Annotated in this window: 49 protein-coding genes and 1 tRNA gene (1 of these 50 running past the window's edge); 19 read left to right on the top strand and 31 right to left on the bottom strand. The window is 73.1% G+C overall.

The annotated features are described in order from the left end of the window. Positions 1–307 precede the first annotated feature (307 nt). The 4 genes from ACIRSU_RS16320 to ACIRSU_RS16335 are packed head-to-tail and all read right to left on the bottom strand — an operon-like array spanning position 308 to position 5,184. The gene (locus ACIRSU_RS16320) at positions 308–1,636 is read right to left on the bottom strand and encodes an AAA domain-containing protein (protein WP_403792601.1); all 1,329 of its coding nucleotides are present in this window, start codon (positions 1,634–1,636) and stop codon (positions 308–310) included. Beyond that, positions 1,633–3,216: a hypothetical protein gene (locus tag ACIRSU_RS16325; protein ID WP_403792603.1), complete on the bottom strand. Its 1,584-nt coding sequence runs from the start codon at positions 3,214–3,216 to the stop codon at positions 1,633–1,635. Before ACIRSU_RS16325 ends, ACIRSU_RS16320 begins: the two co-directional genes overlap by 4 nt. Further along, positions 3,207–4,376 carry a hypothetical protein gene (locus tag ACIRSU_RS16330; RefSeq protein WP_403792605.1) on the bottom strand — a complete coding sequence of 390 codons (1,170 nt, stop codon included), beginning with the start codon at positions 4,374–4,376 and terminating at the stop codon, positions 3,207–3,209. Before ACIRSU_RS16330 ends, ACIRSU_RS16325 begins: the two co-directional genes overlap by 10 nt. Further along, positions 4,294–5,184, bottom strand: coding sequence for a phosphatase PAP2 family protein (locus ACIRSU_RS16335; protein ID WP_403792607.1), 891 nt, complete (start codon positions 5,182–5,184; stop codon positions 4,294–4,296). The genes ACIRSU_RS16330 and ACIRSU_RS16335 overlap by 83 nt, the downstream gene beginning before the upstream one ends. Positions 5,185–5,340: 156 nt before the next feature. On the opposite strand from ACIRSU_RS16335, the gene ACIRSU_RS16340 reads away from it, so the two are divergent. Continuing rightward, positions 5,341–5,934 (top strand): histidine phosphatase family protein, encoded by a 594-nt coding sequence (locus ACIRSU_RS16340; RefSeq protein WP_403792609.1) that lies wholly within the window; start codon positions 5,341–5,343, stop codon positions 5,932–5,934. Positions 5,935–6,002: 68 nt separating this feature from the next. Here the strand turns inward: ACIRSU_RS16340 and ACIRSU_RS16345 are convergent, their stop codons facing one another. Continuing rightward, positions 6,003–7,346, bottom strand: coding sequence for a tetratricopeptide repeat protein (locus tag ACIRSU_RS16345; RefSeq protein WP_403792611.1), 1,344 nt, complete (start codon positions 7,344–7,346; stop codon positions 6,003–6,005). Between the two features lie 500 nt (positions 7,347–7,846). Between ACIRSU_RS16345 and ACIRSU_RS16350 the strand changes: the two genes are divergently transcribed. Together ACIRSU_RS16350 and ACIRSU_RS16355 are read left to right on the top strand one after the other, a co-directional pair. Then, a complete protein-coding gene (locus ACIRSU_RS16350; RefSeq protein ID WP_403793597.1) occupies positions 7,847–8,215 on the top strand; it encodes a hypothetical protein in 369 nt (122 codons plus the stop codon). A 33-nt stretch (positions 8,216–8,248) separates the two neighbouring features. Further along, positions 8,249–9,115, top strand: a complete 867-nt coding sequence (locus ACIRSU_RS16355) for a spermidine synthase (protein ID WP_403792613.1) — start codon at positions 8,249–8,251, stop codon at positions 9,113–9,115. Positions 9,116–9,192: 77 nt separating this feature from the next. Here the strand turns inward: ACIRSU_RS16355 and ACIRSU_RS16360 are convergent, their stop codons facing one another. Further along, a complete protein-coding gene (locus tag ACIRSU_RS16360) occupies positions 9,193–9,756 on the bottom strand; it encodes a hypothetical protein (RefSeq protein ID WP_403792615.1) in 564 nt (187 codons plus the stop codon). A 43-nt stretch (positions 9,757–9,799) separates the two neighbouring features. Between ACIRSU_RS16360 and ACIRSU_RS16365 the strand changes: the two genes are divergently transcribed. The 3 genes from ACIRSU_RS16365 to ACIRSU_RS16375 all read left to right on the top strand — a co-directional run bounded on the left by ACIRSU_RS16365 (position 9,800) and on the right by ACIRSU_RS16375 (position 13,598). After that, entirely contained in the window at positions 9,800–10,510 is a 711-nt protein-coding gene (locus ACIRSU_RS16365; protein ID WP_403792617.1) for a response regulator transcription factor, read from the top strand. Further along, a complete protein-coding gene (locus tag ACIRSU_RS16370) occupies positions 10,507–11,889 on the top strand; it encodes a sensor histidine kinase (RefSeq protein WP_403792619.1) in 1,383 nt (460 codons plus the stop codon). Before ACIRSU_RS16365 ends, ACIRSU_RS16370 begins: the two co-directional genes overlap by 4 nt. Before the next feature lie 209 nt (positions 11,890–12,098). Then, positions 12,099–13,598, top strand: a complete 1,500-nt coding sequence (locus ACIRSU_RS16375; RefSeq protein ID WP_403792620.1) for a cellulose binding domain-containing protein — start codon at positions 12,099–12,101, stop codon at positions 13,596–13,598. Positions 13,599–13,690: 92 nt separating this feature from the next. Here the strand turns inward: ACIRSU_RS16375 and ACIRSU_RS16380 are convergent, their stop codons facing one another. The 7 genes from ACIRSU_RS16380 to ACIRSU_RS16410 form a co-directional block, all read right to left on the bottom strand. Then, positions 13,691–14,515, bottom strand: coding sequence for a carbohydrate ABC transporter permease (locus ACIRSU_RS16380; RefSeq protein WP_403792621.1), 825 nt, complete (start codon positions 14,513–14,515; stop codon positions 13,691–13,693). Next, complete coding sequence (locus ACIRSU_RS16385) at positions 14,515–15,402, bottom strand: carbohydrate ABC transporter permease (protein ID WP_403792622.1); 888 nt, start codon at positions 15,400–15,402, stop codon at positions 14,515–14,517. The genes ACIRSU_RS16380 and ACIRSU_RS16385 overlap by 1 nt, the downstream gene beginning before the upstream one ends. Positions 15,403–15,427: 25 nt before the next feature. After that, the gene (locus tag ACIRSU_RS16390) at positions 15,428–16,741 is read right to left on the bottom strand and encodes an ABC transporter substrate-binding protein (protein ID WP_403792624.1); all 1,314 of its coding nucleotides are present in this window, start codon (positions 16,739–16,741) and stop codon (positions 15,428–15,430) included. Positions 16,742–16,801: 60 nt separating this feature from the next. Next, positions 16,802–16,874, bottom strand: a tRNA-His gene (locus tag ACIRSU_RS16395). A 139-nt stretch (positions 16,875–17,013) separates the two neighbouring features. Continuing rightward, positions 17,014–17,616, bottom strand: a complete 603-nt coding sequence (orn, locus tag ACIRSU_RS16400; RefSeq protein WP_403792625.1) for an oligoribonuclease — start codon at positions 17,614–17,616, stop codon at positions 17,014–17,016. A 102-nt stretch (positions 17,617–17,718) separates the two neighbouring features. Next, complete coding sequence (locus ACIRSU_RS16405) at positions 17,719–18,900, bottom strand: helix-turn-helix domain-containing protein (protein WP_403792627.1); 1,182 nt, start codon at positions 18,898–18,900, stop codon at positions 17,719–17,721. A gap of 307 nt (positions 18,901–19,207) precedes the next feature. Next, positions 19,208–19,648 carry a hypothetical protein gene (locus ACIRSU_RS16410; RefSeq protein WP_403792629.1) on the bottom strand — a complete coding sequence of 147 codons (441 nt, stop codon included), beginning with the start codon at positions 19,646–19,648 and terminating at the stop codon, positions 19,208–19,210. Between the two features lie 346 nt (positions 19,649–19,994). On the opposite strand from ACIRSU_RS16410, the gene ACIRSU_RS16415 reads away from it, so the two are divergent. Both ACIRSU_RS16415 and ACIRSU_RS16420 read left to right on the top strand, forming a co-directional pair. Next, positions 19,995–20,516, top strand: a complete 522-nt coding sequence (locus tag ACIRSU_RS16415) for a universal stress protein (RefSeq protein ID WP_403792631.1) — start codon at positions 19,995–19,997, stop codon at positions 20,514–20,516. A 207-nt stretch (positions 20,517–20,723) separates the two neighbouring features. Then, the gene (locus ACIRSU_RS16420; RefSeq protein ID WP_403792633.1) at positions 20,724–21,284 is read left to right on the top strand and encodes a GPR1/FUN34/YaaH family transporter; all 561 of its coding nucleotides are present in this window, start codon (positions 20,724–20,726) and stop codon (positions 21,282–21,284) included. Between the two features lie 126 nt (positions 21,285–21,410). Here ACIRSU_RS16420 and glmS read toward each other — a convergent pair whose 3' ends face one another. Together glmS and ACIRSU_RS16430 are read right to left on the bottom strand one after the other, a co-directional pair. After that, on the bottom strand, positions 21,411–23,228 hold the full coding sequence (glmS, locus tag ACIRSU_RS16425; protein WP_403792634.1) for a glutamine--fructose-6-phosphate transaminase (isomerizing): 1,818 nt from the start codon (positions 23,226–23,228) through the stop codon (positions 21,411–21,413). Positions 23,229–23,291: 63 nt separating this feature from the next. Further along, complete coding sequence (locus ACIRSU_RS16430; protein WP_389206487.1) at positions 23,292–23,567, bottom strand: hypothetical protein; 276 nt, start codon at positions 23,565–23,567, stop codon at positions 23,292–23,294. 176 nt (positions 23,568–23,743) lie between these two features. On the opposite strand from ACIRSU_RS16430, the gene ACIRSU_RS16435 reads away from it, so the two are divergent. After that, positions 23,744–24,676, top strand: a complete 933-nt coding sequence (locus ACIRSU_RS16435) for a hypothetical protein (RefSeq protein ID WP_403792636.1) — start codon at positions 23,744–23,746, stop codon at positions 24,674–24,676. Here ACIRSU_RS16435 and ACIRSU_RS16440 read toward each other — a convergent pair. The 12 genes from ACIRSU_RS16440 to ACIRSU_RS16495 all read right to left on the bottom strand — a co-directional run bounded on the left by ACIRSU_RS16440 (position 24,669) and on the right by ACIRSU_RS16495 (position 40,264). Continuing rightward, entirely contained in the window at positions 24,669–25,271 is a 603-nt protein-coding gene (locus ACIRSU_RS16440) for a hypothetical protein (protein ID WP_403792638.1), read from the bottom strand. The two genes, ACIRSU_RS16435 and ACIRSU_RS16440, sit on opposite strands and share 8 nt — an antisense overlap. Before the next feature lie 140 nt (positions 25,272–25,411). Then, positions 25,412–27,196 carry an IucA/IucC family protein gene (locus tag ACIRSU_RS16445; RefSeq protein ID WP_403793599.1) on the bottom strand — a complete coding sequence of 595 codons (1,785 nt, stop codon included), beginning with the start codon at positions 27,194–27,196 and terminating at the stop codon, positions 25,412–25,414. 116 nt (positions 27,197–27,312) lie between these two features. Continuing rightward, positions 27,313–27,867 (bottom strand): GNAT family N-acetyltransferase, encoded by a 555-nt coding sequence (locus tag ACIRSU_RS16450; RefSeq protein WP_403792639.1) that lies wholly within the window; start codon positions 27,865–27,867, stop codon positions 27,313–27,315. Continuing rightward, positions 27,864–29,135 (bottom strand): lysine N(6)-hydroxylase/L-ornithine N(5)-oxygenase family protein, encoded by a 1,272-nt coding sequence (locus tag ACIRSU_RS16455; protein ID WP_403792641.1) that lies wholly within the window; start codon positions 29,133–29,135, stop codon positions 27,864–27,866. The genes ACIRSU_RS16450 and ACIRSU_RS16455 overlap by 4 nt, the downstream gene beginning before the upstream one ends. Continuing rightward, on the bottom strand, positions 29,116–30,594 hold the full coding sequence (locus ACIRSU_RS16460; protein WP_403792643.1) for a pyridoxal phosphate-dependent decarboxylase family protein: 1,479 nt from the start codon (positions 30,592–30,594) through the stop codon (positions 29,116–29,118). Before ACIRSU_RS16460 ends, ACIRSU_RS16455 begins: the two co-directional genes overlap by 20 nt. Positions 30,595–30,715: 121 nt before the next feature. Next, positions 30,716–31,612 (bottom strand): siderophore-interacting protein, encoded by an 897-nt coding sequence (locus tag ACIRSU_RS16465; RefSeq protein WP_403792644.1) that lies wholly within the window; start codon positions 31,610–31,612, stop codon positions 30,716–30,718. A gap of 5 nt (positions 31,613–31,617) precedes the next feature. Next, the gene (locus tag ACIRSU_RS16470) at positions 31,618–32,664 is read right to left on the bottom strand and encodes an ABC transporter substrate-binding protein (RefSeq protein WP_403792646.1); all 1,047 of its coding nucleotides are present in this window, start codon (positions 32,662–32,664) and stop codon (positions 31,618–31,620) included. 211 nt (positions 32,665–32,875) lie between these two features. Then, a complete protein-coding gene (locus ACIRSU_RS16475; RefSeq protein WP_403792647.1) occupies positions 32,876–34,297 on the bottom strand; it encodes an FAD-binding oxidoreductase in 1,422 nt (473 codons plus the stop codon). Between the two features lie 180 nt (positions 34,298–34,477). Next, on the bottom strand, positions 34,478–35,638 hold the full coding sequence (locus ACIRSU_RS16480) for an acyl-CoA dehydrogenase family protein (protein ID WP_403792649.1): 1,161 nt from the start codon (positions 35,636–35,638) through the stop codon (positions 34,478–34,480). A 2-nt stretch (positions 35,639–35,640) separates the two neighbouring features. Further along, positions 35,641–36,588, bottom strand: coding sequence for a hydroxymethylglutaryl-CoA lyase (locus ACIRSU_RS16485; protein WP_403792651.1), 948 nt, complete (start codon positions 36,586–36,588; stop codon positions 35,641–35,643). After that, entirely contained in the window at positions 36,585–38,624 is a 2,040-nt protein-coding gene (locus ACIRSU_RS16490; protein ID WP_403793600.1) for an acetyl/propionyl/methylcrotonyl-CoA carboxylase subunit alpha, read from the bottom strand. The genes ACIRSU_RS16485 and ACIRSU_RS16490 overlap by 4 nt, the downstream gene beginning before the upstream one ends. Before the next feature lie 32 nt (positions 38,625–38,656). Then, on the bottom strand, positions 38,657–40,264 hold the full coding sequence (locus tag ACIRSU_RS16495) for a carboxyl transferase domain-containing protein (RefSeq protein WP_403792653.1): 1,608 nt from the start codon (positions 40,262–40,264) through the stop codon (positions 38,657–38,659). A 100-nt stretch (positions 40,265–40,364) separates the two neighbouring features. Between ACIRSU_RS16495 and ACIRSU_RS16500 the strand changes: the two genes are divergently transcribed. After that, positions 40,365–40,970 carry a TetR/AcrR family transcriptional regulator gene (locus ACIRSU_RS16500; RefSeq protein WP_403792655.1) on the top strand — a complete coding sequence of 202 codons (606 nt, stop codon included), beginning with the start codon at positions 40,365–40,367 and terminating at the stop codon, positions 40,968–40,970. A 62-nt stretch (positions 40,971–41,032) separates the two neighbouring features. Next, positions 41,033–41,815, top strand: a complete 783-nt coding sequence (locus ACIRSU_RS16505) for a phosphatase (protein WP_403792657.1) — start codon at positions 41,033–41,035, stop codon at positions 41,813–41,815. Between the two features lie 375 nt (positions 41,816–42,190). Here the strand turns inward: ACIRSU_RS16505 and ACIRSU_RS16510 are convergent, their stop codons facing one another. From ACIRSU_RS16510 to ACIRSU_RS16520, 3 genes are all read right to left on the bottom strand, one after another. Next, on the bottom strand, positions 42,191–43,081 hold the full coding sequence (locus ACIRSU_RS16510; RefSeq protein WP_403793602.1) for a cation diffusion facilitator family transporter: 891 nt from the start codon (positions 43,079–43,081) through the stop codon (positions 42,191–42,193). Between the two features lie 113 nt (positions 43,082–43,194). Then, a complete protein-coding gene (locus ACIRSU_RS16515) occupies positions 43,195–44,064 on the bottom strand; it encodes an acyl-CoA thioesterase (RefSeq protein WP_403792659.1) in 870 nt (289 codons plus the stop codon). Beyond that, positions 44,065–45,222: an acyl-CoA dehydrogenase family protein gene (locus ACIRSU_RS16520; protein WP_403792661.1), complete on the bottom strand. Its 1,158-nt coding sequence runs from the start codon at positions 45,220–45,222 to the stop codon at positions 44,065–44,067. Positions 45,223–45,384: 162 nt separating this feature from the next. Here ACIRSU_RS16520 and ACIRSU_RS16525 point away from each other — a divergent pair, with 162 nt between their 5' ends. Next, a complete protein-coding gene (locus ACIRSU_RS16525; protein ID WP_403792663.1) occupies positions 45,385–45,834 on the top strand; it encodes a hypothetical protein in 450 nt (149 codons plus the stop codon). A gap of 123 nt (positions 45,835–45,957) precedes the next feature. Here the strand turns inward: ACIRSU_RS16525 and ACIRSU_RS16530 are convergent, their stop codons facing one another. Beyond that, positions 45,958–47,814, bottom strand: a complete 1,857-nt coding sequence (locus ACIRSU_RS16530) for a PucR family transcriptional regulator ligand-binding domain-containing protein (RefSeq protein WP_403792664.1) — start codon at positions 47,812–47,814, stop codon at positions 45,958–45,960. Positions 47,815–47,942: 128 nt separating this feature from the next. On the opposite strand from ACIRSU_RS16530, the gene speB reads away from it, so the two are divergent. From speB to ACIRSU_RS16565, 7 genes are all read left to right on the top strand, one after another. Beyond that, positions 47,943–48,920, top strand: coding sequence for an agmatinase (speB, locus tag ACIRSU_RS16535; protein ID WP_403792666.1), 978 nt, complete (start codon positions 47,943–47,945; stop codon positions 48,918–48,920). Positions 48,921–49,065: 145 nt separating this feature from the next. Continuing rightward, positions 49,066–50,748 carry a thiamine pyrophosphate-binding protein gene (locus ACIRSU_RS16540; protein ID WP_403792668.1) on the top strand — a complete coding sequence of 561 codons (1,683 nt, stop codon included), beginning with the start codon at positions 49,066–49,068 and terminating at the stop codon, positions 50,746–50,748. A 72-nt stretch (positions 50,749–50,820) separates the two neighbouring features. After that, positions 50,821–51,030 carry a type II toxin-antitoxin system VapB family antitoxin gene (locus ACIRSU_RS16545; protein ID WP_403792670.1) on the top strand — a complete coding sequence of 70 codons (210 nt, stop codon included), beginning with the start codon at positions 50,821–50,823 and terminating at the stop codon, positions 51,028–51,030. Next, complete coding sequence (locus ACIRSU_RS16550; protein WP_403792672.1) at positions 51,027–51,449, top strand: PIN domain nuclease; 423 nt, start codon at positions 51,027–51,029, stop codon at positions 51,447–51,449. The genes ACIRSU_RS16545 and ACIRSU_RS16550 overlap by 4 nt, the downstream gene beginning before the upstream one ends. A gap of 131 nt (positions 51,450–51,580) precedes the next feature. Then, positions 51,581–55,372: an ABC transporter ATP-binding protein gene (locus ACIRSU_RS16555; protein WP_403792674.1), complete on the top strand. Its 3,792-nt coding sequence runs from the start codon at positions 51,581–51,583 to the stop codon at positions 55,370–55,372. Between the two features lie 140 nt (positions 55,373–55,512). Continuing rightward, positions 55,513–55,917, top strand: coding sequence for a hypothetical protein (locus tag ACIRSU_RS16560; RefSeq protein ID WP_403792675.1), 405 nt, complete (start codon positions 55,513–55,515; stop codon positions 55,915–55,917). 87 nt (positions 55,918–56,004) lie between these two features. Continuing rightward, positions 56,005–57,329 carry the 5' portion of an aminopeptidase gene (locus ACIRSU_RS16565; RefSeq protein WP_403792676.1) on the top strand. Its footprint extends 124 nt past the window's final position, so the window shows 1,325 of its 1,449 coding nt (coding positions 1–1,325); the start codon lies at positions 56,005–56,007; its stop codon lies off the right edge, out of view.

Below are 57,329 nucleotides of genomic sequence, written 5' to 3' on the forward strand. Positions count from 1 at the left end.
GGCTCGGGGCGAGGGCTTCATGGCGTCCAGGTCACCCGGTGCTCCGCGAGGTGTGACAACACCGCGTGGTTCGCCTCCCAGCCGTCCGGGGCTGTTTTCATCGGCCGCCTCCGGCGGCGTGCCGGACTCCGTCCGGCGGCATCGCGGCTCGGGGCGACGTCCTTACGGCGTCCAGGTCACCCGGTGCTCCGCCAGGTGCGACAACACCGCGTGGTTCGCCTCCCAGCCGTCCGGGGCTGTATTCATCGGCCGCCTCCGGCGGCGTGCCGGACTCCGTCCGGCGGCACCGTGGCTCGGGGCGACGGCTTCATGGCGTCCAGGTCACCCGGTGCTCCGCGAGGTGTGACAACACCGCGTGGTTCGCCTCCCAGCCGTCCGGGAACTTGACCGTGACGCCGAGCTGGACCGGCTCCGTGGACGGGTGTTCGTCGAGGAGCTCGGTGACGCCGGCGCGGCAGACGACGATGCAGGCGTGGCGGTGGCGGGAGGTGAGGACGCAGAGGCGGCCGGTCTCCAGGTGGAAGGCGGTGGCGTCGGGGCGGCCGGAGAGGGGGTGGAGGACGACGGTGACGTCGTACTCGCGGCCTTGGAGGCGGTTGGCCGTGTCGACCGTGACGCCCGTGACGCCCACGTCCGCGAGCGCGGCGCGGATCGCGGCCGCCTGGTCGCGGTGGGCGGTGCCGACGGCGACGCGGTCCGGGGTGAGGGGGACGGGGTCGGGGGACCGCTCGCTGACCGCCGCGCCGCCGCGGTCGAGGAGGCGGCGGACGACCAGGGCGACCGCGTGGACGGCCTCCGGGTCGGTGCGCGGGGTGTGGCGGGCGGGGAGTTCGAGCAGGCCCCAGCCGGACTCGGCGGCCTCGTCCAGGACCCGGTCCGGCGCCGAGCCGTCCGAGGGCACGCCGAAGGAGAGCCTCCGGTCGCCGTGCCCCGTACCGCTGCGGAACGGCGTGTACGGGTAGAAGGCGTCGGAGACCAGCGGCGCGGCCGAGGCGGGGAGCCGCCAGGAGACCGGGAGGCGGTGCTGCGGCAGCTCCGGGTTGTGGGCCAGGAGGGTGGAGACGGCGGACGCCGACGGGTCGTACGAAAGCCCCGCCCACTGCTCCGCGCCCACCACCGAGAACGGGTCCAGCTGACCCGGGTCGCCCACGAACAGCGCCCGCTCGAACAGCCCCGCCACGGCGAGCAGCGCGTCCGAGCGCATCTGGTACGCCTCGTCCACGATCGCGTGCGCCCACGGCTCGACGTTCTTCACGTGCGCCCACTTCGCGGCGGTCGAGATCACCACCGGCAGCCCGGCGAGATCCGCCGGCTTCGACGACTTCCGTACGTGTTCGAGCTCGTCGAGCGCCTTGTCGTACGGGTCCGAGTCGTTCGAGTGCAGCCGGCCCACGCCGAGACCCGGCTCCTTCTCGGCGAGCCGCAGCACCAGGTCGTCGACCTGCGCGTTGGTCTGCGCGACCACCATCAACGGGCGTCCGGCAGAGGCCAGTTCGAGCGCGGCGCGGACGACGAGCGTCGACTTGCCGGCGCCCGGCGGCGAGTCCACGACCACGCCACGGGCGGTGCCGTGCAGGGTGTCGGCCAGGATCTCGGCCGTGGCCCGGGCGGCCTCGGCGGAGGGATCGAAGGTCACAGGATGTCCTCGGGCGTCGTGGCGTCAGGGAGTTCGGCGTCGTCGGTGCGCGGAGGGCCGCCGTGCGTCCACGGTGTGTCCTCCGGGTCCGGCAGCTTCGCGCCCGGCCGCTGGTCGTGCTCGAACAGCGTCCAGGTGATCCGCTCGCCCTTCTCCGGCACCGAGCCCTCCGCCGGCTCCTTCGACCGGCCCATCTTGTCCAGAAGCCGCAGCACGAGCGAGCCGTCCTCCTCCGCGTGCGCGAACTCGGCCGTCTGCGGCTTGCCGTCCAGTGAGCGGTACACCTTCACGCCCTCGGCCAGGTGCGGCCGGTCGTCCGTGCGGACGGTCAGGAGAGGACGCGGGCGGTTCTTCTCCGTGCGTGCCATCACGACTTCCGTGATCTCCGCGACGAACGCCTCGCCCGCCAGCCGCCGCCCCGCCATCACCAGCGGGTCGTCGAGCGCCTCCTGCGCCTCCAGCTGGCCCTGCGCCTGCTCGCGCGCCGCCAGCTTCTGCGCCGCCGTCACCGCGTCGTCGCGGCGCGGCTGCGGCGGCTCGCCCGCCGCGATGCGGTCCCGCTGGCCGGTGAACGACCAGCGGTCCCGGGTCCAGCGGTCGGCGACCCGCGCCCCCTCCGGCAGCTCCCGCAGCAGGCCGAGCGCCCGCCACACCGCGTCCCAGGTCGGCTTCAGCTGCGCGGCGATCAGACGCCGGATCTCCCGCTCGGCCACCGTCAGCGCGGCGAGCCCGTCCTCGGCCGCGCCGCCGTCCTCGGCCGCGCCGAGCGCCTGCCGGGCCCGGTCGTACGCCTCGACCGCGGGCGCGAGCAGCCGGTTGTCGAAGGCGGGGTCGGTCGCCGGCCCGGCCGGCGGGCACAGCAACTGCCCCTGCGCGTCCCGCCCGAGCTCGGCGCGCAGCGCCGCCTCCGCGCCGGACTCCCCCTCGCCGGGAGCGATCCAGGCGAGCAGCGCGCCCAGGTGCTGGTCCTCCAGGGACGACTGGCCCGTCGCCCAGTGCCGGTTCAGCAGGTCCGTCGCCGCCACGAGCAGCGAGGCGCCCGGCACCCGGGCCCGCTCGCCGAAGTGCGTCAGCCAGCGCCCCAGCAGCGGCACCCGGGGCGGCGCCGGGAACGGCGTCTCCGGGTCCTGCTCGGCCGTGCGGCGGAAGCGCGTCGACCGCCCGAGGAGACGTACGTACTCGATGCCGGCCCGGCTCGGCACCACCAACTGCGGTGCGTCCGCGCACAGTTCGACCTCGACCTTGACCTTCTTGCCGGTCTCCGGGTCGGTCTCGGACCGCTCGGCCGCCTCGACGACCCCGGCGAAGGAGTCGACGTACGGCAGGATCTCGTCGGCCAGCTCGGCGAGGAACGCGAAGCGCAGGTCCCGGTCGCGCGGCTGCGGCACGACGAGCAGCCGCGGCTCCTCCGGGTCGGTGCCGACCAGCGCCCCGAGCGGCGCGCCCGCCTCGCCCGACGTCGTCAACGGCACGAAGACGAGCGGCCGTTCGGACAGATGCCGGTGCCGCACGGTGGCGAGCGGCTGGGCCCGGCCGGCCTCGACGGCCTCCATCCGGGCGAGCGTGGAGATCAGCGACATGCCGACACCTCCGCGACAGCCCCCGCGCCGCCGGCCGCCGCCTCCAGCGCCTCGGCCCTCAGCGCTCGCGCCCTGCGCAGCGCGTCCACCGCCGGGTCGTCCGGGTCGCCGCTCTCGCCGCGGGCCGCCGCCAGGACCGCGCCGATCGTCGTCAGGCAGCCCAGCTCGCCGCGTACCGAACGGCCGAGGGTCGTCACCGCGTCCGCCGCGCGGGCGCGGGTCCGGCAGTGGAAGGCCAGTTCGCACGCGGAGAGGCACTCGGGGGCGTACGCGTGCGGCACGCACTCCACCGCCGAGGCCAGCTGCTCGGCCGAGCACTCGGCGACGTCGAAGGTCACGCCCTCCGGCAGCGCGTCCGCGATCTCCTCGATGCGGGTCAGCCGGGCCAGCTGGCGCCGGGTGACCGCGACCTGCTTGCGCACGTCCACCGCCGATCCCGTCGGCAGGTTGGAGAAGTCCTTCGGGCAGACGAGCAGCACCCGGTGCGCCACCGTCGCGCCCTCCGTGTGCGCCGCGATCCGGTCCAGGGCCAGCACGTACACCGCCGCCTGGCGGGCCGCCGCGCCGACCTTCGACGCGTCCGCCGCGCCGTCGATCATCGGGAAGGACTTGATCTCGACGACCGTCCACCGCCCGTCGGGGTGCACCACGACCGCGTCCGGCTCCAGGTAGACCGGGGAGCCGGCCACCTCCAGGGCCAGCATCGGGTGGTCGAGCAGCGCCCAGCGGCCCGCCGCCGTCGCCTCGCGCAGCGTGAGCGCGGTGCGGGCCGCCCGGCCCTCGGGCCCGGCCGCCGCCAGCTCCGGCACGTCCACGGTGCCGGGCTCCGTGATGCCGAGCAGGGCGAGCAGCTCCCGGCCGCCGTCGGCCTTCACCTTCGCCTCGAACGCGTTGCCCCGGGCGATCGCGTACTGCGACTGGCCGAACGACGACGGCGCGCCCAGCTTCGCCGCGAGAGCGGTCTTGTCGACTCCGGCGCCGTCGAGGATCGCGCGCCGCCTGCAGCCCGGGTTCGCGGCCAGGGCGGCCAGGGCGCGCGCGTCGAGCGGACGCGGCACGGTGGCCGGTCCGCGCAGCTCAGCGAGCCGATGCCGGAGCGTCGTCTGCGGCGGTGTGGTCTGCGGCGGTCGGTGCGGACCGCTGTCCAGGGATGCGCTCACCCGCGGAAGTCTCCCATCCGCCACTGACAAGCGGGGAGTTTCGCGGGGATTCGCCCCCGAAGATCCGGTCCGCGGGACGGCTCGCGAGACGGTCCGCGACCCGGCGCACGTACGGCGTGAGCAGCAGCGCCACGCCCATCACCGCCGCCCCCGCGACCGCGTCCAGGAAGTAGTGGTTCGCCGTGCCCATCACCACCAGCGCGGTCAGCAGCGGATACGCCACGCCGGCCGCCCTGACCAGCGGCGTCCGCCCGTGCCGCCACAGCACCACCCCGCACCACAGCGCCCAGCCCACGTGCAGGCTCGGCATCGCCGCGTACTGGTTGGTGAGGCCGCCGAGCCCGCGCGGCGCGCTGGCCTGCCCGCCCCACCAGCCATACGCGCTGAAGTGCGCCATCGTGTCGGTGAAGCCGTACATCGGGTCGAGCAGCCGCGGCGGGCAGGTCGGCATCAGCGCGAAGCCGACGAGACCGAGGAGGGTGGCGGTCATCAGCCAGGTGCGGGCGGCCAGATAGGCGGCGGGACGGCGGCGGAACAGCCAGACCAGGACGGCCGGTGTGACCAGGTAGTGCAGGGAGGCGTAGGCGAAGTCGGCGGGGATGCCGAGCGCGGGGGTCGCCGTGAAGAGGCGGTTGAGCGGGTGCTCGAAGTCGATCGCCAGCCACTCCTCGGTCCGCAGGATCCCGAGGCCGTGGCCGACGGCGTCCGAGACGTCCCCGGTGGCGAACAGCCGCCCGGCGGAGTAGGCCGCGTACACCGCGGCGATCAGTATCAGCTCCAGCCACCAGCGTGGTCTGCGCCCGGGCATGCAAGGTCCCCCCACTGTTCCCCCACTCGTTCCTGATCGTGGGAGGACGCGGTCCGGGGCCGGGAGGTTGCCCGCCGGTCACCGGGAATTCGGGTGGGCGATGATGGACAGGCACCCGTAAGGGGACCCGTACCCGTGAACACCTGGAGAGTCTCCATGGCACCGCGCATCCTGCTCGCCCGGCACGGCCAGACCGAGTGGTCGCTGCTCGGCCGGCACACCGGCAGGACCGACATCCCGCTGCTCGACGAGGGCCGGCGCGGTGCGAAGCTGCTCGGCGAGCGCCTCGCGCGCGGGCCGTGGCAGGGACTCGACGGCGTCGAGGTGCGCACCAGCCCCCTGGTGCGGGCCAGGGAGACCTGCGAGCTGGCCGGCTTCGGCGAGCGGGCGACGGACTGGGACGCGCTGATGGAGTGGGACTACGGCGCGTACGAGGGCCTGACCCCGCCCGAGATCCAGAAGCTCCAGCCCGGCTGGTTCATCTGGCGCGACGGCGTGCGCGACGGGGAGACGATGGCCGAGCTGTCGGCCCGTGCCGACCAGGTCGTGGAGTGGGCCCGCTCGGCCGACCGGGACGTCCTGATCTTCGCGCACGGCCACATCCTGCGCTCGATCGGCGCCCGCTGGCTCGGCGAGGACGTCTCCTACGCCGCCCGCATCCGCCTCGACCCGACCAGCCTGTCGGTGCTGGGCTGGGCGTACGGCGCCCCCGCGATCGAGCGCTGGAACGACACCGGGCACCTGGAGTAGGCCCCTCGCGCGCGAGTCGTCCGTACGCGGCTCAGTACGCGGCTCAGTGCGCGGCGATCGTACGCGGCTCAGTGCGCGGCGATGAGCCGGCGCGTCTCCGACAGCATCCGGCGGATCCGCGCGGACTCGACGCCGTCCAGGGACGCCTCCACCCGCCGTACCTCCGCCGCCGCCTCGTCGGGCCGGCCCGCGTGCGCGAGGTCGGTCGCCAGCTGGGCGCGGTAGAGCGCCAGGTTGCGGGCGAAGTGCGGGTCCTGGAGGAGGGTGGCGCGCTGGGCGTGCCGGGCCGCGCGGGTCCAGTCGCCGAGCAGCGACCAGCACTGGGCCTCCAGGGCCTCCATCTCGGGCTCGCCGAAGAAGGACATCCACTCGGGGTCCTCGTCGGCGGTGCCCCGCGCGAAGTGGGTGTGCGCCCGGCCGAGGGCCTGCGCGCAGGAGGACCGGTCGCCGAGCCCGGCCCACGCCCCGGCCTCGCGCAGGCTGAGCAGCGCGAGGAGCCGGGCCGAGCCGAGCGGCTGGGCGGCGCGCAGTCCGGCCTGCGCGGCCCGTACCGCCTCCCGGTACCGCCCCGAGTCGCGGGCCAGGAACGAGGTGTTGCAGAACGCGTGCGCCTCCAGGGCCGCGTCCCCGGCCACCCGTGCGGTGGCGAGCGCCTCGGCGTAGTGGGAGCGGGCGTCGTCGAGCCGGCCCGAGTCGTGGGCGAGCCAGCCGACGGAGATGGCGAGTTCACCGGCGCCGTTGTGCAGCCGGTCGGCGGTGGAGCGGCGGGTGGCGACGCCCGCGTCGAGCAGGGCGTAGGCGGTGCGCAGCGGCTGGGTGGCGCGCTGGTAGAGGCCGTCGGCGCCGTGCCGGTCGTCGAGCAGCCGGATGTTCCGTACGGCGTCCTCGACGGCGCGGACCTCGGCCTCGCCGACGCGGTGGACGCCGCGGGGCGCCGGGATGGTGACCGCGGGGACGGCGGCGGTCCTGGGGGCGCTGGTGTGGGGGGCGGCGATCGCCGCGGCCGGGCCGCAGAGGCCCAGCGAGGCGGTCGCCACGGTGGCGGTGCCGCCGGTCATGAATGCGCGACGCAGCACGTCGCTCTCCTCATCGTTCCGGGTGGTGATGGCGAGGGGCGGCGGTGCCCCGGCCGCCTCGGCGGCCGACCGCCGGCCGCGAACGGCCTCCCGCGCCGAGAACCCCAGGTCCGTAAGGCCCAGTCCGGGGAACATGTGCAGGAAGACCCGCTCGTACGCGTAGTTCGGGCAGCGGATCTCGCCCGCCTCCACGCGCCCGATGTAGCGGGCGTCGCATGCGACCTGCTCGCCGATCTCCCGCGCCGCCCGGCGGACGAGCGCGGCGAACTCCGCCGGTGAACGCTGTCCGCGGAGTCTGCGGAAGGCGAGGTTGGGAACTGCCCGTGACAACGCCATGGCCGAGCCCTCTCCTGGTGCTGCCGGTGTTCCGGCGGCAAGAACGTACCTGCTGTGACCGGCCGCGCACGCAGAGTTTGGCAACAAATCGGATATCTCGCCCGCGATCTGCCATGAACTGCCATCCTTTGCGGCGGCGTGCCGCCGTAGCCGTTGACGCGTACGGGCGTTGAACCAGGGTGTGGAGACGCGGCGCAGCCGGACCGCGTCTCCCGCTTCGGAGCGAGGAGGGTTCCATGGTGGAAACCGGAGCCGTCGGGCCGGTCGCCCAGCCGTACGCCGGGCCGGCCGTCCAGCCGCCGGTCACGCAGCCGTACGCCGGGCCGGTCACGCAGCCGTACGCCGGGCCGGTCGCGCAGCCGTACGCCGGGCCGGTCGCATCGCAGTCGACCGAGCGGCACGCGCCCACGCCGGACGCCAGCGCGTCCTTCGCGACCCACGCCGAGGCCGGGTCGGGGTCCGGGCCGGGCAGCTCGGGCGGGTCCGGGGAGGCCTGCGACCTGGTGACCGTCCCGGCCCGGCAGGGTCTTGAGGCCGTGGACATCCTGCGCCGGGCCGACCGCCGCGGCGTCGCGCCGGCGGTCGGCCCGGTGCTGCACGACGGCGCCTGCGACACGCTCGGATTCCTGGTGCCGCCCGGCACGGCCGCGGCCTGGGACATGCCGGGCAGCGCCTGTACCCGGACCGACGGGCGCGGTCTGCGCCTGCCGGACCCGCCCGAGCTGCCCGGCCCGGACGGGGCCACCCCGCGTCCCGCCGACTGGCTGCTGCCGCCCGGTACCGGCGGCGAGGTCACCGACCCGGTGATGCTGCGCGAGGCCCTCGGCCAGGCCGCCCGGCTGATCGAGGCGGCGGACGGCTGCCGATAGGGCCCACTCGGTACATCCGCTGATAATGGGCTCGTGGCAAGGAACAAGCAGCGGGAGCGGGCGGCCGGGGCCGCGGCGGTCGTGGAGACCGTCGACGGCGGGCTCGCCGAGCTCATACCCGACCGGGAGCGGCCGCGCGGCTGGACGCTGCTCATCGACGGCGCCCCGCAGTCGCACGTCGACCTCGACGACCCCGCGCACCTCACCTTCGAGTACCAGCGGCGCCTCGGCCACATCGCCGACCTCGTCGCCCCGCCGAACAAGCCCGTCCAGGTCGTGCACCTCGGCGGCGGCGCCTTCACCCTCGCCCGGTACGTGGCGGCCACCCGCCCCCGCTCGACGCAGCAGATCGTGGAGCTGGACGGGCCGCTCGTGCAGCTGGTGCGCCGTGAGCTGCCGCTCGACGCCGGCGCCCGGATCCGGGTGCGCTCCACGGACGCCCGCGCCGGGCTCGGCAAGGTGCCGGACGGCTGGGCCGACCTGATCATCGCGGACGTGTTCAGCGGGGCCCGCACCCCGGCGCACCTGACGAGCACGGAGTTCCTGGCGGAGGTACGGCGGGTGCTGCGGCCCGGCGGCTTCTACGCGGCCAACCTCGCCGACGGCCCGCCGCTGGCCCATCTGCGCGGCCAGATCGCCACCGCCGCCACCGTCTTCCCCGAGCTGGCGCTCACCGCCGACCCGACCGTGCTGCGCGGCCGCCGCTTCGGCAACGCCGTACTGCTCGCCTCGGACCGGGAGCTGCCGGTCGCCGAGCTGACCCGGCGGGTGGCGACCGATCCGCACCCGGGGCGGGTCGAGCACGGGCGGGCGCTCGCCGACTTCACGGGCGGCGCGGCGCCGGTCACCGACGCGAGCGCGAAGCCCTCACCCGTACCGCCGGCCGCGGTCTTCCGTTAGCCGGACAGCGCGTTCGGTCGGACCGTGCGTGCGGTCGGACCGTGCGTGCGGTCAGCTGGTCCGGTCAGCTGGTCCGGTCAGACCGCGCGTTCGTCGATCTCCACGCGCGGCGCGGTGTCGTGCCACACGCAGAAGACGGAGATCTCCCGGCTGTCCTTGGTGAAGGTCACCCGGATCCAGGTGGGCTGCTTCCACACCTGCATCTGCCAGCCCGCCTCGGGCGTCGCGTTCACCAGCTCGGCCGAGGAGGGACCCAGGTCGAAGACGGCCCGGCCGCCGTCCGTCCCGTAGCTCTTCACGCTGCCGCTCGTGCTCGCCGGCGGCTTCGCCGTGGCGGTGCGGCGCGGCGGGGGAGTGGTCGCCGCCTTCGACGGGCGGGCGGTGCTCGGGGCGGCCGTCGGGGCCGGGGCGAATGGTGACGGGCTCACGGGGGCGGTGGCCGAGGCGGCGGTGCCGACCTCGCCGGTGCCGGACGCGCCGGACGCGCCGGAGGTGCCGGACGGGATCGGCAGCGCGAGCGGCGGGTCGTACACCGTGCCGGCCAGCACGGTGTGCACGCCCCACCAGGACAGCGAGACCGCCGCGCCCGTGGCGAGCGACCACGCCAGCACGTGAACCAGTCCTCTTCGCATCGCGCACATCCTGCCATCCCCGGTGTCCCCCGAATGGCGTACGGTGCCGCCCATGGCAAGTGTGCTCGTGGTCGAGGACGACCAGTTCGTGCGCTCCGCCCTCATCCGGCACCTGACCGAGGCGTCCCACACCGTGAGGAGCGTCGGCACGGCCCTGGAGGCGTTGCGCGAGGTCGCCCATCTCCGTTTCGACGTGGTCGTCCTCGACCTCGGACTGCCCGACCTGGACGGCGCCGAGGCGCTGAAGATGCTGCGCGGGATCACCGACGTGCCGGTGATCATCGCCACCGCCCGCGACGACGAGGCGGAGATCGTCCGGCTGCTCAACGACGGCGCCGACGACTACCTCACCAAGCCGTTCTCGGTGGAGCACCTGTCCGCGCGGATGGCGGCGGTGCTGCGCCGCGCCCGGTCCGGCGCGGGCGAGGCGGCGCCGTCGCGGGAGCTCCGGGTCGGCGGGCTCGCCATCGACCCGCTGCGCCGGCAGGCGTCGCTCGACGGGGCGGCGCTCGACCTGACCCGCCGTGAGTTCGACCTGCTCGCCTTCCTCGCCGGACGGCCCGGCGTGGTCGTGTCCCGCAAGGAGCTGCTCGCCGAGGTGTGGCAGCAGGCGTACGGGGACGACCAGACCATCGACGTCCATCTGTCGTGGCTGCGGCGGAAGCTGGGCGAGACGGCCGCGCGGCCGCGCTATCTGCACACCCTGCGCGGGGTGGGCGTGAAGCTGGAGCCGCCGGGCGGGAGACCGGAGCCGGCGCGGTGAGATGGGCGCTGGTCAAGGTGGCCCTCGCGGTCACCGTCATGGTCGTGGTCGCCTTCGCCGTGCCGCTCGGGCTCGTCGTCAAGGAGATGGCCCGCGACCGGGCGTTCTCCAACGCCGAGCGGCGCGCCGCCGGGCTCGCCCCGGTCCTCGCCATCACCACCGACCACGAACAGCTCGAACGGGCCGTCGCCACCACCGACGACGGCGCCGAGGGCCGGCTCGCCGTCCATCTGCCCGCGACGCCCGGTGAACCCGGCGGCAGGGGCGAGGAGATCGGCACCCGGCGGGCCGGCGACGACGACCTCGCCACCACCCGGGCGCTCGGCCGCGCCACCATCGCCGAGGTGCCCGGCGGTTCGGTGCTGCTCCAGCCCACGGCCGTCAGCTCCGGGCAGGTCGCCGTCGTCGAACTGTTCGTCCCCGAGGGCGAGGTGAGCAACGGCGTCGCCACCGCCTGGCTGGTCCTCGCCCTGGTCGGCGTGGCCCTGATCGTCGGCTCGGTCGCGGTCGCCGACCGGCTCGGCGTCCGCATGGTCCGGCCCGCCCAGCGGCTCGCCCGCGCCGCCCACGAACTCGGCGAGGGCCGGCTCGGCGCGCGGGTCCGCGAGGAGGGGCCGCCCGAGCTGAAGTCCGCCGCCGTCGCCTTCAACTCGATGGCCGACCAGGTCGTGCAGCTCCTCGCCAACGAGCGCGAGCTCGCCGCCGACCTCTCGCACCGGCTGCGCACCCCGCTCACCGTGCTCCGCCTCAACGCGGCCTCGCTCGGCTCGGGCCCGGCCGCCGAGCAGACCCGGGCCGCCGTCGAGCAGCTGGAACGCGAGGTCGACACCATCATCCGTACGGCCAGGGAGGCCAAGCCGCAGACCGGGGTGACGGCGATCGCGGCGGCCGGCTGCGACGCGTCCGAGGTGGTGCGCGAGCGGATGGACTTCTGGTCCGCGCTCGCCGAGGACGAGGGCCGCAAGGTACGGGTCGCGGGCGTCGAACGCCCGGTCCGCATCCCGGTCGCCCGCCCCGAACTCGTCGCCGCGCTCGACGCGCTGCTGGGCAACGTCTTCCGGCACACGCCGGAGGGCACTGCCTTCTCCGTCGACCTCCACAACGGCGACGACGCCGTCATCATCCTGGTCTCCGACGCCGGCCCCGGCATCCCCGACCCGGCCGCCGCGCTCGCCCGCGGCGCGGGCAGCGGCCGCGACGGCTCCACCGGTCTCGGCCTGGACATCGTGCGCCGCATGGCCGAGTCGACGGGCGGCGACGTCCGCATCGGGCACTCGGTGCTCGGCGGCACGGAGGTACGGATCTGGATCGGGCTCGACGGCCGCGGGGCCGGTACGGACGGGGGCCGTCGCGGGCGCCGTCGTGGCCGGAAGGCGTGACGCGCCCGGCCCGCGCCGGCCCGCCCCGGTCCACCCGGGTCCGCCCTTGGTCCTGCCCGGTCCGTCCCGCCCAACCTTTCGTGCGTCCGATGCCTTCCTTAAGCGGACCCTAAGAATCCCAACCCGGGCCCCGTCCCGGGCATTTGTCCGTTTCCCGCTCGCTAGCGTGCTGCCGCATCCCACCCCCGGTAGGCAGAGGCAGGCACGCGATGGGCAGCAGCAGTACGCACCGGCGCAGGACGAGCGGCCGGACCAAGGCCGTCGGAGCGGTCGTCGCCGCGGCGGTCGTCGGCGGCGCGGCGTTCGCGCTCACCGGCACCGCGCAGGCCGCGGCCGTCGGCGCCGCGTACACCAGGACCAGCTCCTGGACCGGCGGCTACACCGGCCAGTACGTCGTCACCAACGAGACCTCCAGCGTCCAGTCGGGGGGCTGGACGCTGGAGTTCGACCTGCCGGCCGGGACGACGATCTCCTCCCTGTGGAACGGCGAGCACACCGTCTCCGGCCGGCACGTCACCGTGACGCCCGCGAGCTGGAACAAGGAGCTCGCACCCGGCCAGTCCGTCACCGTCGGCTTCGTGACCTCGGCGGGCGGCGGCGCGGCGGGCGACCCGGCCAACTGCCTCATCAACAAGGCCACGTGCTCGGCCGGCGGGCCGACGCCCACCCCGAGCGGCCGCCCCACGACGCAGCCGACGCCGCCCGCCCCGACTCCCACGAAGACGGCGACGCCCGCTCCCACGAAGACCGCGACGCCCGCCCCGACGACCCCGGCCCCGACCGCGCCGCCCACGACGCCCCCGGCGCCCTCCACCGGCGGCGCAAGGTACGCCCCGTACGTCGACACCTCGCTCTACCCCGCGTACGACCTCCTCGGCACCGCCGACCAGACCGGCGTCAAGGAGTTCAACCTCGCCTTCATCACCTCCGGCAGCGGCTGCGCCCCGCTGTGGGGCGGCGTCACCGACCTCGGCTCCGACAAGGTCGCCGCCCAGATCGGCGCCCTGCGGGCCAAGGGCGGCGACGTCCGGGTCTCCTTCGGCGGTGCCGCCGGGCGCGAGCTGGCGCAGGCCTGCTCCACGGCCACGGCGCTCGCCGGTGCGTACGGCAAGGTCGTCGACCAGTACGGGCTCACCAAGGTCGACTTCGACATCGAGGGCGCGGCCCTCCCGGACACCGCCGCCAACACCCGCCGCGCCCAGGCCGTCGCCCAGCTCCAGAAGGCCCACCCCGGCCTGAACGTCTCCTTCACCCTGCCGGTGATGCCGGAGGGCCTGACCCAGCCGGGGGTGGACCTGCTCGCCGACGCGAAGCGGAACGGCGTCCGCGTCGACTCCGTCAACATCATGGCCATGGACTACGGCCCGGCCTACAGCGCCGACATGGGCACGTACGCGACCCAGGCCGCGACCGCCACCCAGGCCCAGATCAAGGGCGTGCTCGGCCTGTCCGACGCGGCCGCCTGGAAGGCCGTCGCCGTCACGCCGATGATCGGCGTCAACGACGTCAGCTCGGAGACCTTCCGCGTCGACGACGCCACCCAGCTGGTGGACTTCGCGAGGTCGAAGGGGATCGGCCGGCTGTCGATGTGGTCGGCGGCCCGCGACAAGCAGTGCGCGTCGGGCGCGGTGACCTACGCGGACCCGACCTGCTCGTCGATCCTCCAGCAGCCGCTGGCGTTCACGAAGGCCTTCGCCGCGTACAAGTAGCCACCAAGGCCCCCCAGGTCCCCCCACACGGCGCGCCCCGGACGTCCCACCCCACCGCGTCCGGGGCGCGCTCCCCGCAAAGAGGGGAGGATTCACTCCTTGAGCGCGCCCTGCATCACGCCGCCCACGATCTGCCGCCCCAGCACCGCGAACACGAGCAGCAGCGGTACCGTCCCGAGCAGCGCACCCGCCATCACCACCGACTGGTCCGGGATGTAGCCGCGCCCGAGCCCCGTCAGCGCCACCTGCACCGTCGGGCTGCCCGTCTGCGTCAGCACCAGCACCGGCCAGAAGAAGTCGTTCCACGCCGCCACGAACGTCAGCGTCCCGAGCACGGCCATCGCCGGCCGCGCCGCCGGGAACACCACGTGCCACACCACCCGCAGCGGCCCGGCCCCGTCCACCCGCGCGGCCTCCACCAGCTCGGCCGGCAGCGCCCGCAGCAGGTGCTGGCGCATGAAGAAGACCCCGAACGCCGACACCAGACCGGGCAGCACCACCGCCTGCAGCTCGTCCGTCCACCGCAGCCGGGCCACGAGCAGATACAGCGGTACGACCCCGAGCTGCGGCGGGATCAGCATCGTGCCCACCACGAGCGCGAGCAGCGCGCGCCGGAAGCGGAACCGCAGCCGCGCGAAGGCGAACCCGGCGAGCGTCGAGACGAGCACCGTGCCCGCGGCGACCAGGGCCGCCACGACCGTCGTGTTGGCGAGTGCGGCGCCGAGTCCGGCGTCGGTCCAGGCGAGAGCCAGGTTCCGCGGCAGATTCCGGCCGAGGCGGAACGGCGGCGGGGTGTGCGCCAGCCGGGTCGTCGTCCGTGAGGCCGCCACCGCCGCCCAGAGCAGCGGGAAGAGCGAGCCGGCGGCGAACAGCGTCAGCAGGAGGTACGCGGCCCAGGCGGACCGTCTCGCGCCCATCAGGCCACCGCCCCCGACGCTCTGACGCGCCGTACGAGCCGGGCCGCGCCCAGCATCACGACCAGGAGCAGCAGCATCACCCAGGCGATCGCCGAGGCCCGCCCCAGATGCAGGTTCACCCAGCCCTGCTCGTACAGATAGAGACCGAGCGTCTGGAACTGGTGGTCCGCCCCGCCCGACGCCCCCGCGTCCGCCCCGAACAGCAGCGGCTCGCCGAACAGCTGCGTCGCCCCGATCGCCGACACGACCACCGTGAAGAGGATCGCCGGCCGCAGCCCCGGCAGCGTCACGTGCACGAACTGCCGCCACCTCGACGCCCCGTCGAGCGCCGCCGCCTCGTACAGCTCGCGCGGCACGGTCTGCATGGCGGCGAGGTAGATCAGCGCGTTGTAGCCGGTCCACCGCCACACCACGATCGCCGACACGGCCGCCTTCGACGCCCACGGCCCGTTCTGCCAGTCGACGGGCGCGAGACCGAGGCCGGTGAGGACCCAGTTGACGAGGCCGTGGTCGCGCCCGAAGAGCAGCGCGAAGACCAGCGTCGCCGCGGCCACGGAGGTGGCGTACGGCGCGAGCGCCACCACCCGGAAGAACGCCCGCCCCCGTAGCCGTACGTCGAGCAGATGCGCCACGCCGAGCGCGAGCAGCAGCTGGGGCACCGTCGACAGCAGACCGATGGCGACGGTGTTGCCGAGCGCGTTCCAGAAGAACGGGTCCTCGGCGAGGCGCGTGTAGTTGCGCAGCCCCACCCACTCCGGCCGGTCGAGCGCCGTCAGCTCGACGCGGTGCAGGGACGCCCAGGCGGTGTAGAGGAGCGGGAAGAGCCCGAAGGCGCCGAAGAGGAGGAAGAAGGGCGCGACGAACCCGTACGGCGCCCAGCGTTCCACGGACCTCCTGTTCGTCGTCACCGCGTCACCGGTCCAGGGCGTTGTCGATGGACCGCAGCGCGTCCGTCCAGGCCTCGTCCGGGTCGCGGCCCGTCTGGTCGACCAGGAGCATCCCGCCGTCGGTCAGCAGCTGGGCGACCAGGCCCTCCTTCGGCCCGATCGGCGCCGACGGCACCCCGCGGGCCGCCGCGCCGAAGATCGCGCCCACCGGGGTGTCGCCGAAGTACGGATGGCGGGCCGCCGCCACCGCCGGCAGGGCGTGCGCGGCGGACGCGCTCGGGAAGCTGCCCCGCCGCGCGAAGACCCGCGCCTGCTGGGCCGGGGCGGTCAGCCAGGCGGCCAGCCGGGCCGCCTCCGCCCGGTGCGGGCCCGTCTTCGGGACGACCAGGAACGAGCCGCCCCGGTTGCCCGGCAGGGGCGCCGCCGCCACGTCCCACAGGCCCTTCCCGGCCGGGCCCGACTTGTCCTGGATGTAGCCCAGCATCCACGCCGGGCACACCACGGCCGCGAAGGCCCCGTTCGCGAAACCCTGGTCCCAGCCGGGCGTGAACTGCTGCAGCCGGGCCGTCAGGCCCTGCCGGGCGAACGCGGCCGCCAGGTCCCAGGCCTCCCGCACGGCCGGGTCGGTACCGATGACGAGGGCGCCCCGCTCGTCGTAGAAGCGCCGCCGCCCGCTGCTCACGACCGCCGCGAGCACCCCGGACGCCGAGTCCGTGAACGCCGTCCCCTCCGGCGCCCGCGCCGCGAACCGCCGCCCCGCCGCCAGGAACCGCCGCCAGTCCCCGGCCCACAGCCGCCCCACCTCCTCCCGCCCGGCCGGCAGCCCGGCCCGCGCGAACAGGTCCCTGCGGTAGCAGACCGCCTGCGGCCCGATGTCCGTCCCGAGCGCCACCGTCCGCCCGTCCCGCCCCGTCCCCTGCGCCCACTTCCACGGCAGGAACGCCCGCCGCTCCACCCCGGGGACCCTTCCCAGGTCGACGAGCCGGTCGCCCTGGGTGGCGATCACCTCGGCGACGTTGCCGACCTCCACGGCCTGCACGTCGGCGAGCCCGGAGCCGGTGACGAGATGGGTGAGCAGCTGCGGGTAGTAGTTCTCGTTGCGCTCGATGGACGTCTGCCGCACCGCGACGTCCGGGTGCAGCCGCATGTACGTGTCGTAGAGCCCGGCCTCCTGGAGCCCGAAGGACCCGAAGACACCGACGGTGAGGGTGACGGGGCGCCCGGCGGGATCGACGCGAGCCGTCCCGTACGCGGCGGCCGGTCCGGACGGCGGATCGGCGGCGCAGGCGCTGAGCGCGGCCAGCAGGAGGAGGGCGAGTACGGCGGTGACGCGGCGCACAGTCCCGGAGCGTAAACGATCGAGGCCCCGGTTCTTCCGAACCGGGGCCTCGACACTCAGGGTGAGTAACGGGACTCGAACCCGCGACATCCTGGACCACAACCAGGTGCTCTACCAGCTGAGCTATACCCACCACGACCGGTCATCTGCCCGAGGGCTTCCCTGACCGGCCGAGAAGAAGTCTACAGGGTTCTGGGGGGTGCTCGCGCACACGTTTCCCGGGCGGCGTTCCGGCCGGGGTCCGGTGGGCGCGAGCACGCCGCCGGCGGGCGCTATTCGCCGCTGATCACATGGCGGGCCGCGATCTGCTTCGCGGTCTCCGAGTCGGGGCCGGGCTGCGGGACGAAGATCGCCTCGCGGTAGTAGCGGAGCTCGGCGATGGACTCGCGGATGTCCGCGAGGGCCCGGTGGTTGCCGTTCTTCTCCGGACTGTTGAAGTACGCCCTCGGGTACCAGCGGCGGGCCAGTTCCTTGACCGAGGAGACATCGACGATCCGGTAGTGGAGGTGCTTCTCCAGGGCCGGCATGTCCCGGCTGAGGAAGCCGCGGTCGGTCGAGACCGAGTTCCCGCACAGCGGAGCCTTGCCGGGCTCCTTCACGTGCTCGCGGATGTACGCGAGGACCTGGGCCTCCGCGTCGGCGAGGGTGGTGCCCTCGGCGAGCGCGTCGAGCAGCCCGGACTTCGTGTGCATCTCGCGCACGATCTCCGGCATGGTCTCCAGGGCCGCGTCCGGCGGGCGGATCACGATGTCCACACCTTCGCCGAGCACGTTCAGTTCCGAGTCGGTGACCAGCGCGGCCACCTCGATGAGTGCGTCGTCCGTCAGCGAGAGCCCGGTCATCTCGCAGTCGATCCACACCATGCGATCGTTCATGCGTCCTACCTTATGGCCGAAGGGCCCCCTCGGGTGGTGTCCCGGGGAGCCCTTCGGTTTCCTGGCTGCGCGGCTTGTGGCGCGCGCGGTTCTCGTGGCCCCTTACGGGGCGCTGCGCTGGCCCGGCAGGGCCGGGCGGCTCGGGCTGTAGGCGTCCGAGGCCGGCTTGCCCGGGTCCAGCGGACCGCCCGGGCGGCGGACCATCGGCGCGGCGCCGGCCTGGGCCTGCGCCGGGACGACCGCGTCGAGCACCGCCGCACCGCCGCCCTCGCCCTGTGGCCGCCGGGCCCGGTACGCGGCCCGGTAGGCGGCCGGCGAGGAGCCGAGCTGCCGCCGGAAGTGCCCGCGCAGGGCCACCGGCGAACGGAAGCCGCAGCGGCCCGCGACCTCGTCGACCGAGTAGTCGGAGGTCTCCAGCAGCCGCTGTGCCTGGAGCACCCGCTGGGTGATCAGCCACTGCAGCGGCGCGGAGCCCGTCAGCGAGCGGAAGCGGCGGTCGAAGGTCCGCCGCGACATGTACGCACGGGCCGCCAGCGTCTCCACGTCGAACTGCTCGTGGAGGTGCTCCAGCGCCCAGGCGACGACCTCGGCGAGCGGGTCGGCGCCGATCTCCTCGGGTAAAGACCTGTCGAGATAGCGCTCCTGGCCGCCACTGCGCCGCGGCGGGACGACCAGCCGGCGCGCTAGGGCGCCCGCGGCCTCCGTGCCGTGGTCGGTCCGCACGATGTGCAGACACAGATCGATTCCGGCCGCCGTGCCGGCGGACGTCAGCACGTCGCCGTCGTCGACGAAGAGCTCCCGCGGGTCCACGTGGACCGACGGATAGCGCTTCGCGAGCGTCGGCGCGTACATCCAGTGCGTCGTCGCCGGCCGGCCGTCGAGCAGCCCGGCCGCGGCGAGCACGAACGCGCCCGTGCACAGGCCGACGATCCGCGCCCCCTCCTCGTGCGCCCGGCGGAGCGCCTCGAGCGCCTCCGGCGGCGGCGGCGAGGTGATCGAGCGCCAGGCGGGCACCACGACGGTGCCGGCCCTGCTGATCGCCTCCAGGCCGTACGGCGCGGAGAGTTCGAGGCCGCCCGTGGTGCGCAGCGGGCCTTCCTCACCGGCGCATACGAGCAGCCGATAGCGCGGCACCCCCGCGTCCTGGCGGTCGATGCCGAATACGGAGAGCGGGATCGAGCTCTCGAAGATGGGGCCACCGCTGAACAGCAGTACCGCGACGACTTCGCGACGGCGGCGCCCGGACAGCTTCCGTGCCTCCGGTGCGACGGAGTCCTGGCTCATGACGCTAAGCCCCCCTCGGTGTTGGCGTCTCCCTGGTCATGTGGATGTGCCACGTTTCCCCTCGGTTTTGCGCGAGACCCCAGTCTTCGGTATCCATGATCGAATCTACTGCGTCCCGTGGCACCGTCGTGACAACTTCTCCTTCCGGCACATTGTCGACATGGCAACTTGGCGCGAAGCGTTCGATCGCCGGCGGCGGTCGAGGGCGGTCATGCCTGGCCCTATGCGGGTTGAGCGTAGTTCGGCCAAGGTTCGGATGATCCCGGGAAGTTGGCTGAAAACATACGGGATCGGCTGTACGAGCATGTCAACTCCGCGAGTGGTCCGGCTGGTCCTCCGCGTCCGACCGCTCGGCCCGCAGCCCGCGTTCCGCCCGGCGCAGCAGCACCCGGCAGGCGGCCGTCACGGCGGCGAGCCCGAGCGCGGTGCCGGCCGCGCCGCCCAGGCTCGTCCCGTAGACCACGAGCACGACCGGGACGAGCACACAGCAGAAGACCCCCCACCGCACGACGTCGTTCGCCGCCTCGCCCCCGGCACCACCAGCGCCGTAGCCCGCGCCGGAGCCCGTACCGCCGCCCGCGCCTGAGCTCGTACCGCCGCCCGCACCGCCCGGGTGGGGCGGCTCCGGCGCCCGACGGCGCGAGCGGGGGCCCGGGGGCGCGATCACGGCGGTGACCGTCTCCGCCGTGTGGACGTCGTGGACGGCGTGGAGGTCGAGCCGGGTGTCGGCGGGTGACGGTGAAGGCACGGGCGGGCTCCCTGCGACGGTGGCGTTGACCTGTGGGAACGAGGAGCGGAACGTTCCGGTCACTGCGGGACACGTCCGTTTGGCCTCCGTACGGACACCTGTAGGGCACAACCGGCATTGCGCTCCGCGCGGGGCTCGTGCATTCTCCTGGAGCGCCGTATGGAGCGCCGCGAGGGGACCCCGGCGGCGTCCCTGGGCTCGGGAGGAGTGTCGCCGTACCCTTGGGGGTATGGGCTTGGGAAGATGATTCCCGGACACAGCTCCGCAGCCAAGCCAACAGCCAACCGTTGTTCCGCTCCCTGTCCTTTCCGTCCCTCCCGTCAGGACCCTCTTCGCCGAGACACCGATGGCCGGTCACGAATTCCCCGAACCCGCGGACCGCAAGCGCGTCGCCGACTCCACGGTCGACCCCCTCGCGGTGGAACAGCCACGTCACGCCTGCGACCCGGCCTTCCGGCACGGTGTCGTCGTCGGCTTCGACGGATCGACGTCCAGTGAGCGCGCCCTCGCCTATGCCATCGGCATGGCCCGCCGCTCCGGATCCGGCCTGATCATCGTGCATGTCGCCAACCGGCTGCCCACCACGGTGTGGGCCGGCTGCGAGCCGCCCGTCTTCGTCGACGTGCCGGACCACCGCACCGAGGTCCTGGGTCTCGAGCTGGCCTGCGCGGACCACCTCTCCGAGGTGCCGTGGATCCTCGTCGAGCGCGGTGGTGACATCTGCCACGAGCTGGAGGAGGTCGGCAAGGAGTACGCGGCCGACGCGATCGTGGTCGGCGGGACGCACGGCATCGTCGGCCGGATCTTCGGCTCGGTGGCCGGCCGGCTGGCGCGCCGCGCGCAGCGCCCGGTGGTCGTGATCCCGTAACCCGGGCCCGCGCCCGTCCCACGAGCCGTCCCGCCCGCTGTCCCGTCGGCTGTCCCGCGAGTTGTCACACGCGCCTCTCCCAACTCCCTTGTTCCGGCCATAATTTCGGCCTTCCGCAGGTGAATTGTGCGCTTGTGAAGGGTACATAAAGAGCACCGGAACAAAGCAGTCCAAGCAGTACAACTGCACACCTGAAGGGAGCCCGCCGTGTCCAACGAAGCCGCCGCGGGAAACACCACCTCCACCCTCGGAAACCTCGCACTCGGACTGACCCTGCTGGCCTTCGGCATCGGCTCCACCGGCGTGGTCGACCACGTCGGCGCGGCGGACGCCGGCGGGCTCGCCACCTGGGTCGGCGGTGTCGCGCTGTTCCTCGTCGGCCTGCTGGCCCTGCGCGCCGGCAACACCGGTGAGGGCACGGCCTTTTCGGCCCTCGGAGCCTTCTGGTTCACCTGGGGCACCGCCGTCGGCGCCCACGCCTCAGCCGAGGCCGCCGGACTCTTCCTGCTGCTGTGGGCGCTCCTGGCGCTCACGCTGACGGTGGCCGCGGGCGGCAGCGGACTGTTCGGTCAGGGCGTGTACGGGCTCCTCTTCGTCGCCCTGCTGCTGCTCGGCATCGGCGCCTTCGCCGACAACGCGGGTCTCGGCAAGGCCGGCGGCTGGGTCGCCGCGGTCGCGGGCCTCGCGGCCTGGTACGGCGCCACGGCGGCGGTGGCCGGCTGGCCGACGTCCCTGGCCCGCGGCTCCCGCGCGGCGGCGGCGAGCTGATCCGGCACAGCGCGGAAAAGCGGCCCTCGTCCACCTGGGATGGACGAGGGCCGCTCTCGTGTCCGGTCGACCACCGGGGGACAGGCCCGGCGGGCGGGACCTCGGGGGACAGGCCCGAGGCGCCGCCTACTCGACCGTGACGGACTTGGCCAGGTTCCGCGGCTTGTCGATGTCGCGGCCCATGGCGAGCGCGGTGTGGTACGCGAGGAGCTGGAGCGGGATGCCCATCAGGATCGGGTCCAGCTCGTCCTCGTTCTTCGGCACCACGATGGTGTGGTCGGCCTTCTCCTGCACCTGGTGCGCGACCGCGAGGATCGGGCCGCTGCGGGCCTTGATCTCCTCCAGGGCGGCGCGGTTCTTCTCGAGCAGGTCGTCGTCGGGGACGATCGCGACCGTCGGCAGGGCCGGCTCGATGAGGGCGAGCGGGCCGTGCTTCAGCTCGGAGGCCGGGTACGCCTCGGCGTGGATGTAGGAGATCTCCTTCAGCTTGAGGGAGGCCTCCAGGGCGACCGGGTAGCCCCGGACGCGGCCGATGAACATCATCGACTGGGCGCCCGCGTACTCCTTCGCCAGCTTCTTGATCTCGTCCTCGGTCTTGAGGATCTCCTCGATCTGGCCGGGCAGCTTGCGCAGGCCCTCGATGATCCGCTTGCCGTCGGTGACGGACAGGTCGCGGATGCGGCCGAGGTGCAGCGCGAGCAGCGCGAAGGCGACGACCGTGTTGGTGAAGCACTTGGTGGAGACGACGCAGACCTCGGGGCCGGCGTGCACGTACACGCCGCCGTCCGCCTCGCGGGCGATCGCGGAGCCGACGACGTTGACGACGCCGAGGACCCGCGCGCCCTTGCGCTTGAGCTCCTGGACGGCGGCCAGCACGTCGTAGGTCTCGCCGGACTGGGAGACCGCGATGTAGAGGGTGTCGGGGTCGACGACCGGGTTGCGGTAGCGGAACTCGGAGGCCGGCTCGGCGTCGGCCGGGATGCGGGCCATGCCCTCGATGAGGGAGGCGCCGATGAGACCGGCGTGGTACGAGGTGCCGCAGCCCAGGATCTTGATCCGGCGGATGGAGCGGGCCTCGCGGGCGTCCAGGTTCAGGCCGCCGAGGTGCACGGTGGAGAAGCGGTCGTCGATCCGGCCGCGCAGCACGCGGTCGACCGCGTCGGGCTGCTCGGAGATCTCCTTGTGCATGTACGTGTCGTGGCCGCCCATGTCGTACGAGGCGGCCTCCCACTCCACGGTCTCGGGCGTGGCATTGGTGGACGCGCCGGAGGTGGTGTACGTGCGGAAGTCGTCGGCCTTCAGGGTGGCCATCTCGCCGTCGTCGAGGGTGACGACCTGGCGGGTGTGGGCGACGAGGGCGGCGACGTCGGAGGCGACGAACATCTCCTTCTCGCCGATGCCGAGGACGACCGGGGAGCCGTTGCGGGCCACCACGATGCGGTCGTTGAAGTCGGCGTGCATGACGGCGATGCCGTAGGTGCCCTCGATGTGCTTGAGGGCCTCGCGGACCTTCTCCTCCAGGGTGTCGGCCTGGGAGCGGGCGATCAGGTGGGTGATCACCTCGGTGTCGGTCTCGGACGCGAAGACGACGCCGTCGGCCTCCAGCTTGGCGCGCAGCTCGGCGGCGTTGTCGACGATGCCGTTGTGGACGACGGCGACCTTGTTCTCGGGGTCGAGGTGCGGGTGCGCGTTGACGTCGCTCGGGGCGCCGTGGGTGGCCCAGCGGGTGTGCGCGATGCCGGTCGTGCCCGCGAAGCGCTTGGGCACGCGGGCCTCCAGGTCGCGGACCCGGCCCTTGGCCTTCACCATCTTCAGGCCGGCGGCCTTGGGGCTGGTGACGACGATGCCGGCGGAGTCGTAGCCCCGGTACTCCAGCCGCTGCAGTCCTTCGAGCAGCAGGGGAGCGACGTCGCGCTTGCCGATGTAACCGACGATTCCGCACATAAAGGTGTTACCCCTCCGAGGTCTGTTGGGTGTGCTCAGCCGTGGACGTTCAGTCGTGGACGTTCAGCCGTAGACGATGCGGCGCAGCTGCCGGAGCGAGAGCTCCGGTGGGGCCACGGCGCGGTGCGGCAGCTCGGCCGCGATCCGCTCGAAGATCTCGGCGTTCACCGCGCCGCCGGACTGCAGCTCGCGGTGGCGGCGCCGGACGAACTCCTCCGCCGACTCGTCGAAGTACGCCAGCACGTCGAGCACCACCCGGGCGGCCTCACCGCGCTGGAGCGCGGTGCTGCGGACCAGGTGGTCGATGAGGTCGTCGTGCGACGGTCGGCGTTCGAGCACCAGTGAATCTTGCGGGGTGAGGGTGGGGCATTGCAAGAATCCTGCCCGTTTTCGGGCAGATGAGGCCACGATCACGCGCCCGAACGACCCGATTGGTCTACACCTAGGCCGTTGGGAGGTCAGTCGAGTGGCACGCCGTGCGTGCGGGGCGAGGGGGCGGCGCGGAGACTGACGGCATGCACGTGCCGCGAGGGAAGAAGCCCGCGCCGGAGCCCGCACACTCGACGGTGAGCCTGCTCGCCAAGGCGGCGTACGTGGTGGCGCCGGGGACCGCCGTCATCGGCCTGCTGTACTACTTCGGCAGCGTCTACACCGACGCCTACTACGCGACCTTCGGCGTGCCGCCGGCCGACCTCCAGCTCTCCGTCCAGGCCTACCTGGCCAAGAGCCCGGACGCGATCTTCGGTCCCGTGTGGTTCCTGCTGGTCTGCGGACTGGCCGTACTGCTGCTGCTCGGAAGGGTCGGCCACGCGCTGGCCCGCCCCGGGAGGGAGCACCTGCGCCGCACGGTGTGCCGGTGGCTCCTCGTGGTCGGCCTCGTCATGACGATGCTGGGGTTCCGGGTCTTCTTCGGCGACCGGATCCCGACGCCCCTCCCCGAATCCTGGTGGGGGACCGCGTACGTACCGATCGTCGTGGTGGCCCTGGGGGCCACCCTGGCGTTCTTCGCCGTGCAGCAGCGTCTGCAGCCGAGCGCGGTCGAGCGCGTCCGACGGGACGAGACCGCCGAACGGATGTGGGCCGCGGGCGGCGCCCTGCTGATCGGACTGCTGGCCATGAGCCTGTTCTTCGGCATGACCCGGTACGTGGCCGCCTCGGGAGAGGCCGACGCCTGGACGGCCATGCGAGGAGGGAACGCGGAGAGCCTGCGCGTGGTGGTCTACTCGCGGATCCCGCTCGCGCACGACGCGAAGGAGATCCGCTACCGCGACGTGGGGACGGCCAAGGGCCCGTACCGGTACCAGTACAGAGGATTCCGTCTGCTCGCGAAGTCCCCGTCCCGCTTCTACCTGGTCTCCTACGCCTCGCGGTACAAGGACCATCTGACGGTCGTGCTGCCCGACGACGACACCGTGCGGGTGGAGCTGACGAAGGCCGCCGCTACGTGACCTCGGGCTCGGGCTCGGATTCCGTCGGGACGACGTCGGTCTCGGTCGGCGTCGGCTCGGTCGGGAGCGGGGTCTCGGTGGTCGGCGACACGGTCTCCGTGGGTTCCTCCCCGACCGCCTCACCGGAGAAGGGCACGGTGAGCGTTTCGCCTGCGGAGTTGTCCACGGTCAGCTCTCCGGAGTAGGGCCCCGCCTCGAGGGGTGTGACCTCGAGGTTGAGCGTGCACTCCGCGTCGGCAGGCAGTGTGCCGGTGCAGGTGCCGCGCGTGGCCGTTGCCGCCAGCGTTCTGGAGTCGTCGGGCCGCGCACTGGGAGGCCCCATGTCGAACGACTTGCCGGTGCCGTTGTGGACCGTCACCGGCACCCGCTTCGTCTCGTGCACCTTGGCCGTCGGCACGTGGGCGGGGGCGGCCTGGCCGCCCCCGCCCGGGAACAGTGCCGTGTTGTCCGATTCCGGTTCCGTCGTCGAGGAGTCCGGGGTGTCCGGGGTGTGCGCGTGGGTGTCCCCGCCGCCACCGCCTCCGCAGGCGGCCGTCGCGGCGAGAGTCACGACCAGTGCGGTTCCGGCGAGGACGCGGGCGATTCGAGTCATCACGCACCCAAGCTCGCACAGCGACAGTGAGTAGTCGATGACCTTGATCGGTGACACTGCGTGATCGCCTGAACGGGGGGAGCGCGATCCGGCGGAGGACCGTGACTCCGCCGGAGCGCGCGCCGGTTCAGGCGGCCGTGCCGTCAGGCGAACCGGGCGATCGGGTTCACCAGGTCGCCGACCAGCTGGAGTGCCGCCGACGGGTCCGCCAGGTCGACCATCTGGCGGTTGTTGCGCAGCTGGAGGCGGTTGAGCGCGGAGAGCGCGAAGGTGTCCGCGAACATGTCGTACCGCGCGAAGCGGTCGGCCAGCTCCGGGTGGGCGTCCTGGTAGCCCTTCACACAGGCGGCGACCGTGCGCCAGAAGTCGTCCTCGCCCACCACGCCCTCCGCGGCGAGCGTGGCGCCGAGGAAGCGGAAGAAGCAGTCGAAGACGTCCGTGAAGACGGACAGCAGCTTCATGTCCTCGGGGACGTCGGCGCGGATCCGCTCCACCGCGGGCGGCAGGACCGCGTCCGGGGCCATGACGCAGATCTCCTCGGCGATGTCCTTGAAGATCGCCCGGGAGACGGCGCCGCGCTCGTCGAGGACGAGGATCACGTTCTCGCCGTGCGGCATGTAGACCAGGTCGTACGCGTAGAAGCTGTGCAGCACCGGGAGGAGGTAGGCGTCCAGGTAGCGGCGCAGCCACTCCGTCGGCGTCAGGCCCGACTCCTTGATCAGGGCGCCCGCGAAGGACGCGCCCGCGTGGTCGGTGTGCAGCAGCGAGGCCATGGTCGCCAGCCGCTCGCCCGGGCCGAGGGACGGGACGGGCGACTCGCGCCAGAGCGCGGCGAGCATCTTGCGGTAGGGGGAGTAGCGGTCGGTGGCGGCCTCGTACTCCAGGTGCCGGTAGCCGACCGCGGCCCGCTCGCGGATGATCGAGAAGCGGGCTGCCTTCAGGACGGGGTCGGAGTCGACGAGGCCGGCCAGCCAGTCGTTGATGGCGGGCGTGGCCTCCATGTAGGCGGCGGAGAGGCCCCGCATGAAGCCCATGTTGAGGACGGACAGGGCCGTCTTCACGTAGTGCTTGGCCGGGTCGGCGGTGTTGAAGAAGGTACGGATGGACTGCTGGGCCAGGTACGCGTCCTTGCCCTCGCCCAGGTACACCAGCCGCTCCTGCGCGACCTCGGCGGCGAAGGTGACGGACAGCTTGTTCCACCACTGCCAGGGGTGGACCGGGATCAGGAGGTAGTCGGCGAGGTCCAGGCCGCGGGCGGCGAGGGTGGCGGCGAAGCCGTCGACGGCCGCGTCGCCGAGCTCGGCGCGTACGAAGCTCTCGTAGTCGATGCCGGCGCCGGCCGTGAAGGTGGCGCGGTCGCGGTGCGCGGCCAGCCACACCAGGTGGACCGGGGCGGCCGCCTCGGGGGCGTAGGCGCGGTACTCGTCGACGCCGAAGCCGAGCCGCCCGTTGTTGGCGACGAAGCAGGGGTGGCCCTCGGTCATCCCGGTCTCGATCGCCTGGAAGCCGGCCCGGGCCAGCTCGGCGGCGCCGGTCCGCGGCTTCGTCGCCTTGAAGGCCGTACCGGCCAGGGTGGAGGAGATCTCCTCCAGGTACACCGGCAGGATCTCGTCGCTGAGGCCGAGCGAGCCGCGCAGCTCGATGACGAACTGCAGGGCGTCGAGCGGGAGCTGCTCGCTGCCCCGGTGGCGGCTGATCGACTCGGGGTAGACCTGCCAGTGGTCGAGGGCGAAGCGGTCGGCGGTGAAGCGGTACTCGGTGCGGCCGTCGTCGCTGAGCACCAGATAGCGGCTGTCGCCCAGCTCCTGCGGGTCGAGGAGCCGCTCGTGGGTGAACTCGGCGAGGGCCTTGCGGATCAGGGCGCGGTTGGCGTCGGCCCAGCGGGCCGGGGTGAGGTGGGCGACTGGGTCCATGGCGTCGGGGTTCATGGCTTCGCGGTCCATGGCGGCGGGGTCCATGACCACGGGGTTCATGGCGGCGGGGTCCATGGCCACGGAGTTCATGGCCGCGGGGTCCATGGCGGCGGGGTTCACGGCGGCGGTGCTCATGCGGAGGCCTCCACGGCGGCCGTCGCCGCCTCGAACTGCGCGCGGGTGCAGAAGCTCAGCAGCGCCTTCTTCTCCGGCTTCTGGATCTCGCGCTCGGGCACGAAGCCGACGGCCGCGTTCAGCGCGTGCACGGCCGTGTTGCGCACGTCCGGCTCGACGACCACGCGGGCGGTCGCCGGGTCGGCGAACAGCTCACGCATCACGGCGGTGATCACCAGGCGGGTGAAGCCGTGCACGGGGGTGTCGGTGGGCGCGACGAGGAAGTGCATGCCGACGTCGCCGGGCTCCGCCTCGTACAGGCCGACCAGCTCGGCCTCGGCGGGGTCGTACCGCTCCATGAGGAAGGCGGGCTCGCCGTCCACGCTGCCGACGAAGGCGTCGTGGTGCGGGTTCGCGGCGATCGCCATGTACGCGCGTTCGACGTCCTCGAGTCTCGCGTCCTGCATCATCCAGAACGCGGCCTTGGGGTGGGTGACCCAGCGATGGATCAGCTCGGCGTGCCCGAGGGGGTCGAGCGGGCGTATGTGGACGGTGGCGTTGGGGGCGCTCATGCCGCGAACTCCTGGAAGGCGATGGTCTTCTCGACGGGGTAGTACTCGGTGCCCAGCATCTCGCCGATGATGTAGGCGTTGCGGTACGGCCCCATGCCCAGGTCGGGCGAGGTGATCGAGTGGGTGTGCGTGCCGGCGTTCTGCAGGAAGACCCCGCGGCCGGTGGTGTCGATCGAGTAGTTGCGGGCCACGTCGAAGCGGCCCTGCGAGTCCCGGCGGAGCCGGTCCGTCACCGGCTCCAGGAAGGCGGGGACGGTGTACTTGTAGCCGGTGGCGAGGATCAGGCCCTCGGTCTCCAGGGTGAAGTCCTTCTCCTGCTCCTCCTGGCGGAAGCCCAGCGTGTACGTGCCGGTGGCCTCGTCGTACGCGGCGGAGTGCAGCGCCGAGTTGGTGAGCAGCCGGGTGGGCGCGGGGCCGGCCAGGTTCTTCTCGTAGAGCAGGTCGAAGATGGCGTCGATGAGGTCGCCGTTGATGCCCTTGAAGAGGCCCTTCTGCTCGCGCTCCAGGCGGTAGCGGGTCCGCTCGGGCAGAGCGCGGAAGTAGTCGATGTAGTCCGGAGAGGTCATCTCCAGGGTGAGCTTGGTGTATTCGAGCGGGAAGAAGCGCGGGGAGCGGGTCACCCAGTCGAGCCGGTAGCCGTGCGTGTCGATCTCGCCGAGGAGGTCGTAGTAGATCTCGGCGGCGCTCTGGCCGCTGCCGACCAGGGTGATCGACTTCTTCCGCTGGAGCGCCTCGCGGTTCGGCAGGTAGCGCGAGTTGTGGATGAGGTCGCCGCCGAGATCGCGGCAGGGCTCGGGGACGTACGGCGGGGTGCCGGTGCCGAGCACGAGCCGGCGGGCGCGGAACGTCTCGCCGCGGTCGGTGGCCACCACGTACAGCTCGCTGCCCTCGTCGTACGAGACCGAGGTCACCGTCGTCGAGAAGCGGATCGACGACAGCTTGCCGGCGGCCCAGCGGCAGTAGTCGTTGTACTCCGTGCGGAGCGGATAGAAGTTCTCGCGGATGTAGAACGAGTACAGCCGGCCCTTCTCCTTCAGGTAGTTGAGGAAGGAGTAGGGAGAGGTCGGGTCGGCGAGGGTGACCAGGTCGGACATGAAGGGCGTCTGGAGGTGGGCGCCGGGCAGGAACATGCCGGAGTGCCACTCGAAGTCCGGCTTGGACTCCAGGAAGAGGCCGTCGAGTTCGGCGATGGGCTCGGTGAGGCAGGCGAGGCCGAGGTTGAAGGGGCCGAGCCCGATGCCGAGGAAATCAAGAGGCTGCGTGGACAAGGGTCTCTCCCAGGTACTGCTCGGCGTGGCCGGCGATCAGGTCAAGGACGGTGGCGATGTCGGACACCGTGGTCTCGGGGTTGAGCAGGGTGAACTTCAGGTACTGGCGCCCGTCGACCTTGGTGCCGGCGACCACGGCCTCGCCGGAGGCGAAGAGGGCCTTGCGGGCGTGGAGGTTGGCGCGGTCGATGTCGGCGGGCGAGGTGACGTGCTCGGGGACGTACCGGTAGACGAGCGTCGACAGCTGCGGTTCCACCACCACGTCGTAGCGCGGGTCGGCGGCGAGCAGCTCGAAGCCGGCCCGGGCCAGGTCGCAGACCTCGTCGAAGAGTTCGCCGACGCCGTCGGCGCCCATCACGCGCAGGGTCAGCCACAGTTTGAGGGCGTCGAAGCGGCGGGTGGTCTGGAGCGACTTGTCGACCTGGTTGGGGATCTTCCCCCACAGTCCTTCGGACGTGGGAGGTGCCCCCATGGCCACCGTCTGCCGCGGGTTGAGGTAGTCCGCGTGGTAGGTCGCGTGCCGCAGCGTGGCGCCGTCGCGGACCAGCAGGGCGGAGGAACTCACCGGCTGGAAGAAGGACTTGTGGTAGTCGACGGTGACCGAGTCGGCCCGCTCGATGCCGTCCAGGAGGTGGCGGCGGTTCGGCGAGACGAGCAGCCCGCAGCCGTACGCGGCGTCCACGTGCATCCAGGCGCCGTACTCCGCCGCGAGGGCGGCGATCTCCGGCAGCGGGTCGATCGAGCCGAAGTCGGTGGTGCCGGCGGTGGCGACGACCGCCATCGGGATCAGGCCCTCGGCGCGGCAGGCGGCCAGCTCGGCGGCGAGGACCACGGACTGCATCCGGCGGTGCCGGTCGACCGGGATCGAGACGACGGCGTCCCGGCCGAGGCCGAGCAGCCCGGCCGACTTCACGACGCTGAAGTGGCTGCAATCGGAGGCGAAGATCCGCAGCCTGGAGAGGTCGGAGGTGCCCGCCTCCTCGCGGGCGAGCAGCAGCGCCTGGAGGTTGGACTGGCTGCCGCCGCTGGTGAACACCCCGTCGGCGAGCGGCCCGAGGCCGATCCGGCCGGCCGTCCAGTCGATCAGCCGGCGTTCGATCAGGGTGCCGCCGGCGCTCTGGTCCCAGGTGTCGAGCGAGGAGTTCACGGTGGAGAGCACGGCCTCGCCGAGGACGGCAGGGATGACCACCGGGCAGTTGAGGTGCGCCAGGTAGCGCGGGTGGTGGAAGTAGACCGCGTCGCGGAGGTAGACGTCCTCCAGCTCGTCGAGGGCGGCGGAGGCGTCGCCGAGCGGCCGGTCGAGGTCGACGGCGTCGACGACGGGGGCGAGTGCGGCGGGCGTGACGCCGGTGAACGGCCCGCGTGTCGTGGCGAGTTTCCTCGCCACCCGCTCGACTCCTTCGGTGACGGTTCGTCGGTAGACGTCCGCCGTCGTGTCGTTGAGCAGGTGGGAGCGCATGTGGGGACCCTTCCGGGAGCGAACTCGGTCGAGGTAAGTAAGGTTAGCCTAACCTAAGTTTGAGGACGGAAAAGCCCCCCGACCGCGAGGGTTGGGGGGCTCTTCGAGGAGTGGCCGGTTCTTAACTGTCTTCCTGGGTCTCGTCCGGGACCTCGCGCAGCGCGTCCTCCGACAGGCCCTTGCGCCAGTAGCCGACGAACGTCACCCGCCGCCGGTCGATGCCCCGTTCGCGTACGAAGTGCCGGCGCAGCGCCTTCACCGCGCCGGACTCGCCCGCGATCCAGACGTACGGGTCGGCGCCGGGCAGCGCGGCGGACGCGATCGCCTCGACGGCGGACGGCGCGCCCTCCTCCCGTACCAGCCAGGTGATCGTCGCGTCGGCCTCCGTCGCGAGCTCCATGCGGTCGCCGGAGTACGGGACTTCGAGGTAGACGTGGGCGCGGGTCTCGGCCGGCAGCCACTCCAGGATCGCGGAGGCGGCCGGCAGGGCCGTCTCGTCGCCCCAGATCAGTACGGAGTCGGCGTCGTCGGGCAGCCGGAAGCGCACGCCGGTGTTGTCGGCCACGGCCGGTCCGAGCACGACCACCCGGTCGCCGGCCTCGGCGCGCTGGGCCCAGCGGCAGGCGGGGCCGACACCCGCCGCGTCAGCGGCTGATGTCGCAGTATGGAGGGCGAAGTCGATGTCGACTTCGACGCGCCCGTCCGGCGTGGTGCGCTGCGCGCGGACGGTGTACGAGCGCATCACGGCCCGCTCGTCGTGCGGCATGGCCCGGTAGGCGCCCAGGATCGCGTACATGTCCGGGTCGTCGAGCGGCGGCAGCAGCGGCGCGTCCTGCTCCGGGTGCGGCAGGAAGAGGGAAAGCGACTGGTCGCGGCCCCCGGCGGCGAAGTCCTTCAGCTCGTCGCCGACGAGGTCGTCGCCGGTGAAGGTGACACGGACCAGCGACGGGCCGAGCCGCCTCGTCCGGTCGACCTGGAGGGAGAAGAACTGGAACGGGGCGGTCTCGGCGTTCGTCATGCGGGTCAGGCCACCTTCTTGGCGTTCTCGAGGGCCTTGGCCAGGTCCTCCAGGAGCGGGGCGCACTTGGCGTACGAGTAGACGGGCTCGGTGACGCGCGGGAAGACCTGGCCGGCCTTGACCGCGGGCAGCGCGGCCCAGGTCGGCTTGGCCTTCAGGGCGTCGGGCTGCAGGGCCGAGGTGCGGTTGTCGAGCAGGATGACGTCGGCCTTGTACTTGTCGGCGTTCTCCCAGCTGAGCAGCTCGAACCAGCCGGTCGGGTCCAGCTTGTCCGGGACGATCAGGTCGACGCCCAGCTCCTGGAAGAAGAGGGTGTCGGTCGGGCGGGCCGGGGCGGAGACGTAGAAGGTGTCCGGGGCGCCCGAGCCGATGAGGACCTTGATGCCCTTCTTCGCCTTCGCGGCCTTCCGGACGCGCTCGGCGGCCGCCTCGAAGCGGGCCTTGTCGTCCTGGATCTGCTTCGCCCTCACATCGGCGCCGAGCGAGGCGGCGAGGTCGACGTGGCGCTGGAGCACGGCGGGCATCGACTTCCCGGCGGCCCACAGGGCGACGCTCGGCGCGATCTTGAGGATCTTGTCCTTCTGCTCCTCCGGGACGTACCAGAGGGCGTCCTTCTCCCACATGTCCGTGATGAGGACCTCGGGCTGGAGCTTCAGGTACTCCTCGATCCTGAACTCGCCCCAGACGTTGCCGATGACGGTGACCTTCTTGACGTCCAGGTCACCGGCCTGCACGTCCGGCTTCACCTCGCCGGTCTTCGGGTCCTTGACCGTGGTCGGACCGAAGACGCCCTTGACCTCGACGCCGAAGTCCTTGAGGGCGGCGGCGGTTCCGGTGAAGGCGACGATGTTCTTCGGCACGGACGCCAGCTTCACCGTCTGCCCGCGGTCGTCCTTGAACTCCCAGGCGCCGGACTTCCCGGCCCCGGCAGCGGCGGAGCCGCCCTTCTTGTCGCCGCCGCAGGCGACGAGCGCGGCGCCGAGCCCGAGGGCGCCGCCCGCGGCGAGCAGTCCGCGGCGGGTGAGGGTGGTGGCTCGGGCGGTGCTGGGCATGGCGAAGTCGCTTTCGGTGCGTGCCGGAGTCGGCGGCCGGACGGGTCGGTGCGGATCGAGGCAGGCTGAGGTAGGTAAGGCTCACCTTATCGAGTGCAGGTTAGCCTAACCTCACTTCGATCAACAGGGGCGGGGGTGGGGCTGGGGCCGGGACGGCGAAAGCCCGCCATCCCCGGGTCGGGAGGGCGGGCTCACACGTGCTGACGGGGCCTCAGGGGAGAGGCGGCGCGAGTACTCCCGTCGGGTCGTAGCGGTGCTGAAGCGTCCGGAGGCGGGTCAGGTTGCCGCCGTAGGCCGCCCTCGCCTCGGTCTCGTACTCGGGGAGGTCCGGCCGCAGGTCGACGCTGTAGAACCCGACGGTGTGCGCGGCCAGGGCCCGGACCGTGTCACGGGCCCATGCCCTGCAGGCGTCCGCCTCGGCCTCGTCGTCCCAGATCGCGTTCACCGGGATGCTCCACTGGGCGGTCCTGCCCCAGAACGCGGTGGCGGTGTCGTCGACGTCGGCCAGGGCCCCGCCGGTGTGCTGGAAGTCGATCTGGCACGCGCGCGTGGGCGCGGAGCGCATCCGCTCCGCGAGGGCGTCGGCGACCGCCGCGTCGAGAGTGGGGCCGGTGAAGACCGCTTTGCCGAAGACCGAACCGCGCCGCTCGTCACCCGGCTCGGGCAGCCGGACCGGTTCGGGCTCGGCGCCGCCGGCGCCGGGAAGGGCGAACTCGGGGAGTCCGGCCGGATATCGGCCCGAGGTCTCCGAGCGGTAGAGCGGCGGCGAGCCCGCGCCCGCGACGACGGCGGAGGTCGCCGACCTGGCCCGCGCGACGGCGGCGTCGTCGTCCGCGTTCGCGCACGCGGTGTAGAGGAAGAGGACCGGTTCGTCCGGCGAGAGGGAGGAGCAGCCCAGCACCGCGCTCATGGTGGTGTCCCGCGGCAGCCCGGGAGCCACCCGGAAATAGGCGGCGAGCCCGTCCAGGCCCACGACCGCCCGGTCGACCCAGACCGGGCCGGTCTGATGCGTGCGGAACGTCGAGGAGGTGACCACCCCGACCAGGGGCGCGGCGCCCCGGACGGCCCACCACAGGTCGGCCTCGTCGCCGGTGCTCCGCTCCGTGAGGTGGACGACGTCCCCGCCGGGGAGGACGAGTTCGGCCCCGACGAGATGATCGACGGTGAGCCCCAGGGACCTCGTCAGACAGCCGATGCCTCCTCGGGTCGCCATCCCCAGGCCGGCGTGGCCGATCACGCCGATCGGGACCGTACGACCTGCCGGCGCGAGGGCCCCGAGCATGGTGGCCACGGTCGCTCCACCGCCGACGGTCACCCGCTCGCCGTCCGGGCGGGCCCCGTTCAGGTGCTTCGACAGGTCGAGCACGACGGCGCCGTCGGCGACGCAGTTCGAGCTGAGACCGCCGCCGCGCACGGTCACCCGCGCTCCCGTCTCCGCCGCGACCCGCAACACGGTCGCGACGTCGTCGGTCGAGCGGGGCGCCACGACGCAGGCGGGTCGTCGAAGGGCGGCCTCGGGGAAGAAGATCCTGGCCAGACTGCTCTCGTACGCGTCGGTTCCCGGCGCGCACACCTCTGATCCGAGCGCGGTGCGCAGTCTCCCGACGAGGCCGGCGGTGTCGTTACTGGTCACGGTGGCTCCGATTCCCGGTGACGGGTTTCGGGCTCGGGCGCCGAGCCTTCGGTTGTCCCTGACGAATGAACGAACGACTCCGGGGAGGCTAGACGAGCGGGAAGCGGCACACAAGGCGACACGGCCGCGGCCCGCCGAGGCGTTCTGCTCGGCGGGCCGCGGGGGTATCAACGCAGAGCGTCAGGCCGACAGGCCCAACTCCCGTGCGATCAGCATCCGCTGGACCTCGCTGGTGCCCTCGCCGATCTCCAGGATCTTCGAGTCGCGCCACATGCGGGCCACCGGGTACTCGTTCATGAAGCCGTAGCCGCCGTGGATCTGGGTCGCCTCGCGGGCGTTGTCGACGGCCACCGTCGACGAGTACAGCTTCGCGAGCGCCGCCTCCTTCTTGAACGGCTCGCCGAGGACGAGGCGGGAGGCCGCGTCGCGCCAGCCGATCCGGGCCATGTGGGCCCGCATCTCCATGTCGGCGATCTTGAACTGGATGGCCTGGTTGTCGGCGATCGGACGACCGAAGGCGTGACGTTCCTTCGCGTACTTCACCGACTCGTCCACACAGCCCTGGGCGAGACCCGTGGCGAGCGCGGCGATCGCGATCCGGCCCTCGTCGAGGATCCGCAGGAACTGCGCGTAGCCGCGGCCCTCCTCGCCCAGCAGGTTCTCGACCGGCACGCGCACGTCGTCGAAGGCGAGTTCACGCGTGTCGGAGGCGTTCCAGCCGACCTTCGAGTAGGGCGCGGCGACCGTGAAGCCGGGCGTGCCCGAGGGGACGATGATCGAGGAGATCAGCGGGCGGCCGTCGGGCTTGCGGCCGGTCACCGCCGTCACCGTGACCAGACCGGTGATGTCCGTACCGGAGTTGGTGATGAAGCACTTCGAGCCGTTGATGAGCCACTGGTCGCCGTCCCGCACCGCGGTGGTCCGGGTGCCGCCCGCGTCCGAGCCGGCGCCCGGCTCGGTCAGGCCGAAGGCGCCGAGCAGCTCGCCGGCGCACAGCTTCGGCAGCCACTCCCGCTTCTGCTCCTCCGTACCGAAGCGGTAGACCGGCATCGCGCCGAGCGAGACGCCCGCCTCCAGGGTGATGGCGACCGAGGAGTCGACCCGGGCCAGCTCCTCCAGGGCGATGCCAAGCGCCAGGTAGTCGCCGCCCATGCCGCCGTACTCCTCGGGGAACGGCAGCCCGAACAGGCCCATGCGGCCCATCTCGCGGACGATCTCGTACGGGAACTCGTGCCGCTCGTAGTAGTCGCCGATCTTCGGGGCGACGACGTCGTGGGCGAACTCCTCCACCGTACGGCGGAGTTCCTCGTGCTCTTCGGAGAGTCGGTGGTCGAGGGACATGCTCAGGACTCCTTGTGGGAGAGCGCTCGGACGGTACGGGACGGGCTCGGCCGGCCCAGTTGTTCGGCCATCCACACGCTCGTGGCGGTGAGGGCGGCCAGGTCGACCCCGGTCTCGATGCCGAGACCGCGGAGCATCCACACCAGGTCCTCGGTGGCGAGGTTGCCGGTGGCGGACTTGGCGTACGGGCAGCCGCCGAGGCCGCCCGCGGAGGCGTCGAAGACGGTCACTCCGTGCTGCAGGGCGGCGTGGCTGTTGGCCAGCGCCTGCCCGTAGGTGTCGTGGAAGTGCACGGCGATGCGGGAGGTGGGCACCCCGGCCTCGTTCAGCGCCGTGAGCAGCGCCCGGACGTGGCCCGGGGTGGCGACGCCGATGGTGTCGCCGAGGCTCAGCTCGTCGCAGCCCATGTCGGCGAGGGCCTTGGTGACCCGGACGACCTGCTCGATCGGGACGGCGCCCTCCCAGGGGTCGCCGAAGCACATCGACAGATAGCCGCGGACCTTCAGCCCGGCCTCTATGGCCCGGGTGACGGTCGGCGCGAACATGGCGAGCGCCTCGTCGACGGTCCGGTTCAGGTTGGCCTTCGCGAAGGACTCCGTCGCCGACGCGAAGACGGCGACCTCGCGGGCCCCGAGCGCGAGCGCCCGGTCCAGGCCGCGCTCGTTCGGCACGAGCACCGGGAGCCGTACGGCCAGGTCCTTGACCTGCGGGAACAGCTCCTCGGCGTCGGCGAGCTGGGGCACCCACTTCGGGTGCACGAAGCTCGTCGCCTCGACGGTGTCGAGCCCGGCGGCGGCGAGGCGGCGGATGAACTCCGCCTTCACCTCGGTCGGCACGGCCGTCTTCTCGTTCTGCAGCCCGTCGCGCGGCCCCACCTCGTGGATCCGCACCCGGGCGGGCAGTGCCGGGTCGACGACGGGCATCGGCAGACCCAGGTCCTCGGCGCTCATGCCGTCTCCTCCTCGTGCGCGTCCGACTCGTGCGGGGTCACCACGGCCAGGATCTGGTCCATGGCCACGGTCGTGCCCGGTGTGACGTCCAGTTCGGTGACGGTCCCGGCGTGCGGCGCGGAGATGACGTGCTCCATCTTCATCGCCTCCACCACCAGCAGGCTCTGCCCGGCCACGACCTCGTCGCCGACGGCCACCTTCACGACGGTCACCGTGCCGGGCATCGGCGCGGCGAGCGTGTCGGCCCCGCCGTGCCGGGCACCGGAGAGCGCGGCGGCGACCGGGTCGTGGTCCATGACGTGCCAGGAGTCACCGTCGCGGCCGAGCCAGAGCCCGTCGGGGGAGCGGGTCGCGGTGAAGCGGTGGGTGACGCCGTCGAGGTGGAAGGCGACCTCCCCGGCCCCGGCCCCGGCGCCCGCCCCGGCCCAGGCACCCTCCGGGCGCACCAGCAGCGCGGCCTGCGCGGCCGCCTCGCCGAGCAGCAGCTCGGCGGCGCGGGCCGCGCCGCGCACGCGGACGCTCACCGGCTCGTGGCCGGGGACGCGGAAGTCCACCGTCGTCCAGGCGGGGGCGCCGCCGAGGCGCCAGCCCGTGCGGGCGTCGAAGGGGTCCGTCCAGGCGGCTCCCCGGGCGGCCGGGGGTGGGAAGTGCCGCAGCAGCGCCGCCGCCGCGTACACCTCCTCCGGGACCGACCCGTCGACCAGGCTCTCCGCGTCCCGCTCCACCAGACCCGTGTCGAGGTCGCCCGCGACCACGTCCGGGTGCGCCAGCAGCCGGCGCAGGAAGCCCGCGTTGGTCGGGACGCCCAGGGTGACCGTGCCGGCCAGGGCCGCGCGCAGCTTGCGGAGGGCCGTCGGGCGGTCGGCGGCGTGGACGATGACCTTCGAGAGCATCGGGTCGTAGAGGGAGGACACCTCGGTGCCCTCGCTCAGGCCCGAGTCCGTGCGGACCCCGGCGCCCTGCGGCTCGTTCAGGGCGAGGACCGTGCCGCCGGACGGCAGGAAGCCGCGCGCCGGGTCCTCCGCGCAGATACGGGCCTCGATCGCCCAGCCGTCGAGCCGGACCTCCTCCTGGGAGAAGGACAGCGGCTCGCCGGAGGCCACCCGGAGCTGCCACTCGACCAGGTCCAGGCCCGTGATGAGCTCCGTCACCGGGTGCTCGACCTGGAGGCGGGTGTTCATCTCCATGAAGTAGTACGAGGACGGGTCGCCGCCCGGCACGATGAACTCGACCGTGCCCGCGCCGACATAGCCGCAGGACCTGGCCGCCTCGACCGCCGCCGCGCCCATCGACGCGCGGATCTCCGGGGTGAGGAGGACGCTCGGCGCCTCCTCGATGATCTTCTGGTGGCGGCGCTGGAGCGAGCACTCGCGCTCGCCCAGGTGCACCACGTTGCCGTGCGCGTCCGCGAGGACCTGGATCTCGATGTGCCGCGGGCGGTCGATCCACCGCTCCACGAGCAGCGTGTCGTCGCCGAACGAGGACCGCGCCTCGCGCCGCGCCGCCGCGATCTCGTCCTCCAGGACGGCCAGGTCGCGGACGAGCCGCATGCCCTTGCCGCCGCCGCCCGCCGAAGGCTTCAGCAGGACCGGCGCGCCCAGCTCGCGGGCCGCGTCGACGATGTCGGGGTCCGCGGCGCCCGGCACCACGGGCACGCCCGCGGCCTGCACCGTCTCCTTGGCCCGGATCTTGTCGCCCATGAGCGAGATCGCCTCGGCGGACGGGCCGATGAAGACCAGACCGGCCTCCGCGCACGCCCGCGCGAACCCGGCGTTCTCGGCGAGGAAGCCGTAGCCGGGGTGCACGGCCTGCGCGCCGGTGCGGCGGGCCGCGTCGAGGAGGGCGGGGATGTTCAGGTACGACTCCGAGGCGGGCGCCGGCCCGATCCGTACCGCCGTGTCGGCCTCCCGCACGTGCCGGGCGTCCGCGTCCGCGTCGCTGTGGACCGCGACCGAGCGCACGCCGAGCTCCCGCAGCGTGCGGATGACCCGGACGGCGATCTCGCCCCGGTTGGCGACGAGCACCGTGTCGAACATGTGCTGCCTGTGCTGCATGGTGATGGGGTCCCTCACATCCGGAAGACGCCGAACTGGGGGTCACCCAGGGGCGCGTTGGCACACGCGGTCAGGGCGAGACCCAGCACCTGCCGGGTCTCCAGCGGGTCGATGACCCCGTCGTCCCACAGCCGGGCCGTCGCGTAGTAGGCGCTGCCCTGCGTCTCGTACTGCTGGCGGATCGGCGTCTTGAACGCCTCTTCCTCCTCGGCGCTCCACGCGTCGCCGAGCTGGTCCCGCTTGACGGTCGCGAGCACGGACGCGGCCTGCTCGCCGCCCATGACCGAGATCTTGGCGTTGGGCCACATCCACAGGAAGCGCGGCGAGTACGCCCGGCCGCACATCGAGTAGTTGCCGGCGCCGTACGAACCGCCGATCACCACCGTCAGCTTCGGCACGCGCGTGGTCGCCACGGCCGTCACCATCTTCGCGCCGTGCTTGGCGATGCCGCCGTGCTCGTACGCCTTGCCGACCATGAAGCCGGAGATGTTCTGCAGGAAGACCAGCGGGATGCCGCGCTGGTCGCACAGCTCGATGAAGTGCGCGCCCTTCTGGGCGGACTCGGCGAACAGGATGCCGTTGTTGGCGACGATGCCGACCGGGTGGCCGTGGATCCGGGCGAAGCCGGTGACCAGCGTCTGCCCGTACTCGGCCTTGAACTCCTGGAAGCGCGAGCCGTCGACGACGCGGGCGATGACCTCGCGCACGTCGTACGGGGTACGGGAGTCGACCGGCACCGCGCCGTAGAGCCCGTACGGGTCCACCTTCGGCTCCTCGGCCGGCTCGACCGACCAGGGCAGCGGGCCGCGCTCGGGGAGGGTGGCGACGATGTTCCGGACGATCCGCAGCGCGTGCGCGTCGTCCTCGGCGAGGTGGTCGGTGACGCCCGACGTCCGGGAGTGCACCTCGCCGCCGCCGAGCTCCTCGGCCGTGACGACCTCGCCGGTCGCGGCCTTCACCAGCGGCGGGCCGCCGAGGAAGATCGTGCCCTGGTTGCGGACGATCACGGCCTCGTCGCTCATCGCCGGGACGTACGCGCCGCCGGCCGTGCAGGAGCCCATGACCGCGGCGATCTGCGGGATGCCGGCGCCGGACATCCGGGCCTGGTTGAAGAAGATCCGGCCGAAGTGCTCGCGGTCCGGGAACACCTCGTCCTGCATGGGCAGGAAGGCGCCGCCGGAGTCCACCAGGTAGAGGCAGGGGAGGCGGTTCTCCAGGGCCACCTCCTGGGCGCGAAGGTGCTTCTTGACGGTCATCGGGTAGTACGTGCCGCCCTTGACGGTGGCGTCGTTGGCGACGATCACGCACTCGCGGCCGGAGACCCGGCCGATGCCCGCGATCACGCCGGCCGCCGGGGCCTGGTCGCCGTACATCCCGTGCGCCGCCAGCGGAGCCAGCTCCAGGAAGGGCGAACCCGGGTCCAGGAGGGTGTCCACGCGGTCGCGCGGCAGCAGCTTGCCGCGCGCGGTATGCCGGGCGCGGGCCTTCTCGCCGCCGCCGAGCGCGGCCGCGGCGAGCTTGGCGCGCAGGGTCGCGGCCAGCTCGTGGTGGGCCGCCTCGTTGGCCTGCCAGGCCTCCGAGGCGGGATCAGCCGCGCTCGTCAGCACAGGTGCCTGCTGCATCCGTCGAGCTCCCTTGCTCGGTCGGTCCGCTCGGTTAATGAGCGTTAACGTATGTCAGTCAGGTTAACGACCGCTAACAGGCTTGTCTAGAATCGAATCCATGACCACGACCCCCACGCGGACGGACGCGCCGACGCGCCGGCAGCAGATCCTCAAGGAAGCCGCGCGTCTCTTCGCCGAGCGCGGCTTCCACGGCGTGGGCGTCGACGAGATAGGAGCCGCGGTCGGCATCAGCGGCCCCGGGCTCTACCGGCACTTCCCCGGCAAGGACGCGATGCTCGCCGAACTCCTTGTCGGCATCAGCGAGCGGCTCCTCGACGGCGGCCGGATGCGGGTGGCCGAATCCGACGGCGACCCGCGCGCCGTCCTCCGCTCCCTCATCGACGGCCACATCGACTTCGCCCTCGACGACCGCCCCCTCATCACCCTCCACGACCGCGAGCTCGACCGCCTCAAGGACGAGGACCGCAAGCGGGTGCGCCAGCTCCAGCGCCAGTACGTCGAGCTGTGGGTCGCCGTCGTCCGCGAGCTGTACCCGGCGGCGGCCGAGTCCGAGGCCCGGGCGGCGGTCCACGCCGTCTTCGGCCTGCTGAACTCGACCCCGCACCTGGGCGCCCCGCTGGGCCGCGAGGCGATGGAGTCGCTGCTGCGGAGCCTGGCGCACGGGGCGTTCGGGGCGCTGGGGGCCGACGGTCCCGCCCGGTGACCCGTGCGGGCATCGCGAAATGCCCGTACGGGCGGGGGCCGGCGCCCGGCACAATAAGCCGCATGCCGATACTCAGCCGCGCCGCCCTCGTCGAGCACCTCGTCCGGACCCGGATCGCCGGGGACGTGGCCACGCCACGGGACAACAACCTCAGCCACTACCGGAAGCTCGCCAACGGCGACCGGCACTACTGGCTCGGGCTCGAGCTCGGAGACCGGTGGACGGACGAGCAGGACGTGCTCGCGGTGATGGCCGAGCGGTGCGGGGTCGTGGACGACCCGGCGCACCGGGTCGGGCAGGACACGATCGACCCGGAGCTGACCGTCGCCGCGCTCGACCGGATGGCCGCCCGGCTCGCCAAGGCCGCGTCCGCGCGCGAGCGGGTCCTCTTCGCGACCGGCCACCCCGGCTCGCTGATCGACGCGCACAGCCGGGTCGCCGCGGCCCTGCGCGCCCGGGGCTGCGAGATCGTCCGGATCCCCGGCGGACTGACCGCCGACGAGGGTTACGTGGTGCAGTTCGCCGACGTCGCCGTCTTCGAGCGCGGCGCCAGCCTCTGGCACACCCACTCCCCGGAGCCGATGAACGCGATCCTCGACGCGCTGGAGGCGCTCGGCGAGCCCGCGCCCGACCTGGTCGTCGCCGACCACGGCTGGGCGGGGCGCGCGGCCCAGCGGGGCATCGACACGCTGGGTTACGCGGACTGCAACGACCCGGCGCTGTTCCTCGGCGAGGCGGAGGGCACCATGCAGGTCACCATCCCGCTGGACGACCACGTCGTGGACCCGCGCTCCTACGAGCCGCTCACGGCGTACCTGCTGGACGCGGCGGGGCTGACCGGCTGACGCCTGCCGGGCGCGGGCGCCGGGGGCCGGGGGCCGGGCTGGCGCGGGTCTGGCCTGCGCCGGGCCGGATGCCGAGGCCGGCGTCCGCCCGGCATGCGCCGGGTCGGGTGCCAGGCCGGCGCCGAGCCGGGTGCCTGGCCGGGTGGCGAGGGCGGCGCGCGTCCGGTCTGCGCCGTGCCGGGTGCCCGCCCCGGTGCCGAGCCACCGTGCGTCCGGTCTGCACGCGTCCGGTCTGCGCCGCCCGGTGCCGAGGCCGTCGCGCGTCCGGCCTCCTCCCGCCGTCGTCGTCACTCCCTGCCCGGCGGCGTCGGGTCCAGGTACACCCGGCGGACGGCGCGAGGCGGCCGCGCGTCCGGCCTCCTCCCGCCGTCGCCGTCACTCCCTGCCCGGCGGCGTCGGGTCCAGGTACACCCGGCGGACGGCGGGGAAGCGCTCCCGCAGGCGCCGTTCCGCCTCCTCGCAGGCCAGCTCGATCTCCGCGGCCGACGAGATGTCCCTGAAGTCGACCTTCGCCGCCACGAGCACCTCGCCCGGGCCCTGGATCAGCGTCACCAGGTCGAGCACGTCCTCCACATGCTCGACCGAGCGCAGCTCCGCCCGCACCTCCTCGCGCAGCCCGCGCGGCAGCGGGCGGCCGACGAGCAGTTCCGCGTTGGAGCGGCCGAGCACCCAGGCCACGTACACGAGCAGCAGGCCGATCAGGACCGAGGCGACGCCGTCCCAGACGGCGGAGCCGGTGAGCTGGGCGCCGAGCAGGCCGCCGGCGGCGAGCAGCAGGCCGACGAGGGCGGCGGAGTCCTCCATGACGACGGCCTTGACCGTCGTGTCGGGCATCCGGCGCAGATAGTGGGCGAAGGGCGCGTTCGCGCGGGCCGCCTCGCCCCGGACCTGGCGGAGCCCGGTGCGCAGCGAGAAGCCCTCCAGGGCGAAGGCGACGGCGAGTACGACGTACGAGGCGAGCGGGTCGCCCAGGTCCTCGCCGTGCGTGAGCGTGTGGATGCCGTCGTAGACGGAGAAGACCGCGCCGCCGACGAAGGTGGCGACGGCGGCCAGCATCGCCCAGACGTAGCGTTCGCTCGCGTACCCGAGCGGATGGTCCTCGTCCGGCGGCTTCTCGCTGCGCTTGAGCGCGGTGAGCAGCAGGACCTCGGTGACGGTGTCGGCGACCGAGTGCGCCGCCTCGGAGAGCATCGCGCTGGACCCGCTGACCAGGCCCGCGAAGGCCTTGGCGACGGCGATCCCGAGATTCGCCGTCGCCGCCACCACGACCGTGAAGGTGCTCTCGCCCTGCTCCGGCCGTCCCGCCTCCGGCTGTCCCGCTTCCGGCTGTCCCGCTTTCGGCTGTTCCGCTGCCACGTGTCGGACGGTATGTCCGGTCGTCAGCGCGGGACGCGAACGACACCCTCCTGGATGACGGTGATCGCGAGCCGCCCGTCCTGCGTGTAGATCCGGGCCTGCCCGAGCCCGCGCCCGCCGGACGCGGTCGGCGACTCCTGGTCGTACAGGAGCCACTCGTCCGCCCGGAACGGCCGGTGGAACCACATCGCGTGGTCGAGCGAGGCCCCGACGACGTCGCCGACGGCCCAGCCGCCCCGCCCGTGCGCGAGCAGGACGGAGTCGAGGAGCGTCATGTCGGAGACGTAGGTGGCGAGGACGACGTGCAGCAGGGGGTCGTCGGCGAGCTTGCCGTTCGTACGGAACCACACCTGCGAGCGCGGCTCGCGCGGCTGCCCGACGGTGCCCCACGGGGGCGTCTCGGCGTACCGCAGGTCGACCGCGGCCCGGGCCTCGATCAGCCGGTCGGCGACCTCGCGGGGGAGGTGCCGGGGCAGCATCTCGGCCGGCGTCGGCAGCGACTCCGGGTCGGGCGCGGGCGGCATGTCCGCCTGGTGGTCGAGCCCCTCCTCGTACGTCTGGAAGGACGCCGAGAGGTGGAAGATCGGCTGCCCGTGCTGGACCGCGACCACCCGGCGGGTGGTGAAGGAGCGGCCGTCGCGGATCCGGTCGACGCTGTAGACGATCGGCGCGCCCGGGTCGCCGGGGCGCAGGAAGTACGCGTGGAGCGAGTGGGCGAGCCGGTCGCCGGGCACCGTCCGCCCCGCCGCCACCAGCGCCTGGGCGGCCACCTGGCCGCCGAAGACGCGGGGGACGAGCGCGGAGCGGGACTCGCCACGGAAGATGTCCTGCTCGATCCGCTCCAGGTCGAGCAGATCGAGCAGGTCATCCAGTGCGGTGTGTGCCTCGGGCACCTACAGGCCCATCGACTTGGCGATGATCGACTTCATGATCTCGCTGGTGCCGCCGTAGATGCGGTTGACGCGGTTGTCGGCGTACAGGCGGGCGATCGGGTACTCGTTCATGTAGCCGTAGCCGCCGTGCAGCTGGAGGCAGCGGTCGATCACGCGGTGCGCGACCTCGGTGCAGAAGAGCTTGGCGGAGGCGGCCTCGGCCGGGGTCAGCTCGCCCGCGTCCAGGGCCTCCAGGGCGCGGTCGGCGACCGCCTCGGCGGCGTCCACCTCGGCCTGGCAGGCGGCCAGCTCGAACTTGGTGTTCTGGAAGTGCGCGACCGGCTTGCCGAAGACCGTGCGGTCCGTGACGTACTGCTGCGCGAACCGGACGGCGGCCTTGGCCTGCGCGTACGCGCCGAAGGCGATGCCCCAGCGCTCGGAGGCCAGGTTGTGGCCGAGGTAGTAGAAGCCCTTGCCCTCCTCGCCGAGCAGGTCCTCGACCGGGACCTTGACGTCGACGAAGGCGAGCTCGGCGGTGTCGGAGGTGCGCAGGCCGAGCTTGTCCAGCTTGCGGCCGATGGAGTAGCCCTCGGACTTGGTGTCCACGGCGAAGAGGGAGATGCCGAAGCGGCGGTCCTCGGCCGAGGGGGCGGAGGTACGGGCGCAGACGATCACGCGGTCGGCGTGGACGCCACCGGTGATGAAGGTCTTGGCGCCGTTGAGGACGTAGTGGGTGCCGTCCTCGGAGAGCTTGGCGGTGGTCTTCATGCCCGCGACGTCGGAGCCGGTGCCCGGCTCGGTCATCGCCAGCGCCCACATCTCCTCGCCGGTGACGAACTTCGGGAGGTAACGCTTCTTCTGCTCGTCGGAGGCGAGCATCTTGATGTACGGGAGGGCGAGCAGGACGTGCACGCCGGAGCCGCCGAAGGCCACGCCCGCGCGGGCGGTCTCCTCGTACAGGACGGCCTCGAACTTGTGCGTGTCCAGACCGGCGCCGCCGAACTCCTCCGGCACGTTGATGCCGAAGATGCCCAGCTCACCGAGCTTGTAGTAGAAGTCGCGGGGCGCCTGGCCGGCCTGGAACCACTCGTCGTAGACGGGGACGACCTCGGCCTCGATGAAGGCGCGGATGGTCTCCCGGAACGCCTCGTGGTCCTCGGTGAAAACGGTACGGCGCACGAGCCGCCTCCTTCGGTTCCAGTCTTCCGGTGCTTGTCTAAGCGCTTGCTCAGTCCAAGTTACCCACCGGTTGTTGAAACTGTCCATAGTGATGCCGGGCACGCCCGGCGACGACAGGTCACGCCCTGTCGGACCGTGAGCAGTGCCCGCTACCTTTGCCGGATGCAGCCACAGCAGCCCTATGCCGCCCCTGCCGACGCGTCCGCCCAGACGATCTCCGCGCCGCCTCGCGGCCGCACGAAGGCCGTAGTGCTCGCGCTTGTGGCCGGGCTCGCCGTGGGTGCGGCGGGAACGGGTGTCGCGTGGGCCCTGAGTGCGGAGGCCGCCCCCGCCGGAGGGACCCCGGAAGCGGACGCGCGTGCCGCGTGCCAGGCGCTCGACGGATTCGACGAGACGAAGTTCGAGGAGAAGGGCGCGGCCGGCGATGTCGCGATCAACCGCTTCGCGGCGGCGGGAGCGCTCTCCGCGTCGGCGGCGGCGGGCGATCCGACGTACAAGCCGCTCGCGGAGGCGATCCGCCGCTCCCAGGAACTCCACGCCCAGGTCTTCACCTTCGACGCGAAGGTGAAGAAGGAGCTGAACCGGGCCCGCGCGATCTGCGCGGACCTGTAGGTCCAGGGCCGGATCGCCGGCCGCGGACCTGTAGGTCCAGGGCCGGATCGCCGGGTAGGACCGGGGCGCCCTGGCGCCTGGCGCCGCCCGACGGCTGGACCGGGGGACGTGCGGCCGGCCGGGTCACCGAGCGTTGAGCGCGAACCACAGCTCCATCCGCACGTCCGGGTCGTCCAGATCCCGGTCGAGAAGGGCCGCCGCGCGGGCGATCCGCTGCCGGACGGTGTTCCGGTGGATCTCCATCGCCACCGCCGTCCGGTCCCAGCTGCCGTGCAGCGACAGCCAGGTCCGCAGGGTTTCGGCCAGGGGTGGCGTGAGCGGCGCGAGGAGCTCGCGCGCGTACGCCGCCGCCTCGTCCCGGTCGACCAGACCGGCGAGCCCGGTGGCCCGGTGCCGCACGACCGCCGTCCGCGTCGCCTCGGCCCGGCGCAGCGCCCGAGCTGCCTGCGCGTCGGCGGCCACGAGCGCGGCGGGCCCGGCGGGCGCGCTCACGCCCAGGGCCCAGCCGGGCTGAGCGGTGACGGGGGAGGAGGCGGGGAGGAGGAGCCGGACGGTGCGGGGGGCGCCTCGGCCGGCGGCGGGGGCGGCAACGGGCCGGCCGTCCGCCGTGGCCCGGCCGTCCGCCGCGCCCCGGGCGTCCGCCGCGCTCCGGCCGTCCGCCGCGCTCCGGCCGTCCGCCGCGCTCCGGGCGCCCGGGGCGGCCGGGCCCGCGGGTGCCGCGGTCTGCTTTCCGCCCGGCCCCGACCCCCGCCGACCGTCCGCCGCGCCCGGGCCCGCGGCCTTGGCCTGCTTGTCGCCCGGCCCCGACCCCCGCCGCCCGTCCGCCGCGCCCCGGCCGTCCGCCGCGGCCCGGCCGTCCGCCGCGCCCCGGCCGTCCGCCGCGGCCCGACCGTCCGCCGCGCCCCGGGCGCCCCGGGCGCCCGGGCCCGCGGGTGCCTCGGTCTGCTTGTCGGCCGGCCCCGGCTCCGACCCCGCGTCCTCGCCCGGGTCGGCCAGTGGCGTGCCCAGGGCGGCCGCCAGGGTCGCCGCCGCGAACGGCGTGCCGTCGCCGCCGCGGGCGTGCACCACCGTCCACGGGCCCGGGTCCAGGGCGGTCGCCGCGTCCTGCGGGGCCGCGCCGAGGAGCAGTCGCACCAGGGCCGTGTCGCGGGCCGTCACGTCGGCGGCCCGGTGCGGCGCGGTCAGCAGCGAGAGCAGGACGACGGCGACACCCGCGATCGTGTGGTCGCCCGACTCGCGCCGCTCCGTCGCCACGCCCAGTGTCAGCCCGTCCCCGCCGCCCAGCGCGTACGCGGCCAGCCGCAGCCCGCCCCCGTCGCCGCTCGCCGACGCCGGGCCGCCGGGCCGGGGTCCGACCACGCCGGCGAGGTCGGCGAGGGCCCGGGCCGCCTCCGCCGGGATCTCGCGGCCGGCCGCCGCCGACTCCGTACCGTCCGCGCCGAAGAGCACGGCCCGCCCGCCGAGGCGGGAGGCGAGCGCGCCGAGGACGGCGGGGACCGGGGCCGGGCGGGCGGCGGCGGTCGCCAGGGACTGCTGGGCCTCGGTGACGCGGCGCAGCTCGTGCAGCCGGGCCTCCGCCATCAGCCGCCACAGCGCGCGGGCGACGGCGGTGAACGGGGTCTCGGGCGGCACCTCGACGAGCGGCAGACCGAGCCGCTCGCACGCCTCGACCAGGGCCGGCGGCACCGTGTCCCACACCGGCGTCACGCCGAAGCCGAGCGCCGCCGCGCCCGCCTCCACCACCCGTTCCGCGTACCGCGCCGGGTCCGACAGCTGCACGCCCGCGGTCATCAGCAGCTCGCCGCCGAGCAGATACGGGTACGGGTCGGCCATCTCGGAGGTGTGCACCCAGTGCAGCGACACGTCCGCCGGGCCCGCGAGCAGCCGCAGCCCCAGCTCCCTGCGGGCGAGCAGCGCGGCGAGCGGAACGGGCGGCGCGGGCGGGGTGGGCTGCGTGGTGACGGTCTCCATCGCGGTCATGGCATGGACCCTTCGTACTCAACGCCCCCGTACAGTGGAGGAAACGTACACTTCAATGTCGCTTTCGGGCCACTTACGGTCGAGCCGGACCCCGAACCCCGTCGACACACCCCAGGAGGACCCCGACCATGAGCAGCAGCGACCAGAACACCCCGCGCGGCCCGATCGACTCGTCCCGCATCCCGCGGTACGCCGGCCCCGCGACGTTCGCCCGTCTGCCGCGGCTCGACGAGGTCGGCACCGCCGACGTCGCCGTGGTCGGCATCCCCTTCGACAGCGGCGTCTCCTACCGCCCCGGCGCCCGCTTCGGCGGCAACGCCATCCGCGAGGCGTCCCGCCTGCTCCGCCCGTACAACCCGGCGCAGGACGCCTCCCCGTTCGCCCTCGCCCAGGTCGCGGACGCCGGTGACATCGCCGTCAACCCGTTCAACATCAACGAGGCCGTCGACACCATCGAGGCCGCCGCCGACGACATGCTCGCCACCGGCGCCCGCATGATGACCCTCGGCGGCGACCACACCGTCGCCCTGCCGCTGCTCCGCTCCGTCGCCAAGAAGCACGGCCCGGTCGCGCTGCTCCACTTCGACGCGCACCTCGACACCTGGGACACCTACTTCGGCGCCGAGTACACCCACGGCACCCCGTTCCGCCGGGCCGTCGAGGAGGGCATCCTCGACACCTCCGCCCTCTCGCACGTCGGCACCCGCGGCCCGCTCTACGGCAAGCAGGACCTGACCGACGACGAGAAGATGGGCTTCGGCATCGTCACCTCCGCGGACATCTACCGCCGCGGCGCCGACGAGGTCGCCGACCAGCTGCGCCAGCGCATCGGCGACCGCCCGCTCTACATCTCCATCGACATCGACTGCCTCGACCCGGCCCACGCCCCCGGCACCGGCACCCCCGAGGCCGGCGGCATGACCTCCCGCGAGCTCCTGGAGATCCTCCGCGGCCTCGCCTCCTGCAACCTCGTCGGCGCCGACGTCGTCGAGGTCGCCCCGGCCTACGACCACGCGGAGATCACGGCGGTGGCGGCGTCCCACACGGCGTACGAGCTGACGACGATCATGTCGCGCCAGATCGCGGCGGCGCGCGAGGCGAAGTAACCGCACGGGGCGGGGCCGGGCTGCGGCCCGGCCCGGCCCCTCCGCCGTCGGGTGGTGGGCATACCGTTCCGTAGGGGAGGAACGCGTGGGCACGACCCGCCCACCGGGCCGCACCCGACCGACACGCCACACCCCGAGGGACCCCATGACCCACGACCACGACCTCGTGCTGCGGCCCACCCCCGCGCAGATCACCGCGGCCCTCGACCCGCCACCCGGCCGCACCGGCGGTGACCTCGTCGTCGAGACGCTCTCCGGCCTCGGCGCCACCACCGTTTTCGGGCTGCCCGGCCAGCACGCCCTCGGCATGTTCGACGCCCTGCGCCGCTCCTCCCTCCGGTACGTCGGCCTCCGCGTCGAGAACAACGCGGGCTTCGCCGCCGACGCGTACGGCCGGATCACCGGCGAGGCGGCCCCGCTGCTGCTCTCCACCGGGCCCGGCGCGCTGATGTCGCTCGCCGCGCTCCAGGAGGCGGCGGCCGCGTCCGCGCCGGTGCTCGCGATCGGCAGCCAGGTCCCGGTGGCGGGGCTCGGCGGCGGGCGGCACGGGTATCTGCACGAGCTGCGCGACCAGCAGGCGTCGTTCCGGGACATCGTGAAGTCGGTCCACACGGTCCGTACGCAGTCCCAGATCCCGTCCGCGATCGCCGCCGCCTGGGAGTCGGCGCTCACCGCCCCGCACGGGCCGGTGTGGGTGGAGATCCCGCAGGACGTCCTGCTCGCGGAGACGTCGATCCCGGTCGTGACGTACATCGACGCCACCCCGGAGGAGGTCGTGCCGCGCCCCGAGCTGACGGCCGTCGCCGCCGACCTGCTCGCGAAGGCGGAGCGGCCGGCGATCATCGCGGGCGGCGGGGTGGTCCGTTCCGACGCGTCCGGGAAGCTGCTCGCGCTCGCCGAGCGGATCGGCGCGCCCGTCGTCACCACCTTCGGCGGCAAGGGCGCCTTCCCGTGGGAGCACCCGCTGTCCCTCCAGTCCTGGCTGGAGGACCGGCACACCACCGACTTCCTGGAGGACGCGGACGTCCTGCTCGTCGTCGGCTCCGGTCTCGGCGAGCTGTCCTCGAACTACCACACGTTCGCCCCGCGCGGCCGGGTGATCCAGATCGAGGCGGACGCCGGGAAGCTGGAGTCCAACCACCCGGCGCTCGGCATCCACGCGGACGCGCGGCTCGCGCTCCAGGCGCTCCTGGAGACGGTGGACGTACGGGAGGACCCCGGCGCTCCGGAGCGCGTCGCGGCGGTGCTCGCGAAGGTACGGGACCGGCTCGCCGCGCAGGGCCTGGACCTGGAGCGGCGGGTCGTCGCGGCGGTCCGCGAGGCCCTGCCAGACGACGCGCCGAGCTTCTGGGACATGACGATCCTGGCCTACTGGGCCTGGTCCGCCTTCGACGCGCGCCGCCCGAACACCATGCACTCCGCCCAGGGCGCCGGCGGCCTCGGCTACGCCTTCCCCGCCGCCCTCGGCGCGGCCGCGGCCGACCCGACGCTGCCGGTGCTCGCGGTGTCGGGCGACGGCGGCGCGATGTACTCGATCGCGGAGCTGGCGACGGCGAAGCAGTACGGCTTCGACGTGACGTGGCTGATCGTGGACGACGGCGGTTACGGGATCCTGCGCGAGTACATGACGGACGCGTTCGGCGAGGCCACGGCGACGGAGCTGGCCCGCCCGGACTTCGTCGCGCTCGCCGGCTCCTTCGGAGTCCCGGCGACCCTGACGACGCCGGAGACACTGGCGAAGGACCTCGCGGACGCGCTCGCGGCCCCGGGCCCGTCGGTGGTGGTGCTGCCGGCGCTGCTGCGGATGTTCGAGCCGACGCACTTGTGAGTGAACGACGTTTGCCGCGCCTTTCCAGGCGGACATATCCTCTCTGTGTCGTCAGCATAGGGAGGATTTGCCATGTCGAACCTGTACGTGGAAGTGGATGACCTGGCCCTCGCCGAGGCGGCGGAAATACTGGGCACGAAGACGAAGAAAGACACCGTCAACGCCGCCCTGCGGGAGGTCGCGCGGCGGCACGAACGGCTGCGGGCGCTGGACGCACTGGTCGCCATGGGCGAGCGGGGCGACTTCGAGATCCTGAGGGACAAGAAGAACTATCGACGATGAGTCCTGTCACCTTCCTCATCGATACGTCCGCTGTCTTCCGGATCATCGACGTCAAGCATGTCCGCGAAAGCCTGCTCAAACACATGGCCGAGGGCGTCATCGGTCTGTGCGACATCACCGAGCTGGAGATCCTCTACTCGGCCCAGTCCGCCAACGACCGGCTCGCCAAGGAAGAGCTCCTCGCGAAGCTCTTCAACTGGACCGCCGTCCCCGACGGCGTCTACTCCCGCGCCCGCCGCGTCCAGCAGATGCTGACCAACCGCGGCGAACACCGCAGCGCCGGTCCCGTCGACCTCCTGGTCGCGGCCACCGCCGAGCTGTCGGGGCTCACCCTGCTGCACTATGACCGGGACTTCGAGGCCATCGCCCGCGTCACCGGCCAGCCCACCCAGTGGGTCGCCCCGCCCGGAACGGCATAGTCCGACCGGCGTCGCCGACGCGGTCCTAGGACTCCGGACCGGTTTTCGCGTCCGGATTGTTGCGGCGGGATGAAATCGCACGTCGGGCGCGTTGGGGCTTCCGGTAGAGCAGGACGGACGGGAGGCGCCGCGTGGCCGTGGTGGGGCAGCAGCAGACGGGGGAGCGCCCGCGGGTTCAGGCGCGGGAGCGGGGCTGGGCGCGCAGGTTGTGGGGGTATGCCTGGCGGTACAAGACGGACGTGGTCCTGGCGCTCGGCTCCTCGCTCGCCGGCATGGCCGTGATGGCGCTCGTACCGCTCATCACCAAGGTCATCATCGACGACGTCATCGGCGCGAAGACCGGGTCCCTCGGTCTGTGGACCGGGCTCCTCGTCGCCTCCGCCGTCGTCGTCTACGCGCTCACCTACGTCCGACGCTTCTACGGCGGCCGTCTCGCCCTCGACGTCCAGCACGACCTGCGCACCGAGATGTTCGGGACGATCACCCGGCTCGACGGGCGCCGCCAGGACGAGCTGTCGACCGGGCAGGTCGTCGGCCGTGCGACCAGCGACCTCCAGCTGATCCAGGGCCTGCTCTTCATGCTCCCGATGACGATCGGGAACATCCTGCTCTTCCTCATATCGCTCGGCGTGATGGCCGCGCTGTCCCTCCCGCTCACCCTCGTCGCCCTCGCCGTCGCCCCCGCCCTGTGGTGGATCGCCCGCCGCAGCCGCACCCGTCTGCACCCCGCCACCTGGTACGCGCAGCAGCAGGCCGCCACCGTCGCGGGCGTCGTCGACGGCGCCGTGACCGGCGTCCGCGTGGTGAAGGGCTTCGGGCAGGAGGAGCAGGAGACCGGGAAGATCCGCGAGGCCGGGCGGAAGCTGTTCGCGGGCCGGCTGCGGACGATCCGGCTGAACGCGCGGTACACCCCCGCGCTCCAGGCCGTGCCCGCCCTCGGCCAGGTCGCCGTGCTCGCGCTCGGCGGCTGGCTGGCGTACCGCGGGCAGATCACTCTCGGCACCTTCGTCGCCTTCTCCGCCTACCTGGCCTCCCTGGTCGGCCCGGTCCGCATGCTCGCCGTGGTCCTCACCGTCGGCCAGCAGGCCCGGGCCGGCGTCGAGCGGGTCCTGGAGCTGATCGACACCGAGCCGACGATGGCGGACGGCACGAAGGAGCTCCCGGCGGACGCGCCCGCGACGGTCGAGTTCGACGACGTCTCCTTCGCGTACGAGGGCGCCAACGGCAAGACCAGCCCGGTCCTGCAGGGCTTCTCGCTGGAGATCCGGCCCGGCGAGACCGTCGCCGTCGTCGGCGCCTCCGGCTCCGGCAAGTCCACCGTCTCCCTGCTCCTGCCCCGCTTCTACGACGTGACGCACGGCGCCGTCCTCGTCGGCGGCCACGACGTCCGCGAGCTCACCCTCGACTCGCTGCGGGCCGCCGTCGGCCTGGTCCCCGAGGACAGCTTCCTCTTCTCCGACACGGTCCGCGCCAACATCGCGTACGGCGCGCCCGAAGCGACGCAGGAGGAGATCGAAGCGGCCGCCCGCGCCGCCCAGGCCGACCGGTTCATCGCCGAGCTGCCGGACGGCTACGACACCAAGGTCGGCGAGCACGGTCTCACCCTCTCCGGCGGCCAGCGCCAGCGCATCGCGCTCGCCCGCGCGATCCTCACCGACCCGCGCCTCCTCGTCCTCGACGACGCCACGTCCGCCGTCGACGCCCGGGTCGAGCACGAGATCCACGAGGCGCTGAAGTCGGTGATGGCGGGCCGCACCACCCTGCTGATCGCCCACCGCCGCTCCACCCTCGGCCTCGCCGACCGGATCGCCGTCCTCGACGACGGCCGGCTCGCCGACATCGGCACCCACGAGGAGCTGGAGGAGCGTTCCGCGCTCTACCGCCGCCTGCTCACCGACCCCGACGAGCTGGGCGGCGTCTCGCCCGGCCACGCCCTCCCGGCCGAACTGCCCGAGGACCGCACGCTGCGGGCCGAGCTGGACGCCGAGTTCGATGTCGAGCGGGGCATCACGCCCGCCCTGTGGGTGCGGGACGAGAGCGCCGACCCGCGCGAGCTGAAGGGCGCCGGGGCCACCCCGGAGCTGCTCGCCGCCGTCGACGCCCTGCCGCCGGCCACCGACACCCCGGCCGTCGACGAGACCCGCGCGGTCGCGCCCGAGGAGTCGTACGGCCTGCGCCGGCTGCTCCACGGCTTCGGCCGGCCGCTGCTCGTCTCCCTCGCCCTGGTCGCGGTCGACGCGGGCGCCGGCCTGCTGCTGCCGATCCTGATCCGGCACGGCATCGACCAGGGCGTCAACCGGCTCGCGATCGGCGCGGTCTGGGCCGCCTCCGCGCTCGCGCTGCTCACCGTGTTCGTCCAGTGGGTCGCGCAGACCGCCGAGACCCGGATGACCGGCCGCACCGGCGAGCGGATCCTCTACGCGCTCCGCCTGAAGATCTTCGCCCAGCTCCAGCGCCTCGGCCTCGACTACTACGAGCGCGAGCTCACCGGCCGGATCATGACCCGGATGACCACGGACGTCGACGCCCTGTCGACCTTCCTGCAGACCGGCCTGGTCACGGCCTTCGTCTCCGTCGTCACCTTCTTCGGCATCATGGTCGCGCTGCTCGTGCTCGACCTCCAGCTCGCCCTGGTCGTCTTCACGACCCTGCCGGTGCTCGCCGTCGCCACGTACTTCTTCCGCCGCGCCAGCGTGAAGGCGTACGAGCTGGCGCGCGAGCGGATCAGCGTGGTCAACGCCGATCTGCAGGAGTCGGTGTCGGGCCTGCGGATCGTGCAGGCGTTCCGGCGCGAGCGGGCGGGCGTCGAGCGGTTCACGGCCCGCAGCGTCGAGTACCGGGCGGCCCGCATCCGCGGCCAGTGGCTGATATCGATCTACTTCCCGTTCGTCACCCTCCTCTCCTCGGTGGCCGCCGCGGCCGTCCTGATCGTCGGCGCGCACCGCATCGAGGCCGGCACCCTGACCACCGGCGCGCTCGTCGCGTACCTGCTGTACATCGACCTGTTCTTCGCGCCCGTGCAGCAGCTCTCGCAGGTCTTCGACGGCTATCAGCAGGCCACCGTCTCGCTGAAGCGGATACAGGAGCTCCTCCAGGAGCCGACCTCCACGGTGGCGGCGGCCGCCCCGCAGGCCGTGCCCGAGCTGCGCGGCGAGATCGCCTTCGAGGACGTGTCCTTCGCCTACGGCGAGGACGCCGGCGACGGGGAAGGGGCCGCGCTCACCGGCATCGACCTGCGGATACCCGCCGGGCAGACCGTGGCCTTCGTCGGCGAGACCGGCGCCGGCAAGTCGACGCTGGTCAAGCTCGTCGCCCGGTTCTACGACCCGACCGGCGGCCGGGTCACCGCCGACGGCACGGACCTGCGGGACCTCGACCTCACCCAGTACCGGCACCGCCTCGGCGTCGTGCCCCAGGAGGCGTACCTGTTCCCCGGGACGGTCCGCGACGCCATCGCGTACGGCCGGCCGGACGCCGGCGACGCCGAGGTGGAGGCGGCGGCCCGCGCGGTCGGCGCCCACGACATGATCGCCACGCTCGACGGCGGCTACCTCCACGAGGTCGCCGAGCGCGGCCGGAACCTCTCGGCGGGCCAGCGCCAGCTGATCGCCCTGGCCCGCGCCGAGCTGGTCGACCCCGACGTGCTGCTCCTCGACGAGGCGACGGCCGCGCTCGACCTGGCCACCGAGGCCCAGGTCAACGCGGCCACCGACCGCCTCGCCGGGCGCCGCACCACCCTGGTCGTCGCCCACCGGCTCACCACGGCCGCCCGCGCCGACCGGGTCATCGTGATGGACCACGGCCGGGTCGCCGAGGACGGCACCCACGACGAGCTGCTCGCCCGGGGCGGCCGGTACGCCGCGCTGTGGCGCACCTTCATCGGCGAGGACGAGACCCCGGTGCCGGTGGCCGAACTGAGCTGATCGGAAGCCGACCGGAAGCCGACCGGAGGCCGACCGGAGGCCGATCGGTTGCCGACGGAAAGCCATCGGCAAGCGATCGGCAACCGAACACGCGCCCGCTGCGTCGTATGCCCGTACGGCTACGACAGGAGGAGGGGCGCGTGTTCGGTGGGGTAGTGACGAGAGACGCCCGGCGGCTCTCCCTGTATCTGCTCGCCCTGGTCCTCGCCGTCGGCGCCCTCGTCCTCGCCGGGCCCGGCACCGGTTCGGCCGGCGCCGCCGCGGCCTGCGTCGGCCGGCCCACCCGCACCATCGTCTTCGCCACCGGCGAGCTGCGGCTCTACCGCACCCGGAGTTACGTCTGCGCGCTCGCCGTGGCCAAGCGGTCCGGCCCGCCGCGTCCGATGTCGGTGTCGCTCCAGCCGCGCGGCGGCCGGGCGGCGGTCACCGCGGGCAGGTTCCGCCGGCAGGCCGGGCCCGTGACCGTACACGCCCTCAACCGCTGCGTCCGCGCCGCCGCGACCGTCGACGGCCGCACCACCGCCACCGGCTGGATCCTGTGCTGATGCATAGGTAAGTACCAACCAGGTCTGGCGGGCCGTGCGTTGACCCGGCTAGGTTCACGTGACCGTTGTGAACCAAGGGGAGGGTGAATGCGCAAGTCGCTGAGATGGGTGCTGTCGCTTTCGGTGCTCATAGGCACCGTCGGGTCGACCGGTGTGGCTACCGCCGCCGACACGGAGACCACGAGCAGCACGACCGCGGCCGAGTCGCAGAGCACGGACATCAAGGACCGCATCCTGGCGATCCCCGGGATGACCCTGATCGAGGAGAAGCCGTACGCGGGCTACCGCTACTTCGTCCTCAACTACGAGCAGCCGATCGACCACCACCGCCCGTGGGCGGGCACGTTCCAGCAGCGGATCTCGATCCTCCACAAGGACACGGACCGCCCCACCGTCTTCCGCACCAGCGGCTACGGGCTCAACACCACGCCGAGCCGCACCGAGCCGACCCGGATCATCGACGGCAACCAGGTCTCCATGGAGTACCGCTTCTTCACGCCGTCCCGCCCGGCGCCGGCCGACTGGTCGAAGCTGGACATCTGGCAGGCCGCCAGCGACCAGCACCGCATCTACACCGCGCTGAAGTCGATCTACGGCAAGAAGTGGCTGTCCACCGGCGCCTCCAAGGGCGGCATGACGGCCACCTACTACGAGCGCTTCTACCCGCGCGACATGGACGGCGTCGTCGCGTACGTGGCGCCGAACGACGTGGTCAACAACGAGGACTCGGCCTACGACCGCTTCTTCGAGACGGTCGGCACCAAGGAGTGCCGCGACCGCCTGAACAACATGCAGCGCGAGGCGCTGGTCCGGCGCGAGCCGCTGGAGAAGAAGTACGAGGCGTGGGCCAAGGAGAACGGCTCCACCTTCAACACGGTCGGCTCGCTCGACAAGGCGTACGAGGCCGTCGTCCTCGACTTCGTGTGGGGCTTCTGGCAGTACTACGGCCAGGACGTCTGCGACCAGATCCCGGACGCCGCCACCGCGAGCGACGACGCCGTCTACGAGACGATCGACGCCTACTCCGGCTGGTCCGCGTACACCGACCAGGGTCTGGAGTACTACACGCCGTACTACTACCAGGCGGCCACCGAGCTGGGCTCGCCCACCATCAAGCAGCCGCACCTGGACGGACTGACCCGCTACGGCTACCAGCCCGCCCGCAGCTTCGTGCCCAGCGAGATCCCGATGAAGTTCAAGCCGTGGGTCATGAAGGACGTCGACAACTGGGTCCGCCACAACGCGAACCACATGCTCTTCGTCTACGGCGGCAACGACCCGTGGGGCTCGGAGAAGTTCCGCCTCGGCAAGGGCGCACGGGACAGCTTCGTGTACGTGGCGCCGGGCGCCAACCACGGTGCCAACGTGGCCGGTCTCGTCGACGCCGAGAAGGCCAACGCGACCGCCCGCAT

It is taken from the genome of Streptomyces sp. NPDC101160 (genome assembly GCF_044768205.1).
In the GTDB taxonomy this organism is placed as follows: Bacteria; Actinomycetota; Actinomycetes; order Streptomycetales; family Streptomycetaceae; genus Streptomyces.

Coding starts and splice junctions, on each gene's coding strand:
- ACIRSU_RS16540 (WP_403792668.1), top strand. CDS start 49,066: ATGACCCACGACCACGACCTCGTGCTGCGGCCCACCCCCGCGCAGATC.
- orn (WP_403792625.1), bottom strand. CDS start 17,616: ATGAACGATCGCATGGTGTGGATCGACTGCGAGATGACCGGGCTCTCG.
- ACIRSU_RS16550 (WP_403792672.1), top strand. CDS start 51,027: ATGAGTCCTGTCACCTTCCTCATCGATACGTCCGCTGTCTTCCGGATC.
- glmS (WP_403792634.1), bottom strand. CDS start 23,228: ATGTGCGGAATCGTCGGTTACATCGGCAAGCGCGACGTCGCTCCCCTG.
- ACIRSU_RS16415 (WP_403792631.1), top strand. CDS start 19,995: ATGGCCGGTCACGAATTCCCCGAACCCGCGGACCGCAAGCGCGTCGCC.
- ACIRSU_RS16380 (WP_403792621.1), bottom strand. CDS start 14,515: ATGGGCGCGAGACGGTCCGCCTGGGCCGCGTACCTCCTGCTGACGCTG.
- ACIRSU_RS16525 (WP_403792663.1), top strand. CDS start 45,385: ATGCAGCCACAGCAGCCCTATGCCGCCCCTGCCGACGCGTCCGCCCAG.
- ACIRSU_RS16500 (WP_403792655.1), top strand. CDS start 40,365: ATGACCACGACCCCCACGCGGACGGACGCGCCGACGCGCCGGCAGCAG.
- ACIRSU_RS16450 (WP_403792639.1), bottom strand. CDS start 27,867: ATGAGCGCCCCCAACGCCACCGTCCACATACGCCCGCTCGACCCCCTC.
- ACIRSU_RS16495 (WP_403792653.1), bottom strand. CDS start 40,264: ATGCAGCAGGCACCTGTGCTGACGAGCGCGGCTGATCCCGCCTCGGAG.
- ACIRSU_RS16340 (WP_403792609.1), top strand. CDS start 5,341: ATGGCACCGCGCATCCTGCTCGCCCGGCACGGCCAGACCGAGTGGTCG.
- ACIRSU_RS16490 (WP_403793600.1), bottom strand. CDS start 38,624: ATGTTCGACACGGTGCTCGTCGCCAACCGGGGCGAGATCGCCGTCCGG.
- ACIRSU_RS16530 (WP_403792664.1), bottom strand. CDS start 47,814: ATGACCGCGATGGAGACCGTCACCACGCAGCCCACCCCGCCCGCGCCG.
- ACIRSU_RS16435 (WP_403792636.1), top strand. CDS start 23,744: ATGCACGTGCCGCGAGGGAAGAAGCCCGCGCCGGAGCCCGCACACTCG.
- ACIRSU_RS16445 (WP_403793599.1), bottom strand. CDS start 27,196: ATGAACCCCGACGCCATGGACCCAGTCGCCCACCTCACCCCGGCCCGC.
- ACIRSU_RS16335 (WP_403792607.1), bottom strand. CDS start 5,184: ATGCCCGGGCGCAGACCACGCTGGTGGCTGGAGCTGATACTGATCGCC.
- ACIRSU_RS16405 (WP_403792627.1), bottom strand. CDS start 18,900: ATGAGCCAGGACTCCGTCGCACCGGAGGCACGGAAGCTGTCCGGGCGC.
- ACIRSU_RS16465 (WP_403792644.1), bottom strand. CDS start 31,612: ATGACGAACGCCGAGACCGCCCCGTTCCAGTTCTTCTCCCTCCAGGTC.
- ACIRSU_RS16345 (WP_403792611.1), bottom strand. CDS start 7,346: ATGGCGTTGTCACGGGCAGTTCCCAACCTCGCCTTCCGCAGACTCCGC.
- ACIRSU_RS16505 (WP_403792657.1), top strand. CDS start 41,033: ATGCCGATACTCAGCCGCGCCGCCCTCGTCGAGCACCTCGTCCGGACC.
- ACIRSU_RS16375 (WP_403792620.1), top strand. CDS start 12,099: ATGGGCAGCAGCAGTACGCACCGGCGCAGGACGAGCGGCCGGACCAAG.
- ACIRSU_RS16480 (WP_403792649.1), bottom strand. CDS start 35,638: ATGTCCCTCGACCACCGACTCTCCGAAGAGCACGAGGAACTCCGCCGT.
- ACIRSU_RS16485 (WP_403792651.1), bottom strand. CDS start 36,588: ATGAGCGCCGAGGACCTGGGTCTGCCGATGCCCGTCGTCGACCCGGCA.
- ACIRSU_RS16470 (WP_403792646.1), bottom strand. CDS start 32,664: ATGCCCAGCACCGCCCGAGCCACCACCCTCACCCGCCGCGGACTGCTC.
- speB (WP_403792666.1), top strand. CDS start 47,943: ATGAGCAGCAGCGACCAGAACACCCCGCGCGGCCCGATCGACTCGTCC.
- ACIRSU_RS16365 (WP_403792617.1), top strand. CDS start 9,800: ATGGCAAGTGTGCTCGTGGTCGAGGACGACCAGTTCGTGCGCTCCGCC.
- ACIRSU_RS16545 (WP_403792670.1), top strand. CDS start 50,821: ATGTCGAACCTGTACGTGGAAGTGGATGACCTGGCCCTCGCCGAGGCG.
- ACIRSU_RS16325 (WP_403792603.1), bottom strand. CDS start 3,216: ATGTCGCTGATCTCCACGCTCGCCCGGATGGAGGCCGTCGAGGCCGGC.
- ACIRSU_RS16360 (WP_403792615.1), bottom strand. CDS start 9,756: ATGTGCGCGATGCGAAGAGGACTGGTTCACGTGCTGGCGTGGTCGCTC.
- ACIRSU_RS16460 (WP_403792643.1), bottom strand. CDS start 30,594: ATGCGCTCCCACCTGCTCAACGACACGACGGCGGACGTCTACCGACGA.